The organism is Oceanibaculum nanhaiense, assembly GCF_002148795.1.
In the GTDB taxonomy this organism is placed as follows: Bacteria; Pseudomonadota; Alphaproteobacteria; order Oceanibaculales; family Oceanibaculaceae; genus Oceanibaculum; species Oceanibaculum nanhaiense.
Genome location: NZ_MPOB01000003.1, coordinates 225121 through 280455, shown reverse-complemented (window position 1 = coordinate 280455; position 55335 = coordinate 225121). Strand labels below are relative to the sequence as shown.

Sequence of the window (55335 nt, the reverse complement as noted above, 5' to 3'; positions counted from 1 at the left end):
AAGGCCGGCCAGAAGACCGGCTTCGATGCGCGCTACTTCTCGGTCGATTTCTCGCAGACCCAGCATGCCAAGGTCGCTGAGGCCTTCGGCATCAAGGCGTTCCGCGTTGAGGACCCGGCCGAGCTGAAGTCGGTGCTGAAGCAGGCAACCGAATATCAGGGCCCGACGCTGGTGGATATCGTCTGCCAGCCGCTGCACGAGGCGCGCGCGCCGGTCAGCGAGTGGGTGGCCTAAATCACGAAACCGGACGGCCTGGGTAAGATGGGATGTAAATTCCATTGACAGGCTGGACCGGGGCGAAAAGAGTTGGAACCGATCAGGGCACACGGATTTGTCCGTTCCACACCAGTCGATCGCAGGTTTGGCGATAGGGCGACAATCCGGCCGCATCGAGGCCGGAAGCGAACATAAGGAGGCACATGTATGACTAAGGATTATTCGATCTCCCGCCGCGAGACGCTTCTGGGCAGTCTCGGCCTGGCGGCAGCCGCCGGCATGCTGATTCCCAGCACCAGCGTCCTGGCGCAGCAGGCGAAGCGTTGGGGCTCGTCCTCGATCGGCTCCACCGGCTACGTCATCATCGAGGCGCTGGCCTCGACGGTGAACAAGCACACCAAGCTGAAGAACTCCTCGATGGCCACCAGCGGCGGCGCCGAGAACATGGCGCTGATCGGCGAAGGCCAGCTGGAATTCTGCCAGACCACCTCGACCGACTGGCAGCCCGCCGTGAATGGCGAGAAGCCCTACGGCAAGAAGATCGATGTCAATCAGGTGCTGGCCTACACGGTGTTCAACTGCACCCCGATGGTGCGCGCCGACAGCCCGATCAAGACGCTGGCCGATCTGGAAGGCAAGCGCTGCATGCCGTCCCCGGCCGGCAGCTCGACGGCCGCCATGTGGCGCGTGCTGTTCGAGGCGGCGGGCGTCAAGGTGAACTGGACCTACGGTTCCTGGCGCGAGAGCTATGACGCGCTGCGCGCGGGTGCGGTGGACTGCATCCCCTCGCTGTTCACCAACAGCCGCCCGGCGCCGATCCTGACCGAGCTGGAAGCCACCACGCCGGTGCGCATCCTGCCGGTCCCCGAGGACGTCATGAAGAAGGCCCAGGCCATCAATCCGGGCGTCGTCTCCGGCGAGTTGAACCCGACCGACTGGAAGACCATCGACAAGCCGATGAATGTCGCCTCCTTCTCGGGCATCCTGGCCTGCCATCCGAAGATGAGCGAGCAGGATGTCTATGACGTCTGCAAGGCGATCTTCGATAATGCTGCCGAGGTGCAGTCCATCGGCAAGCAGCTGAAGGACATCGATGCCAAGTTCGGCGCACGCTACCTGATGACCGGTTTCAAGGTCCATCCGGGTGCCGCGAAGTACTTCAAGGAAAAGGGCATCTGGCGCGACGAGCTGACGATTGCCAGCTGACGCCGTCATATGATGTAAGGTACGGGGCGGCCCAACAGGGGCTGCCCCGTATCGTATCTGCCGTACCGTTCTTGAAATCCCGATCCGCCGATTAGGCCCGCCCAATAGGAAAGCCACGCCCGTGACGAGTTGGACGCCCCGTCTCGCCAATTTCTTCCTCGCCGATGAAACGCCGCATGCCGGACTGATCGTCCTCGCCGGCCTGCTGTCCGTGGCTTTCGTGCTGGTGCATGTGTTCCAGCTCACCAACTATTTCCTGCCCGGCGGGCAGTTCAAGGTGGTGCACATCGCCGGCGGCATCCTGCTGACCTTCCTGGCGCTGGCGGTGAAGGACGGTACCAGCCGGTTCCAGCGCTGGCATTTCGTGGCGATGGCGGCGATCACGCTGATTCCGCTGCTCTACATCTTCATCGAGCATGAGGCGATCACCACGGAGCGCCAGTTCATCGTCAGCGATGTCGATATCGGCATCGGTGTGCTGTTCCTGCTGCTGGCGATGTATGCCGCCTGGCGCGAATGGGGCTGGATCATGAGCGCGCTGGCACTGGGCACGCTGCTCTATGGCTATTTCGGCTACCTCATTCCGGGCGAGCTGTTCTTCCATGCCGGCATCGGGCTGAAGCGGCTGCTGGGCTATACCTCTATCCCGTATTTCCAGGGCTTGCTCGGCGGCCTGTCGGAATTGTCGGCCGGCACCATCTTTCCCTTCATGCTGTTCGCCGCGGCGCTGGAGATCACCGGCTGCGTCGATTACATCATGGGCGTCGCCTATCGGATCGGCGGCAAGACGCGCGCCGGCCCGGCCCAGGTCGCCGTGGTCGGCAGCGGCATGATGGGCATGGTTTCCGGCTCCTCGGTCGCCAATGTCGCCTCGACCGGGGCGCTGACCATTCCGCTGATGAAGCGTTTCGGCTTTCGTGGGGAATTCGCCGGGGCGGTCGAGGCGGTGGCCTCCACAGGCGGGCAGATCACCCCGCCGATCATGGGTCTGGCGGCGTTCCTGATCGTCGGCATCACCGGCATTCCCTATGTCGAGATTGTGAAGGCGGCGGTGTTCCCGGCGCTGATCTATTACGCCTATCTGATGGTCGCGGTGCATATCCGGGCGATGAAGGCGGGTATCGACGTGCGCGACCGCGCCGAGGAACTGCGCAAGGAATTCCTGCCCGAATCCTTCCTGAAGTCGAGCCTGCGCAACATTCCGTTCTATGTCGCCATCATCTATCTGGTGCTGGTGCTGATCACCGGCCGCTCGCCGGGCGGTGTCGCCATTGAGGCGACCGGCATCCTTGTGGCGCTGACCATCCTGCGTGACTGGCTGATCGGCCAGGGCGGGATCGCCGGCCGCATTCTCCATACGCTGCAGATGCTGGGGCGGATCGGCTATAACGGCGCACTGCGCGGCGCGCAGGTCGCCATCGTCGTCGCCGTCATCGGCGTGCTGGTGGACATTCTGGTGGTCACCGGCTTTGCGCAGAAGCTGTCCTTCGCGATGCTGGACATGGCCGGCGGGGAGCTGTGGCTGCTGCTGATTATCGCCGCGGTCTCCTGCATCGCCTTCGGCCTCGGCCTGCCGACCTCGGCAGCCTACATCTTGGTAGCGCTGCTCGGCGCGCCGGCATTGATCGAGCTGGGCGTGCCCATGCTGGCGGCGCACATGTTCGTGTTCTTCTTCGCCAACATCTCCGCGATCACCCCGCCGGTGGCGGTGTCCTCGCTGATCGCGGCGAAGATCGCGGGTGCACCCTATTTCAAGACCTGCATGATCGGCGTCCGGCTGGGCCTGCCGGGCTTCCTGTTGCCTTTCCTGTTCGCCATCCATCCGGAGATTCTGGGTATCGACAGCACGCTGCCCTATGTCGCGATGGTCTCGGCGATGGCCTTTATCGGTGTCATGTCGGTGAACCTGATCCTGGAAGGGCAGTACATCCTGCCGCTGAACTGGATTCAGCGCGTGCTGCTGCTGCCGGCGGCCGGCGGGCTGCTGCTGCCGGGGCTGACCAGCTCCGCCATCGGGCTGTGCTTCTTCGCGGTGGTGACACTCTGGCAGCTTGTGGACCGCAAGCGGCAGCGGGCGGCGCTGGCCTAACCCCGCCTATCTATCCCCGCCAGGGCGCGCGCTGGCCGCGGGCGCAGACGATCTGCGTGCCGCCCAGCGGTGCCGGCAGGGTGAGTTTCAGCATGCCGCTGCCGATTTCCTCCACAGCACCACCACCCTTCAGGAAGTGGTGCGCGCTGGCGGCAAGGTCGGCGCTGATCAGGCTGTAGCCGGCCATGAAGGGCGCGGCCGGCACAACCGCACCGGGCAGCGTGTCCGGCAGGGCGTCCGGTGCCACGAAACTCAGCGCCCCGCGATCCGTCTCCAGGTGCCAGGCGCTGCCTTTCTTCTCTGCCTTGCGGTCGAGGAAGCGGGCGAAGCGTGTCGCGGCCTCCTCCGGGTCGGCGACCGCCAGCAGCACGTCGTGCAGTTCCTCGATGCGGTTCGGGTGATCCATCCAGCGCTCCTGCCAGACGGCACTTTCCGTATAGTGGGTCAGCATCTGGATGCGGCCTTCCGGCATGGTCCCCGGCGGCACGCGCACGACGGAGAAGCGAGCATCCTCGGTGCCGCCCGCCGGCAGTTCGACCGGACGGGTCAGATGCACCAGCGGTGTCGGTGCGAAGCCCTGCTCCTGAAGCCGGTTCCAGGCGGCCTCGGCATCGCCAACGGCGAACGCCAGCAGGTGCAGCCCGATATAGCGCCGTACCGCCGCCTGCAGCTGCTGCGCCAGCGGCGTGTCGGCGACGGAGGTGAGGAATTCCAGATAGCCGCGCCGCAGCATGACCAGCCGGTTGGCGGTCCCCGCCGGCACCGGCGGTTCGCCCGGCTTCAGGCTGTTCTGCTGATGGGTGAACGGGGTGAGCCGATAGCCCAGCCGCTCCAGCGCCGCCCCGGCCGCGTCCATGTCGGGCACGAAATGCGCGATATGATCGAGGAACAGTTCCGTCGATTCGGGCAGCTGGCGGTCGGCATAGGGCATCGGGTCTTCTCCTTGGATTGGGCAGGGCAAACTATAGGGACGCCGCGCCGCTATACCATTGCGAAATCCGGGGAGGGGCATGATATAACTGGTCATCTGACTGGTCAGGAGAGAAGCGATGGCAATCTGGCGCGTGCAGGAGGCGAAGGCAAGGTTCAGCGAATTCGTGCGGGCCAGCCTGACGCAGGGACCGCAGGTGGTGACGCTACGTGGCGTGGAAACCGCCGTGTTGGTGCCGATCACGGAATGGCGCCGGCTGACGGCAGCCCGCCCGAGCCTTAAAGAACTCCTGCTGGCAGAACAAGGCCGCACTGAAGCCCTTGCGTTGCCGCGCGGAAAGCTGCACCGCCGGGCGACGGCCGCATTCTGAGCCATGTATCTGCTGGACACCAACATCCTGTCGGAATTGCGCCGTCCAAAGCCGCACGGCGCGGTGCTGGCCTGGCTGGACGGTGTGGCGGAAACCGACCTCTACCTCTCCGCCGTTACGGTCGGCGAAATCCAGGCGGGCATCGAGATGACCCGGCGGCAGGATAGCGCCAAGGCCGGCGAGATCGAGACCTGGCTGGATGCTGTCATGGCGACCCGCCATATCCTGCCGATGGATGGGCCGGCCTTCCGTGAATGGGCGCGGCTGATGCAGGGCAGGCCGGATAGCCTGATGGAGGATGCGATGATCGCGGCGACGGCGCTGGTTCACGGGCTGACGGTCGTGACGCGCAATACGCGTGATTTTCAATCTTTCGGCGTGCCGCTGCTCGACCCTTTCAACATCGACTGAAACGTTACAATATAACGATCCTGTCCGTTACCCTGTGAAGGTTGCCATGTCCTCGATCCCCGTCTCCGTGCTCACCGGTTTCCTCGGCAGCGGCAAGACCACCTTGCTGTCGAAGCTGCTGCGCCATCCCGGCATGGCGGACACCGCCGTCGTCATCAACGAGTTCGGCGAGGTGGGACTCGATCACCTGCTGGTCGAGAAGAGCAGCGAGAACATGGTGGAGTTGAACAGCGGTTGCCTGTGCTGCACCGTGCGTGGCGATCTGGTCACCACCCTGCGCGACCTGCACATCAAGCGCGCCAAGCAGGAGATTTCCAGCTTCAAGCGGCTGGTCATCGAGACCACCGGACTGGCCGATCCGGCGCCGATCCTGCACACGCTGATGACCGACCCGATGCTGGCCAGCTATTACCGGCTGGACGGGGTCATCACCGTGGTCGATGCGGTGAATGGCGAGGCGACGCTGGACAACCACATGGAAGCGGTGAAGCAGGCCGCCGTCGCCGACCGGCTGGTGCTGACCAAGACCGACCTGGTGAAAGACCCGGCCTCCGAGCGTGACCTCGCCTCGCTGGAGGCAAGGCTGGAAGCGCTGAACCCGGCTGCGCCGCGCCTGCGCGCCGTGCAGGGCGAGATCGACCCGGAAATGCTTTTCAATGCCGGTCTCTACGATCCGGCGCGGAAGTCGCCCGATGTGCTGCGCTGGCTGAAGGAGGAGGCCTATGCCGATTCCCAGGCGCATCAGGATCATGACCACGGGCACGATCACGGCCACGGGCACGGGCACGATCATGGACACCATCATCATGACGTGAACCGTCATGATGATCATGTGCGTGCCTACTGCATCGTGCTGGACCGGCCCATCGATGCGATGGCGTTCAGTCTGTTCATCGAGATGCTGATCGCCACGCGCGGCGAGAATCTGCTGCGCGTGAAGGGCATTCTGAACATCGCCGACCGGCCGGACCAGCCGGCGGTCATCCATGGCGTGCAGCATATTTTCCACCCGGTCGCCTGGCTCGATGCCTGGCCCAGCGAAGACCGCCGCAGCCGCATCGTCTTCATCACGCGGGATATTCCGCAGGGTGATATCGAGCAGCTTCTGAAGGGCCTGTCGGTGGAAACCCAGCCGCAGGGCGCGCCCGCCTGAGTGCCCCGAACGGATAGTTTGGAACGGGGCTGGCATATCCCCGTTTTGGTTTCACGGCCCGGCCATGGATAATGGCCGGGAAAGGCAGGTCTTGCGGCCACTCCCGGGCCGCGCCGGACATGGGGTGCGATGGAGTTAGCCAACCAGCTTATCTTTCTCGGCAGCGCGCTGCTGGTCGTCAGTATCATTGCGGGGGTGCTGTCCTCGCGGATCGGCGCACCCTTGCTGCTGGTCTTCCTGGCGCTCGGCATGGCGGCAGGGGAAGATGGACTTGGCATCCAGTTCGATAATTTTCAGGCGGCCTACCTGCTGGGCAGCCTGTCGCTGGCGATCATCCTGTTCGATGGCGGGCTGCGCACGCCGCTGCGGTCGATACGCATCGCCTGGGCGCCGGCCAGCGTCATGGCGACAATCGGTGTTCTGGTCACCGCCGCCATCACCGGTCTGGCCGCGGTCTGGCTGCTCGATCTGCCCTGGATCGCGGGATTGCTGACCGGCGCCATCGTCGCCTCGACCGACGCCGCGGCGGTGTTCCTGCTGCTGCATCAGCGCGGCATGGAACTGCGCAAGCGCATCGGCGCCACGCTGGAGGTGGAATCCGGCGTGAACGATCCGATGGCGGTGTTCCTCACCATCACCCTGGTCGAATTGCTGGTTGCCGGCGGCGGCGACGTCACCTTCACCATCGTCCATTCCTTCCTGCTGCAGCTGGGCGTTGGCGCGGTGGCAGGCGTCGCGGTGGGGCTTGCGCTGGCCCTGGTGGTGAACCGGCTGGAACTGGCGCCCGGCCTCTATCCGGTGTTCGTTATCGCGGTGGCCTGCGCGCTGTTCGGCGGCACGCAGATGGTGGGGGGCAGTGGCTTCCTGGCCGTCTATCTGGCCGGCATCGTCGCCGGCAACCGGCGCATGCGCGCCAACCAGCTGATCCGCCGATTCCATGACGGGATGGCCTGGATCAGCCAGATCGTGATGTTCCTGATCCTGGGGCTGCTGGTGACGCCCAGCCGGCTGATCGACGATATCGTGCCCGGCACCATCATTGCGCTGGTGCTGATCTTTGTCGCCCGTCCGGTGGCGACGTTCCTGTGCCTCACGCTTTTCCGTTTCAGCCGCGAGGAACTGCTGTTCATTTCCTGGGTGGGCTTGCGCGGCGCGGTGCCGATTTTCCTGGCGATCATCCCGGTGCTGGGCGGCATCGAGCATGGCATGCAGTATTTCAACGTCACCTTCATCGTCGTGCTGCTGTCGCTGCTGCTGCAAGGCTGGACCGTGCCCTGGCTGGCCCGCCGGCTCGACCTGCAATTGCCGCCGACACCGGAAGGCGAGGGAAGGCTCGACCTCGATCTGTCGCCGCAGATCGACCGCGACCTGATCGGCTATCGTCTGCCGGAATCGGCGATGGCGGCGAACAAGCCGTTCAAGCAGATACAAATTCCGCCACGGGTGCGCCTGATCACCGTGCTGCGGGACGGCGCCGTGGTGCCGAAATACAAGATCGAGGCGCTGTATCCGGGCGATTATGTGCTGCTGCTCTGCCCGCCGGAGCAGGCGCTGGCCGCCGACCGGCTGTTCACCGCGCGGCGCGGTGCCGATCGCAAGATGGAAGTAAGGCTTGGCGATTTCGTGTTCGAGGGCGGCCGGAAGATGTCGGCACTGGCGGACGAGTACGATCTGCCGATCAGCCGCCATCAGCGCGACCTGACCGTCGGCGCGCTGATGGCCACGCTGCTGCCGGGAACGCCCAATGTCGGCGATCGGGTGACGCTGGGCGCGGTGGAGCTGGTGATCCGCGACATGCGCGATGGCGAGATCGCCGAGGTCGGCCTCATTCTGGAGCCGGGCCGGCCGCACCTGCTGCCGCCGGGCCTGCTGTCGCAGGTACAGGCGGTCGTCCGCCGGCTGCGGCGACGGCCGGTATCGGTCGATGGCACGGCTGAAACGGCCGAACGCCGTCCCTCGCGGCTGACAGCCTCCTGGCGTGGCCTGTTTGAGCGCAGCCTGTTCTGGCGCCGATAAAGCCGCTGCATATTTTGCAAGGCACACGGCGGCGGAGCTGGTCTATCATCCCGGCAACGAACAAGAACGAGACTGCCGGGAGGATCGAACATGCAGATCAAGGCCGCCGTTTTGCATCAGGCCGGGCTGCCGCGTCCCTATCGGGACAGCCGGCCGCTGCGGGTCGAGACGCTGACGCTGGACCCGCCGGGGCCGGGGGAGCTTCTGGTGCGCATCCGCGCCGCCGGCCTGTGCCATTCCGACCTGTCGGTCATCAATGGCGACCGGCCGCGTTCCACCCCGCTTGCGCTGGGCCACGAGGCGGCGGGCGAGGTCGTCGAGTGCGGTCCCGGCATGGAGGATTTCCAGCCGGGCGACCATGTCGTCATGGTGTTCGCGCCCAGCTGCGGCCAGTGCACGCCCTGCGCCGAGGGCCGGCCCGCCCTGTGCGAGCCGGGCGCGGTCGCCAATGGCAAGGGCACGCTGCTGTCCGGCGCGCACCGGCTGCATGACGACAAGGGCCACGACGTGCATCACCATGTCGGCGTGTCGGCCTTCGCTGACTATGCGGTGCTGTCGCGCGGATCGGTGGTGAAGATCGACAAGGATTTGCCGTGGGAGCAGGCGGCGCTGTTCGGCTGCGCGGTGCTGACAGGCGTCGGCGCGGTGGTGAACACGGCGCAGCTGAAGCCCGGTACCAAGGCGGCGGTCATCGGGCTGGGCGGCGTCGGGCTGAATTCGCTGCTGGGCGCGCTGGTCAGCGGTGCGGAGCGCGTGGTCGCCATCGACCTGCTGGACAGCAAGCTCGATCTCGCGCGCCAGCTCGGCGCCACCGATGCCTTCAATGCCGGCGATCCCGATATCGTCGAGAAGGTGAAGGAAGCGACTGGCGGCGGCGTCGATTACGCTTTCGAGATGGCGGGCTCCGTCCCGGCGCTGGAACTGGCCTACAAGATCACCCGGCGCGGCGGCACCACGGTAACGGCCGGTCTCGCCAACCCGGCAAAGGCGATGAGCCTGTTCCCGGTCACGCTGGTTGCCGAGGAACGCACCCTGAAGGGCAGCTATGTCGGCAGCTGCGTGCCGAAGCGCGACATTCCGCGCTATATCGACTTGTTCCGACGCGGCCGGCTGCCGGTGGACCGGCTGCTGTCCGAGACGATTGAGGGGCTGGAGGGGCTGAACGAGGCCTTCGACCGGCTGGCTGACGGGGCGACCGTCCGGCAGATTTTGATTCCGTAAATCCAAGCAAGAGGAAACGATGGACAAGGAAATGTTCGAAAAGGGCCTGAAGATGCGCCGCGCCGTGCTGGGCGCGGAGTATGTCGACAAGTCGATTGCCAGCGCCGACGATTTCAACATGCCGATGCAGGAGCTGGTGACCAGCTATTGCTGGGGTGAGATCTGGAACCGTCCCGGCCTGCCGCCGAAGACCCGCAGCCTGCTGAACCTCGCCATGCTGACGGCGTTGAACCGTCCGCATGAGCTGAAGCTGCATGTGCGTGGCGCGCTGAACAATGGCGTCAGCCGCGAGGAGATCATGGAAGTGTTCCTGCAGACCGCGATCTATTGCGGTGTGCCGGCTGCCATCGATGCCTTCCGCAACGCCCGCGAAGTGTTTGCCGAGGTGGATAAGAAATAAGCTCAACACGCGATGCGCCGGCGGGATGTCCCGCCGGCCCGTCGCGCGGAGGCCAGCCGCAGCCGCATGTTCGACAGAGCCAGCCGAGCCGACCAGTTGGAAAGGGGTCTCAGACGCTATCTGCCGCGTCTGTTCGGCTATGCGCTGAGCCTGACCGGCGACGAGGAGAAGGCGCAGGATCTGGTGCAGGAATGCGCGATGCGGGCGCTGGACGCCATGCGCGTGCCGGAGGACGAGGCCGCCCTGCGGGCCTGGCTGTTCAAGATCCTGCGGAATCTGTGGATCGACCGGCAGCGCAAAATCATGGAAACCCTGCTGGATGCGGAGGAATCCCTGCTGATCCCCGATCTGTCGGCATCGGAGGGGCGGTTGATCGACGGCATCACCGTGCACCAGGCGCTCGACCGGCTTTCCCCGATGGCGCGGGAAATCCTGTGTCTTGTTGATCTTGCCGGTTTCACTTACATGGAGGCCTCGGAATTGCTGGAAGTTCCGGTCGGCACGGTGATGAGCCGCATCAGCCGCGCGCGTGCGGCCTTGCATGCTGCGTTGCAGCAGAGCAATGTACGGGCGTTGCGCGCCAAACGCGGATCGTGAGATGGGGATCGTGAGAGCACGGCGATGATGAAGCAGGCCGATTGGGAAGCGCTGAACGCCTATGTCGATGGCGAGCTGGATGCCGCCAGCCGCGCCGACATGGCCGGGCATATTGCCGCCGATCCCGGTTTCGCCGCGACTGTCGCCGAGATCAGCCGATTGAAGGCCGGGGCGCGTGCCGCGCTGGAACCCGATCCGGCGCTGCTGACGGCCAGCCTGCGCCGGCTGGACGGGGCGCTCGGCCGGCGCCGCCGGTTGGGGCGGATGCGTGCCGTGGCCGCAGTGGCGGCAGTGCTGCTGCTGATCGTCGGCGGTGCCTTCCTGCTCGAGGAGCGTGCTGGCAATGACCAGGTCGCCGGCTGGATCGGGGAGGCGACGGAGCTGCACCTCGCCTGGGTGAATGGCGAGCGCGACGTCAGCTTCCTGCTCGACGCCAACGACACCATGGTCAACCGTTCCGGCGTGTGGACGCCGATCCCCGACCTGCATGCCGCTCGCCTGTCGCTGGCCCGCGTCGTCGTTTCGCCGTCGGGTTCGAAGGCCGGCCTGTTCGCCGGCTATATGGGCAGGCGCGGCTGTCAGGTCGGCTTGTGGATCGGCACGGTGCCGCAGACGCTGGACGAGACGGTCCAGGATTTCAGCAAGGGCGATGTCACGCGCTATGCCTGGCGTGTCGGCGATACCGGCTATGCCGTGGTCGCCATCGGCATGGATCCGCAGCGCCTGTCCGACATTATCGCCCATATCGAGCGCTGGAGCCGCCAGATTGGTGCAAGCCGCATCGCCAGCGCTGGCCAGACGATCCACGAAGCACCCTGCGTCGGCTGACAGCCGGCGCCTTTATCCGCTCTTTTGACAGAATGTCGCAGCCGGATGGAATAAACCGGCGGGCCTGTCCGTTTCCTCTTTCGATGCGTATTGCGTCGAACCAGAAAAGTCTGTGGAGGAAAGCATGTCAGAAGACCGCAAGCCGGGCGATCTCACCGCCGAGGAAATCCGCACTATCTATGCTGAAAAGCCGGAGGATGCCGACCAGATCGTCTTCGGCCGAGTGCCGGACGCCAACCGGCGCGGCTTTCTGAAGAATGCCGGCCTCGCCACCATGGCCGCGATGGTCGGGGCCACGATTCCGTTCCACCGCAACATGCCGGCGGGGCTGATTCCGGCGGCTTTCGCGCAGGATACCGGCATGGATCTGATGAGCGCCAAGAAGGGGCTCACCGTGCTGAACGACCGGCCGGTCAATGCCGAGACGCCGGCGCACCTGCTGGATGACGACATCACGCCCTATGAACGCATGTTCGTGCGCATGAACGGCATGGTGCCGCAGTCGGCGCTGGATGCGAAGGCCGACGGCTGGACGCTGACCATCGACGGCGAGGTGAATAAGCCGCTGACGCTGACGATGGACGATCTGAAGAAGAATTTCGAGACCGTGACCTACCGGCTGTGGGTGGAATGCGGCGGCAATGGCCGGGCCTTCTTCCAGCCGGGGGCCTCGGGCAACCAGTGGACCTTCGGCGCGGTCGGCTGCCCGGAATGGACCGGCGTGCGTCTGCGCGACGTTCTGAAGGCGGCCGGCGTGAAGGACAGCGCCGTCTATACCGCGCATTACGGCAATGACGTGCACCTGTCGGGCGACCCGGCGAAGGTCGTCATCTCGCGCGGCGTGCCGATCAAAAAGGCGATGGAGGAGACCAACCTGATTGCCTGGTCGATGAACGGCCAGCCGATCCCGGCCCTGCACGGCTTCCCGCTGCGCCTTGTCATTCCGGGCTATCCGGGGTCCGCCTCGCACAAATACCTGCAGAAGATCACGCTCAGGGACAAGGAGCATGATGGTCCGAAGATGACCGGCTATTCCTACCGCCTGCCGGCCTATCCGGTGGCGCCGGGCACGGAAGTGCCGAAATCCGACATGGTGGTCATGGAGCAGATGCCGGTGAAGTCGCTGGTCACCTTCCCGGAAACCGGGGTGCAGGTCGGCATCGGCAAGGCGACCGAGGTGCGCGGCCAGACCTGGTCCGGCAAGGGCGACGTGAAATCGGTGCATGTCTCCATCGATTTCGGCCAGACCTGGCAGGAAGCCAAGCTGGACAAGCCGGCCAACGGCTTCGCCTGGCAGCGCTGGCGCGCCAATGTCACCTTGCCGCAGAAGGGCTATTACGAGGTCTGGGCGCGCGCGACCGACAAGGACGGCAACATGCAGCCGGCCACCGTGCCGGGCTGGAACCCGCGCGGTTACGGCAACAACATGATGCACCGCATCGCGATGTTCGCGGCCTGATTCGAGACACTCTTCCCATGCCACCCGCAGCGATGCGGGTGGCTCTCTTTTCGACTTTCTCAGGATGAACCGCCCGATGCGATTTTCATCAATGCTTGTTCTTGCCCTTCTGCTGGCGCTTCCCCTGACCGGCGCCCCCCTGATTGGCACTCTGGCGCAGGGCTACAACCCGCTGGCCCGTCCCGGTTTCAATCCGCTGGCGCCCGGCACTCAATCGGGCAAGCCGGCGGAAAAGCAGGCCGAAGGCAATCCCGAACTGGGTGGCCTGCCCGACGGCAAGGGGGCGGAGGAGACGTTCTATGCCTGCACTGCCTGCCATTCGTCGGCGATCATCAAGCAGCAGCACATCACCGACGCCCGCTGGGACGATCTGTGGGGCTGGATGATCGAGACGCAGGGTATGCCGGACTATCCCGAGGAGGAAAAGCAGCTCATCCTTGGCTATCTGAAGCAGCATTTCAGCTCAGAACGCTGATCGCTGCCGCTTAACGAGAAAAGGCCGGCGCTGGGGGAGGCGCCGGCCTTTTCGTTCAGGAAGAGGGAACGTGAAGCGGGAGGGCTCAGTTCTTCACGTCGATCTCTTCCAGCGCAACCGGGGCGTTGCGCGGTGCGTCGGTGATTCTGGTGCTGGCGTAGCTGCGGCCCTCGCCATAGCGGATGACGGCAACCGGGCCGGCATCGCTCAGGCCATTGCCACGGTCCACCAGGGTGATTTGCGGCTGAGCCGCGGCCTGCGGGTTGCCAGAGACGCTGACGGCCGGGCCGCCATCGCTGGCGCCGGAAAAGTTGGCGGCATTGGCGGAGGTGAAGCCGAGGCCGACGAAACCGGCGATCAGCAGGGCAGGGAAGGCATTCTTGGTAAATGCGATCATGGCGATATTCCTTCTCGTAAGTGTGTGCGAAGGGCCTGTTGCCCGTCGTGTTGAGAGGGATATCGGCTGTGTTAAACTATTCCTCCAATGGATAGTTATTATGTTAGATAATTGATATGGTGAATTTGCGGAATTTTGACCTCAACCTGCTTGTGACGCTGGATGCGCTGCTGCAGGAGCAGCATGTGACCCGTGCGGCCAAGCGGCTGGGACTGACCCAGCCGGCCGTCTCCAACGCGCTGGAGCGGTTGCGCTATCTGTTCAAGGATCCCCTGCTGGAACGCGCCGGCCCGGCCATGAAGCCGACGCCGCGAGCCGAGGCCTTGCGTGAGCCGCTGCGGCAGGCTCTGGCCGACCTGGCGGTGATCGTTGCAGGGCCGGTCGCGCCCGATATCTCGCAGATCGAGCAGACGGTGCGCATCGTGATGACCGACCTGGCGGCAGAGCTGCTGACGCCAAAACTCTATGCGCGGGCAGCGCGCGAGGCGCCCGGGCTGGGCATCGCCGTGCTGCCTTGGCTGGGGCCGGAGCAGACGGACCGGTCGATCCTGCGCGGCGAGGCGGATATCGCCATCACCATCGTGCTGCCCTCCTCGCGGCCGGAGATGCGCCGGGAACTGCTATCCTGCGAGAGCTATGCGGTGGCAATGCGGCCGGACCATCCGGCGGCGGAAGAATTCGACCTCGCCCGCTGGCTGGCCTATCCGCACCTGATTCTGTCGGCGCTCGGCGATCCGTACGGTGTGGTGGACGATATCCTGGCCGGCATGGGGCTGCGGCGGCAGGTGCGGGTAACGGTGAACAGTTTCATGACGATTCCGCGCCTGCTGGCGACCAGCGATCTTCTGGCCATGCTACCGGCCCGGTTCCTGTCCACTGTACCGCGCGAATACCGGCTGATCGGCCGGCCGCCACCCATCGACATGCCGAGGCTGGACCTGTTCCTGCAATGGCACCCGCGCCGGGATTCCGACATTGCCACCCAGACCGTGCGCGGCTGGCTGAAGGAAGCGATGGTGGAGAAATAGAGCGAGAGAGAAAGGCTCTAGCGCCAGTCGCGGCGTGCGACCTCCCGCATCACATGGTCGGCGTAGTCGTGCGCCTGCACGATGGCGCCCCGGATCAGATCGTCGAAATGGCGGATCATCAGCCGGATATGTACGGCTGAACTGAAGACCAGGAAGCGCTGACCGAGATAAAGCGCCGCGCGGCTTGGCCCGAACACGGTGAAGGGGGCCGAATACAGCGCGCTGCCATCGTAGAGGAAGACGCGCAGCGACGGGTACAGATCGCGCGCCATCTGTGCCATCTGCTCCAGTTCCGCGCGCCGCCTGGCCGGCGGCATGCGGCCCCAGATACCGGCGCCATCGGCGAAATCCCGCAGCCGGTGCGCCGCGAAAGCGACCTCGATATCAGTATCGGGCTGGCGGATATAGTCGAGCTGCACGGCGGCATCGGCAATCGCCTGGTCGGAAGACCGGGCGAGGGAGCTGCCATACTCCACCTCCAGCAGGGCCGGGGTCTTCAGCAGGTCCGGCAGGGTCTGCGGCACATGGCGCACCTTGTAGCCGGCGGCTTCACGATACCAGCGGCGCAATTGCTCGTCGAACGGATGGCGCGCCGCTTCGGCGACCTGCACCGACTGCTCGACGATATCGGTGACCGCGCCGCGCTGGCTGGACAGGCCGAGCAGCCAGTCGGCGCTCTCCCCCAGCGCGCTGGCCAGATTGGCGAGCACCAGGCCGTTCGGCAACCTCGGGTCGGGGGCGGAGAGAAGCTGCGCCACGGTCGATCGGTCCACGCCGGCCCGCGCCGCCAGGACGCTTACCGTCATGTCGCGCTCGGCCAGGGCAATGGCCAATCTTTCGCGGAACAGCCGGGACAGCAGGCGCTTGTCATGTTTCATGGTGAGGGAGTTTATCAGAAATCGGGATAAAAATCACAAAATAGGTAGAAGCAGTATTTTTATGGATAAAGCGCATAACACTCTCCTTGCCGGGAAGGGGTGGCGCGCGCAGATATCGGGCACCCGATTTTATCAACCCGTTTTCCCGAAGGCGCCAATCATGGAGACCAGACTGCGCACCCTTTTGAAGGCCTGTTCCTGGCAGCTATTGGGGCTGCTGACGACCGGGCTTCTCGCCTATGCCCTGACCGGTTCCTTCGCCGAGGCCGGCGGCTTCGCCCTGGTGACGGCGGGGACGGGCCTGTTCTGCTATATCCTGCACGAACGGCTCTGGCTGGCGGTCCGCTGGGGGCGGCTGTAATCGCCTTTTCGCGCGCCGGCGCCGCCAGTGCTTGGCGGCCACCGGCAGCAGCGCCAGCACGGCCATGGCGGTCAGCGGCAGCAGGATTTCCGGCTTCAGCAGAACCGCGACGGTGAGCTCTTCGGCCTCCGCCGTCAGGGTCTGGATGCCGTCACCGATACTGGCCAGGATGAAGGACACCGGCAGCACGCCGATGAAGGTGGCCAGCATCGCCTTGGGCACCGGTATGTCGAAGGGGGCCGGCAGGATATTGGACAGCCAGGCCGGCATGATCGGGATCAGCCGTATCGACAGGATATAGTTGAAGGCATCCTCGGCGATGATCCATTTAACCGCCTCCACACGCGCCCCGAAACGCCGCTCGACAAAGCCGGCCAGCAGCTGCCGGCTGACAATCAGCGCGATGCCGGAGCTCAGCGCGCCGCCCATGGCCGCCAGCAAGCCGCCCGGCAGGGTGCCGAACAGGTAGCCGCCGGTCAGGATCAGCAGCCCGCCGGCCGGCAACGGCACCAGCTTGCCGAAGGCGGTGGCCAGCACATAGGCGATGGCGCCGATAATCGGGTGATCGTCCACCCAGCCCTTCAATGTCTGGCTGGCATCCTGCAGGAAGCCGCCGACCACGGCGCTGTCCATCGGGACCAGGGCGGCGAGCGCCAGAAGCGCCAGTGCTGCCAGCAGCAGCGTGGCCCGACGCCATTTCCGGCGCCGCGGGGAGGGGGCGAGATCGTCAGCCATCGGGCAGCTATAGCAGAAGCGGGCCGTCGATCCTATGGCAGCTGGTCAATGGTGCCCGATTGCTTTTATTGCCGCTTCACGGCATGAAAGCCTCGCAATTGCATCTGGCGGAACAGGGCGTACATGGTGGACAGGCTGAAGGGCTTCATCGAATCGGGCGCGTTCCAGAATTTCATCATCGGCGTCATTATCGTGAACGCCGTCACCCTGGGCCTGGAAACCTCGGCGACGGCGATGAATCTAGCGGGGCCGGTGCTGATCGTGCTCGACCGGATCGCGCTGTCGATCTTCATCATCGAGATCGTCCTGAAGCTGGTCGTCTATCGCCTGCGCTTCTTCCGCGATGCCTGGAACATCTTCGATTTCCTGGTGGTCGGCGTCACCCTGATGCCGGCGGGCGAGGGTGTGTCGGTGCTGCGCTCGCTGCGCATCCTGCGCGTGCTGCGGCTGATCTCCGTCGTGCCCTCGCTGCGCAAGGTGGTGCATGCGCTGCTGCGCGCGATACCCGGCATGGGCTCCGTGGTGGCGCTGCTGTCGCTGGTATTCTATGTCGCCGCCGTGATGGCGACCAAGCTGTTCGGCGCCAGCTTCCCGGACTGGTTCGGCAGCATCGGTGCGTCCTTCTACACGCTGTTCCAGGTGATGACGCTGGAAAGCTGGTCGATGGGCATCGTGCGGCCGGTCATGGAGGTCTATCCCTATGCCTGGCTGTTCTTCATCATCTTCATCCTGCTGACCACCTTCGCCGTGCTGAACCTGTTCATCGCCATCATCGTCGATGCGATGGCGCAGGAGCACCATGCCGAAGAAGGGGAAACCCGCGCGGCGCTGGGCGGCGATCATCACGAGATCATCGCCGAGATTCGCGCGCTGAAAGAGGAAGTGGCGGCGCTGCGCCGCGAGGGGCGCTAGGGATGTCCGCCGGTAGCTCTCCGCAAGCCGATACCGGCTGGTCCGGCACGCAGCCGATCGCCGGCCTCGGCGCGGTCGCGGACCGCTATGACGGCTTCATCCTGGATCAATGGGGCGTGCTGCATGACGGCAAGACGCCTTATCCGGGGGCGCTGGACTGCCTGAAGGCCCTGCGGGAATCCGGCAAGCGGGTGGTGGTGCTGTCCAATTCCGGCAAGCGCAACGATTACAATGTCGCGCTGATGGCGCGCATCGGCTTCACGCCCGATCTCTATGACGAGATGATCTCGGCGGGCGAGGATGCCTGGCGCGGCCTCGCCAGCCGGGGCAAGCACGGGGCAGATGATTTCTATGCCGGGCTTGGCCGCCGCTGCTACGCGACCAGACGGCCCGGCGATTCGAGCTTCCTGGATGGGGTCGATATCGATCTGGTTGAGGATGTCGGTCAGGCGGATTTCCTGCTGCTGATCGGCGATGCGCGCGATTCCGGCCTGCTGGAGGCCTATAAGGGCTTGATCGCGCAGGGGCTGGCGCGCGGCCTGCCGATGGTCTGCGCCAACCCGGACACGCACCGCGTCGATGGCGGAAAGCTGGCCGAGGCCATCGGCCTGGTGGCGGAAGAATATGAACGCCGCGGCGGCCGCGTGCAGTGGCACGGCAAACCGCACCCGCCGATCTACCGCAGCTGCCTCGCCAGCCTGGGCCTGTCCGACAAGGGGCGCATCCTCGCCGTTGGCGATTCGCTGGGCCATGATATCGAGGGGGCCAGCCGCTTCGGCTGCGACAGCGCGCTGGTGGCCGACGGCATCCATGGGCCGGCGCTGGGCGTGAGCGGCAATATGCTGCCCAGCGATGCCGCCTGGCGCGGCTTCATCGCCGACAAGCCTGTGCGCCCGACATATCTGATGGGCCGGTTCGTCTGGTAGCGGTTTCTTGTCTGCCGGCTTGCCCGCGTGACATGATTGCCGCGAACGGCAGCAAGACCGGGGGAGGAGATTGATATGACCGCGTTACCGAGGATTGACGGCGATTGCGTCTGGCATGGCAGCGACATGGCGATGTCGCGCCGCTGGATTTTCGAGCTGACAGCGGGGGAGATTGCGGCGCTGGACGCGGCCCTTGCCCATGTCGAGGCGCAGGGCATCGCCTGGCACGACATCACCCGCGAGAATTTTCCGCTGGGCGCGCTGTCCGCAAGGCTGGATGCGGTTCGGGAAGAGCTTGAGAATGGCAGCGGCATGGTGAAGCTGCGCCGTATCCCGGTGGATCGCTATTCCGAAGCCCAGCTGAAGAAGCTGTATTTCGGTCTCGGCAAGCAGCTGGGCCATACGCTGTTCCAGAACAACCGCGGCGAGCTGATGCGCGAGATCCGCGACGAGGGCGCTGCCGTCGTCGGCGAACGCTACGGCCAGGTGCAGACGCAGGATAACGGCACCTTCCTGTCCTCCTATGCCCGCACCCTGTCGAACGGGGCCTTGCGCTTCCACACCGACCGCTGCGATGTGGTCGGGCTGCTGTGCGTGCGCCAGGCCGCCAATGGCGGGGTGAGCAAGCTGTGCTCCTCTCCCATGGTGTACAACACCATCCGGGAGCGCCGGCCGGATCTGCTGGAAGTGCTGTGCCAGCCCTATTACCGCAGCCGTTTCGGCGAGGAGAAGGGGGCGGAGCAGGTGGCCTACCCGCTGCCGATCTTCGGGCTTCACGACGGCAAGCTGACCAGCCATTACTCGCTGACCTATATTGAGGCGGCTTCCTTCATTCCCGGCGTACCACCGATGAGTGACGTGCAGAAGGAGGCGCTGGCGCTGTTCCAGGCCACGATGGAGGAACTGTCTTTCGAGATGGTGCTGGAGCCGGGCGACATTCAGCTTCTGAACAACCATGTCGTCTATCACGGCCGCACGCCCTTCACCGACGATGACACGCAGGGTCGCAGCCGCATGCTGTTCCGGCTCTGGCTGTCGATGCCGAACAGCCGCCCGCTGCCGGCGGACCACACGGTCCTGTGGCGCAATGTGGAGGCTGGCGCGGTGCGTGGCGGCATCGGTCAGGAAGCGCTGGCGCCTGCGTAATCAGGGGCTTGTCAAGGACACAATCGCCTTGACAGGATCGGGATAACCGCTACCGTATCTAGTGGTTATGGTTCCCCGGGTCGGTAGATTTGGGGCTAAGATGGGAATTCGGTGCGGCGGTTTTCTTGCTTAATCCGAAGCTGTCCCCGCAACTGTGAGCGGCGAGCTTTTGCCCTTTTCGTGCCACTGAATGCCCGGAGCGAGGCCGGGATTCGGGAAGGCCGGGCCGGAGCCGAGACCCGCGAGCCAGGAGACCTGCCGTAACCAGACGTATGACCTTGGGCGGGGTGTCCTTTGGGTCGCTTGCGGGTAGGGGGAATTTGCCCGCAGGCTGACCTGTTATCCCGTCACCACCTGATCGACGGGGTAGCGATGTCCTCTCTGGCTTTCGATTTCGATTATGACGGCAATCTCGTTCCGCAGACACCGGGCGGGCCTTCGCAGCAGCGTCATGTGCAGCGCCCTGCCGAGCAGCCGCGCGCGCCGCGTCCGCGCGTTCAGCCGCCGGAGCCGGACTTCCCGCATCAGCAGGCCCTGAATCTGGAGCGCCGCGCGCCGCTGCCCTATCCGCTGGCGCCGCGCCCCCAGCCTTCCGACCTGAAGCTGGATCGCAGCCGCGACGCGTTGCTGACGAATTTCGGCAAGGCGACGCTGAATGACCGCTATCTGCTGGCCGGCGAAAGCTATCAGGACATGTTCGCGCGGGTTTCCTGCGCCTTTGCCGACGATATCGGCCATGCCCAGCGCCTGTATGACGCCATGTCGCGGCTGTGGTTCATGCCGGCGACGCCGGTGCTGTCCAACGGTGGCACCACGCGTGGCCTGCCGATTTCCTGCTTCCTGAACGCGGTGCCGGATTCGCTGGACGGCATCGTGCGCACCTGGAACGAGAATGTCGCCCTGGCCTCGAATGGCGGCGGCATCGGCACCTATTGGGGCCAGGTCCGCTCCATCGGCGAGGCGGTGAAGGGCGCGGGCGAGACCTCGGGCATCATTCCCTTCATCCATGTCATGGACGGGTTGACGCTGGCGATCAGCCAGGGCTCTCTGCGGCGCGGCTCGGCGGCGGTCTATCTCGATATCCATCATCCGGAGATCGAGGAATTCCTGGAAATCCGCAAGGCTTCGGGCGATTTCAACCGCAAGGGGCTGAACCTGCATCACGGCATCAATGTCACCGACGAGTTCATGGCGGCGGTGCGCGATGGCGGCATGTTCGGACTGAAGAGCCCGAAGGATGGCGCGGTGCTCCGCCAGGTCGATGCGCGCCAGCTGTGGCAGCGCATCCTGGAAACCCGCCTGCAGACCGGCGAGCCCTATCTGCTGTATATCGACACGGTGAATCGCGCACTGCCGAAGCACCAGCAGAAGCTGGGGCTGAAGGTCTCCACCTCCAACCTGTGCAGCGAGATCACGCTGGTCACCGGCCAGGACCAGGACGAGAAGGAGCGCACCGCCGTGTGCTGCCTGTCCTCGCTGAATGTCGAGACCTGGGAGGAATGGGAGGAGGCACCCGGCTTCATCGAGGACGTGCTGCGCTTCCTCGACAATGTGCTGACGCAGTTCATCGAGAACGCGCCGGATGGCATGGAGCGGGCGAAATATTCGGCGATGCGCGAGCGCTCCGTCGGGCTCGGTATCATGGGCTTCCATTCCTTCCTGCAGGCGCGCGGCATTCCGTTCGAGAGCGCGCTCGCCAAATCCTGGAATTTCAAGATGTTCCGCAAGATCCGCCGCGAGGCCGATGCCGCCTCGGTGGCGCTGGCCGAGGAGCGCGGGCCGTGCCCGGACGCGCATGACGCCGGCATGAAGGCGCGCTTCAGCCACAAGATCGCCATCGCGCCGACCGCCTCGATCAGCATCATCTGCGGCGGCACCAGTGCCGGCATCGAGCCGATCCCGGCCAATATCTACACCCACAAGACGCTGTCCGGCGCGTTCTCGGTGCGCAACCGCCATCTGGAGACGATGCTGGAGGAGAAGGGCCAGAATACCGCCGAAGTCTGGCAGTCCATCGTCGAGAAGGAAGGCTCCGTCCAGCATCTCGACTTCCTCAACGAGGACGAGAAGGCGACCTTCCGTACCGCCTTCGAGATCGACCAGCGCTGGATCATCGACCTGGCGGCCGATCGCGCGCCCTTCATCTGCCAGAGCCAGTCGCTGAACCTGTTCCTGCCGGCCGACATCGACAAGTGGGACCTGCACATGCTGCACTGGACGGCCTGGAAGCGCGGCATCAAGAGCCTGTATTACTGCCGCTCCAAGTCGATCAGCCGCGCCGCCTTCGCCGGCAAGCTGGAAGCAAAGGCGGAGGAGGGCGAGAAGCCGGCCTTCGACAATCAGGCGCCGACCGATTACGAGGAGTGCCTGGCGTGTCAGTAAATCTCGGCCATCTGAATCCGCGCGATCTGGTCGGCACCGGCAAGGTCGGCCTGCTGACCGCCACCGGCACCTATGATGTGAATCGTTATTCCTGGGCCTATGACTACTGGAAGCGCCAGCAGCAGACCCACTGGATGGGCGAGGAAGTGCCGCTGGGCGGCGACATCAAGGACTGGGCCTCGGACCGTGTCAGCGAGTCGGAACGCCTGCTGCTGACGCAGATTTTCCGCTTCTTCACCCAGTCGGATGTCGAGGTTGGCGACAATTACCTGAAGCGTTACATCCCGCTGTTCCAGCCCCTGGAACTGCAGATGATGATGGCCGCCTTCTCCAACATGGAGACGGTGCATATCGACGCCTATGCGCTGCTGCTGAAGACGCTGGGCATGCCGCAATCGGAGTTCGAGGCGTTCCGCGACTATTCGGAGATGCGCGCCAAGGCCGACTACATGCACACCTTTGGCGTCGGCACGGTCTCCGACGTGGCGCGTACGCTGGCCATGTTCGGCGCCTTCACCGAGGGCATGAGCCTGTTCGCCAGCTTCGCCATGCTGCTGAACTTCCCGCGCCACAACAAGATGAACGGCATGGGGCAGATCGTCTCCTGGTCGGTGCGCGACGAGAGCCTGCATTGCGAAGGCATCATCCGGCTGTTCCACGAATGGCACCGTGAGACCGGGGCGGTCACCCCCGCCGTGCGCGACGACATCATCGATGTCGCCAAGACGATGGTCGGGCTGGAGGAGAATTTCGTCGATCTGGCTTTCGGCCTCGGCGAGATCGAAGGGATGACAGCCCAGGATATCAAATCCTATGTCCGCTACATCGCCGACTGGCGGCTGACCCAGCTGCGCCTGCCCACGGTCTTCGGCTGTTTCGAGAAGACCGACACCGGCTACAGGCAGCTCACGCCGCACCCGCTGCCCTGGCTTGTGGAGATCCTGAACGGGGTCGAGCACGCCAATTTCTTCGAGCAGCGCGCGACCGAATATTCCAAGGGTGCCAGCCGCGGCAGCTGGGACGGCGACGCCGGCGTCTGGTCGCGTTTCGAGCATATGGAAAAGGAACGGGCCGCGCTCGTCTCCTGATCTCCGGGCAAAGCAGAATAAATGCCGGGTATAGTTAGCCATTTATTAAGAGGGGTCGCATAAAAGCGTAGGGGAATTAACCTTTCCATCTCAGTGAAAGGCGGAGGAAAGCGATGAAGTCCCTACGTATCGGTTTTCAGGTTCAGCTCATCACGCTGATCGCCGTTATCGGTTTCGCGATATTCACGGCGGTTTATCTGATCGGTGACCAGGTGCGCGGCGGCTATCAGCGCGAAGCCGACCGGGCCATCGAGGCCAAGCTGCTGTCCGACCAGGTGCGCTACGCCTTCCTCGATGCCCGCCGTCACGAGAAGGATTTCCTGCTCTACAAGCAGGAGGAAAGCATCGCCAGCCATAGCGGGACGATGGCGGCCATTGGCGCCTCTCTCGATGCCCTGCAGCCGAAGGTTGGCGAGGCGATCCGCGGCGAGCTGCCGGCGATCCGCGAGGGGCTGGCCTCCTACGACCAGCAGTTCCGCGCGCTGGCCGAGGCCTGGAAGACCATCGGTCTGACCGACCGTTTCGGCCTGATGGGCGAACTGCGCAACTCCATCGATTCCGCGGAAGAGAAGCTGGACGAGTTCCGCAACCACCATCTCTCCGCGATCATGCTGATGATGCGCCGGCACGAGAAGGACTTCCTGGTGCAGATCGATCCTCGCCAGATCAGGTCGATCGCGGCGCGCTTCGAGGAATTCCAGAAAGTGCTGGAACGTTCCGACCTCTATGCGGCCGACAAGGAAGAGCTGCTGGCCCGCTTCAAGGTCTATGTCGAGAACATGCAGCGCGTCGGCGATCTGAGGGTTCAGATCCTTGCCGCGGAAGAGGCGCTGCAGGAAGAATTTGCGCGCGTCGATCCGATGGTGTCGTCCCTGGGCGATGCCGTGCAGGCTTCCTATGAGGCCGCCGAGACCCAGGCGCGCAGTATTGCCGATCTGGCCCGCCTGATCGTCATTGGCGCAGTGATTGGCGTTATCGTGTTGTCCATTGTCATTGCGGCCCTGGTCGGGCGCGCCATCGCCGCACCGGTCAGCCGGATGACGGCTGCCATGCGGCACCTGGCCGAGGGCGACAAGGAACTGGAGATACCGGCCACCGACTACCGCAACGAGCTGGGCGAGATGGCGCAGGCGCTGGATGTGTTCCGCACCTCCATGATTCAGGCCGACAGGCTGGCGGCGGAACAGGCCGAAAACCAGCGCGTGCAGATCGAACGGGCCGAGCGGCTGCAACATCTCGCACAGGATTTCGACAGCGAGGTCAAGGATGTGCTGGGCAGTGTGAATTTCGCCCTGCAGACCATGATCGAGACATCCTCCTCGATGAGCGACGCCGCGAAGATGTTGAATACGCAGTCCAGCTCGGTTTCGGCGGCGGCGCAGCAGGCCGCCGGCAATGTGCAGACCGTGGCATCGGCGACGGAGGAGCTGAACAGCACCTTCGGCGAGATTTCCGACCAGGTCTCGATGTCGGCCACGATCGCGCAGGACGCGGTTGCCGAAGCGCAGCGCACCAATGAGGGTATCAACCGGCTGGTGACGACCGCTGACCGCATCAGCGAAGTGGTCCGGCTGATCCAGGACATTGCCGAACAGACCAACCTGCTGGCGCTGAACGCCACCATCGAGGCGGCGCGTGCCGGCGAGGCCGGCAAGGGCTTCGCCGTGGTGGCGTCGGAGGTGAAGAATCTGGCTACCCAGACCGCCAAGGCGACCGAGGAGATCGGCCAGCAGATCGGCGATGTGCAGGATTCGACCCAGACCGTGGTAAGTGCGATCCAGAGCATCACGAAGATCATCGAGCGGATGCATGAGGCCTCGACCGCCATCGCCGCGGCCATCGAGGAGCAGACAGCGGCGACCCGTGAGATCGCCCGCAATGTCGAGCAGGCGGCGGCAGGCACCGACGAGGTGACGCGCAGCATCGCCAAGGTCAGCGAATCCTCCAACGAGACCGAGCAGGCGAGCGCCTCGGTGCGGGCGGCATCGGAGGATCTGGCCGAGCAGTCGGAGCGGCTCAGCACCCGTGTCGAGGGCTTCCTGTCGAACGTCAGGGCCGCCTAGGGGCGTAACAGGGGAACACAGGGGAACGATTTTTCGTTAACCCTAAATTCCCACTGCTCAAGCGCCGGGATTTCGGTCATGATCGCGGCGTTTTAGCTCGTACTGCGGGTTACCTCCAAAATGACAACCGATACGGACTGGTGCCGTGACCTTCCCGTCGTCGTTACCGGCGGCATGGGGTTCATCGGCTCCAACCTTGCGCTGCGGCTCGAATCGCTGGGCGCGAGGGTTACCCTTATTGACAAGATGCTGACCGATTATGGGGCCAACCCCCAGAACATCGCCGACCCGATCCGGGTAAACCGGACGACCCCGCCGCTGCAGGTGATCGAAGCCGATATCGGTGCCACCGCGCTGATCGAGAAGGTGGTGAGCGAGGCCAAGGTGATCTTCAACATCGCCGGCCAGACCTCGCACATGGATTCGATGAAGGATCCGCTGGAGGATATGCGGCTCAATCAGGAATCCAACCTGCGCTTCCTCGACCTCATCCGCCGGGTCAACCCGACAGCCCGCGTGGTGTTCAGCAGCACAAGGCAGTTCTACGGCCCGCCGCGCTACCTGCCGGTGGACGAGGATCATCCGATCAATCCGCCGGACATCAACGGCGTGCATAAATACGCGGCGGAGAGCTATCACATGCTCTATGCCAAGATTTACGGCATGCGCACCACGGCGCTGAGGCTGACCAACGTGTTCGGCCCGCGCATGCGTATCCGCGACGCCAAGCAGACCTTCCTCGGCATCTGGGTGCGCCATGCCGTCGAGGGAACCCGTTTCGAGGTATGGGGCGGCGACCAGCTGCGCGATTTCTCCTATGTCGAGGATCTGGTGGACGCGCTGCTGGCGACCGCCCACTCGGATGCCTCGGTCGGGCATGTCTATAATCTCGGCGGCTGTCCGGCCGTCAGCCTGCTCGACCTTGCCGAGCTGCTGGTGCGCATCGCCGGCAGCGGCAGTTTCGAGCGGAAAATCTTCCCGGAAGAGCGCAAGAAGATCGATATCGGCGATTATTACTGCGACGACACACCGTTCCGTACTGCGACCGGCTGGCAGCCGCATATCGATCTGGAAGAAGGGCTGCGCCGCACAATCGCCTACTACCGGGCCAACGCCGAACATTATCTCTGAAAGCCGATCCGATGATCCCGCAGACCGATCCGAAGGCCGCCTATCACGAACGCAAGGCGGAGATCGATGCCGCGATTTCCCGCGTGCTGGAGAGCGGGCGCTATATCCTGGGGCCGGAGGTCGAGGGTTTCGAGCAGGAATTCGCCGCCTATGCCGGTGTGCGCCATGCCGTGGCCGTGGCCAGCGGCACCGATGCGCTGATCCTGGCGCTGCGGGCGCTGGGCATCGGGCCGGGCGATGCGGTCATCACCGTCTCGCACACCGCGGTCGCCACCGTGGCGGCGGTGGAGCTGGTGGGGGCCATGCCGGTGCTGGTCGATGTCGATGTCTGCCATGGCCTCGATCCCGAGAAGCTGGCGGCGACGCTGGCTGCCTGGCCATCCGGCGCGCCGAAGCCGAAGGCCATCATCCCGGTGCATCTCTATGGCCAGCCGGCGGCGATGAATGAGATCATGGCGATTGCGGAGCAGCACGGGCTGGCCGTGCTGGAGGATAATTCCCAGGCGCATGGTGCGACGCTGGATGGCACGATGGTCGGGCGGTTCGGGCGGATCGCCGCCTACAGCCTCTATCCGACGAAGAATCTGGGCGCCATCGGCGATGGCGGCATCGTCGCCACCGACGATCCGGAACTCACCACGGCGCTGAAAGAACTGCGTGAATATGGCTGGCGCGAGCGCTATGTCAGCGCGATTGCCGGCATGAACAGCCGGCTCGACCCGCTGCAGGCGGCGATCCTGCGCGTGAAGCTGTCGCACCTGCCGGCCGATACGGAACGCCGCCGCGCCATTGCTGCCGTGTACGATAAGGGGCTTGCGGGCATCGAGGGGCTGCGCCTGCCGCTGACCCGTCCGGGGGCCGAGCCGGTCTATCACCAGTATGTGGTGGAGGCGCCGGGCAGGCGCGACGCGCTGCAGGCGGCCTTGCGTGAGAGGGGTGTCGGCACGCTGGTGCATTATCCGGTGCCGGTGCATCTGCAGCCGGCCTATAAGGGCCGTGTGCCGCTGGGCGCGGGCGGGCTGCCGCGCACCGAGGCGGCGGCGCTGGCGGTCCTCAGCCTGCCGATGTTCCCGCAGCTTGCCGATGCACAGATGGAGCAGGTGATCGCGGCGATCCGCGACGCCTGGCGGCAGGCGGCCTGAAGCGCCTCAGGCCTGCCGGGTGACCAGGAAGACGCCGCCGACGATCAGCGCGATGCCGGCCAGCTTCTGCGGCCCCATGCTCTCGCCGAGCATCCAGTGGGCCAGCAGCGCCACCAGCACATAGGACAGCGACACGCTGGGGAAGGCGACGGACACCGGAATCTTGCGCAGCGCGTACATGTAGCAGAGCGCTGCCGCGAAATAGAGGCCAAGGCCGAGGATCGATTGCGGCGACAGGAACTGCTTCAGCAGCGTCTCGCCCGAGGCGCCGGCCTTCAGCAGCATCTGACCGGCGACACCGATCAGGATGCCGATGGCGAGCGCGGCGATGGACAGGGTCATACGGTTTCTCCCGGCTGGGGGGGCATTTCGGCGGTGGCGCTGCGGGTGACATCGCGCACCACGAATTGTGGCTTGCGGTTCACCGTCAGGAACAGCCGGCCCAGATATTCGCCCAGCACGCCCAGCATGATGAGCTGCACGCCGGCCAGCAGCAGCGTGACCGCCATCAGCGAGGCCCAGCCCTGCGGCGTCTCGCCGGCCAGCGCCTCGTAGATCACGATCAGGAAACCCAGCAGGCCGAGCGACGCCATGCCGGCGCCAGCCATGGTGCTGAGGCGGAGCGGCATGACCGAGAAATTCAGGAACATCGACAGGAACAGCCGCACCAGCCGCCGCAGCGTGTAGTTCGACCGACCGGCGGCGCGCGGCAGGTGGGTGACCGGCAGCCGGCCGATATTCTGTGTGACCTGCATCAGCAGCCCGTCCACATAGGGGAAGGGGCCGGCATGGTCCAGTATGGCGCGGGCGGCAAAGCCGCTCATGCAGCGGAAGCTGGACAGGTACAGTCCCTTCGGCTTGTCGATCAGAATGTCGGCACACCAGTTGGTGAAGCGGCTGCCGAGATTGCGCCAGGCGGCATGCTGCTTCTGCGCGTAATAGGTATAGACCACGTCATAGCTGTTATCGCTGGCATAGCGCCACAGCCGCACCACCTCCTCCGGCGGGTTCTGCAGGTCGTCATCCATGGTGATGATGTAGGCACCGCGGGCATGGCCAAGGCCGGCCATGACGGCATTATGCTCGCCGAAATTGCGTGCCAGATTCACCACCGTCAGCGGGATGCTGGCTTCCTTTGCCAGGCGGCGGCACACTTCCAGCGAATTGTCCGGGCTGCAATCATTCACCAGCACGATCTCCAGCCCGCCGGGAACGTCGCCGGCAATCTCTGGGGCGCTGAGCGCCGCGACCAGGGCCGGCACGCTGTCCGCGCCATTATAGACCGGAACGACGATGGACAGGGCGAACGGGTATTCGGGAGCCTGGGGGGTGCTTGCTGCGGGGGTGCTTGCTGTGGGGGCGCTCATGGCCGTGTTGCCGATATCCAGACGGAACCGCCGAAGGGCAGGGTGAGCCCGTGTCTGGCCATCCTGCGTTCGAGCGCCGTGACGGTGAAGAACAGCCGATCCTGCCAGGGCGGAAAAAACGACACGTCGCTATCCTGCTTCTGTCGCGCCGCCAGCAGTCGGTGCAGCAGCATTAGCGGAAACAGCAGGCTGTTCCAATAGCCTGATTGCACCGGGCCGAACCCGGCCGCCGCGACGCGTTGCCGCGCCTGCCCTGCGGTGTAGCGGCGCACATTGTGGACATGGCGGTCATGCGCGGAGGCCATCCATTGATAGGCCGGCAGGTTCAGCAGCAGCAGGCCGCCCGGCTTCAGGCAGCGCCGGAACTCCGCCAGCGCGGAGGATTCGTCCACCCCCGCATGGCACATCACATCGGTGCTGACGATGATGTCGAAGCTCGCATCCGGGAACGGCATCGCATTAACAGATCCGCTGGTGATCCTGGCGCCCGACTTGGTGGCGGCGATCTGCGCGGCCTCCGGGTCATACTCCAGCCCGTGCAGATCGATATCGGGCCGTTCGCGCGCCAGATGGCGCAGCAGCCCGCCGGTGCCGCATCCCGCATCCAGCAGCCGAAGTGCGGGTAAATGTGCCGGCAAACGGCCAGACAGCTCTGCGCGCAGCGCGCGGAACCACCACATGCCGTCCTCGACCGCCGCCATGCGGCGATACTCCGTCCGCTCCATGACCGAACGCCATATATACGATGTTGGGGGGTAAAACCTGCTGGTCCTGCGCTTATTTACCGCAGCGTGACATGAACACCCCATGGTCGGCAAATGGATTTGCACGGGTTTATTAAGGTGGTAAAGAAAAAAATCGTCACGCTATTTGATAAAAACCGCTCGTTTTTTATAGGATGAAGGCGCATTATCCGCGCTTCGCGGCAGATAAAACGATCCTGGTGCAACTCTGGCCGCGCCGGTGCGTTCCCCAAGACAGAGCAGTGTTCGCGCGTATCCCCGACCCGACCATGAGCAATTCCAACAATTCCGCACCGGACGATCTGGCGCAGCGGGACACCGCGCAGCCCAGAGACGCGCGTTCCCTCGACCGGCTTGCCGGCTTCGACTGGTCGCGGCTGTTCCACACACTGGTCCTGAGCGTCTGCATCGTCTGGCTGGCCGGCTATTTCCTGCCGCCGATCAACCATGACACGGCGGTCCTGCTCTATATCTCGAAACTCTGGCTGGAGGGCGGGCGGCTCTATGTCGATGCCATCGACATCAACACGCCGCTGGTCTTCGTGCTGCACCTGCTGCCGGAGGCGCTGGCCAAGCTGACCGGCCTCGGCGGCCCGACCGTGCTGGTCGCCCTGCTGGGGCTTGGGATCCTGGCCTCCTTCCAGACCTGCCGGACGGTGCTGGCGGCGAGCCTGGAACCTTACCGTGCGTTTTCGGCGGCGCTGCTGCCGGTGCTGCTGCTGTTCCTGCTGATCGTCTTTCCGAACTACATGTTCACCCAGCGCGAGCACATCATGATGGTGCTGGGCATGCCCTATCTGCTGGTCGCCAGCGCGCGTGCCGGCGGCACCGACATGCCGCGACGCCTGCGCATCGCGACCGGTCTGATGGCGGGGCTGGGCTTCGCCATGAAGCCCTATTTTCTCGCCTTCCCTTTGCTGGTTGAACTCTATGTGCTGTCGCGGCGCGGTTTCCGCAGCACGGCGACCGATGCCGCGCCCTGGTCGGTGCTGGCGGTCTGCATCGCGCATGCGCTGTTCGCGGTGCTGGTGACGCCGGAATATTTCACGCAAGTGCTGCCGATGGCGCAGGATTTCTACAGCCGGGTGGCGGATACCGACCTGTTCGACCTGGCAACCGGCACCAATCTGGCGGCGCCGACGATCATCCTGCCGCTGCTCGGCATCGTTGCCTTCTGGGGGGTGCGCTCGCATTTGTCCCGGGTGATCTTCCTGGCCGGGGTGGCGGGGCTGATCTCCGCCTATGCGCAGGGCAAGGGCTGGCCTTATCACGCCCTGCCGGCACGCGCCTTCACCCTGTTCCTGGCCGGCACGGCGATCGCCTCGGTGCTCGACAACACGGCCTGGATGCGACGTGGCGACCGGCGCCCGGCGCGCTGGTTTGCCAGTGCCCTGATGCTGCTGGTGTTCTACCAGCACGGGCTGGCGCGCGTGCCGTTCGCGCAGCAGCTGGCCTATGCCGATTCGGAAGTGAAGAAGCTGGCCGACATCATCACGCCGCAGCGCCTGGACAACCGCATCCTGATCCTGTCGCCGGGCATCTATCCGCATTTCCCCCTGCTGAACTATACTGGTATGAAGATGACCATGCGGTTCGAGAGCATGTGGCTGCTGCAGGGTGTCTATGCCGAATGCAACGATAATGGCGCACTCTATAATGACCCCGCGCGCATGTCGGAGAATGAGGCGATGGTGTTCCGCAGTGTCGCCGAGGATTTCAACAAGGGCCGGCCGTCGATACTGGTCGTCGACAAGATCGCCGGTATTCCCGAATGTATCGCGGACATGCCGTTCAGCTACCTCGACTATTTCAACCGCAATCCGCTGTTCGCCGAGCGTTTCCTCGACTATGAGCCGCTCCTCGAATATGATCGGTACGAAATATATCTGCGGCGGCGTTAAACCCGGATAGTCCCGTTCTCCCTTCGCCCTGCCGCCCCATTGATGCAGGTCAAAGACACTGCACCGGCCGGCCCCTATCATGTCAGAATTATTACGGATGATCGGGGGGCAGTGGCCGAACGGCGGCGAGAGGAGGATGCGGTGTCGAAATCTGCGATTTCCGAGCTGATCCTGCACCGCAGTCCTGTTGTGATGCGGGATAGTGCGACGGTGCAGGAGGCGTGCAAAATCATGCATCAGCATCGTGTCGGTGCCATCATCGTTGTCGATGAGCAGAAGCGGCCGGTTGGCATCTTCACCGGGCGTGACGCGGTGAACCGTGTGCTGGCGAACGGGCTGGACGGCAAACGGACGCTGTTGCGCGAGGTGATGACGGAAAAGCCGGATTGCGTGTCGCCCGACTGGGTTACGCTGGACGCGCTGCGGCAGATGAGCGATTGCGGCTATCGGCACCTGCCGGTGGTGCAGGATGGGAAGATCGTCGGCCTGGTTTCGCGTGGCGATTTCCGGCTGATGGATCAGGTAAGACTGGACGAGGAAACCGGCTATTGGGAACGCATCTGAGGCCGGAAACGGAGTAAACGGAATGGCTTTGAAGAAAATTCGCATGGAACTGGGGCGCAGCGCCGAATTTCCGGAGGGCAGCGGCGATCATCGCTACGAGATCACCGCGCCGCTGACGGCGGACGGGCACCTTGATGCCGAGGCCTACAAGCAGCACAAGGCCGAGTGCCGGATCGCACGGTTCTGGCCGGGCGAGCCGATCCGCCAGGGGCTGCTGATCCATACCCGCAAGGGCTGGGCCTTCTCCTACGAAAAGGGGGAGGAGGATGACGAGACGCTCTACAAGCTCGACCGCCATCTCTTCAAGCCGGGTGAATATGTCACCGTGGCGGAGCCGGACGGCGATTCCCACACCTTCAAGGTGGTCGAGGTTTCCTGACGGTTCAGCCCTGCACCACGGCGGCGCAGGCGCGGATCGCCTCCTCAATATCGGCGCGGCTGACATCCAGATGGGTGACGGCGCGCATGAGGTCCTTGCCCTGCGGGCCGATGCGGACACCGTGATCGGTCCGCAGGCGGCGGGCGAATTCCTGCTCGCTCAGGCCGGTGCCGCCGACCGTGAAATACACCATGTTGGTGTCGATCTCGTTCGGGTTGATGCCGATGCCCTTGATGCCGGCCAGCCCTTCGGCCAGCAGGCGGGCATTGGCATGGTCCTCCGCCATGCGCTCGACATGGTTCTCCAGCGCATAGACACCGGCGGCGGCGATGATGCCGGCCTGCCGCATGGCGCCGCCGAACTGGTGCTTGAAGCGCCAGGCCTGCTCGATGAACTCCTTCGATCCCGCCAGCACGCCGCCGACCGGGCAGCCCAGCCCCTTGGACAGGTCGATCCAGGCGGAATCGGCAGGGGCGGCATAGGCTGACGCTGGAATGCCGCTGGCGACCACGGCGTTCAGCAGCCGCGCACCATCCAGATGCAGCTTCAGCCCATGCTTGCGCGCGACGCCTGCCACATCCTCGATCTGCTCCAGCGGCCAGATCGCGCCACCGCCCAGATTGGCGGTGTTCTCGATGCTGACCAGCCGCTGGCGCTGGCCGTGCCAGCCCTGCGGCACGCGGATCACCGCCTCCAGTTCGGCGCCGGTGAACATGCCGCGCTTGCCGCGGATGGTGCGGCACATAGCGCCGGACAGGGCGGCTGGCCCGCCGGTCTCGTAATGCAGCGCGTGCGAGTTCTCCTCCAGCACGATCTCCTCGCCATGATCGACCCAGACCCGGTAGGCGATCTCATTGCACATGGTGCCCGACGGCAGGAAGATCGCCGCCTCCTTGCCCAGCAATTTGGCGACCATCTCGCACAGCTTGTTCACGGTCGGGTCTTCGCGCGCCTGTTCATTACCGACCTCGGCCTCGGAAATCGCCTTGCGCATGCCCGGCGTGGGGCGGGTGACCGTATCGCTGTAGAGATCGATGCGGGGGGATGCGGTGACGGAGTTGGCGGCCATGGCGGGGGTCCGTTCTTTGTTGCGGGCGGGGTGGGCAGTAGAGCATTGCGCGCGCGGCCGGAACAAGGCTTCAGGCGCATGGCAGCCCGTTTCACCGGCGTATCGCTAAAGCCGGCTCGGCAGGCTAGGCTTCCGGCAGGAAACCATAATTTGCGGAAAGCCTGACCGATGAAGCTGCCTGCCGATCTTGCGCACGCCGACCTATCCACCCTCTCGCAGGCGCTGTCCGATGGCGCTGTCACGGCCCGCGACCTGACAGAGCTCTATCTGGACCGCATCGCACGCCACAATGCGGCGCTGAACGCGCTGATCCATGTCGATGCCGAGGCCGCCCGCGCCGAGGCGGATGCCGCCGATGCGCTGCGCCGGGCCGGGGCGGTCGCCGGGCCGCTGCATGGCATTCCCATCGCGGTGAAGGATCTGTGCGACGTGGCCGGCCAGCCCGGCACCGGCGGCTCGCTGGCGTTGAAGGACCGGCGTCCGGCGCAGACCGCGACCGTGGTGAAGCGGCTGCGCGCCGCCGGCATGGTGCTGATCGGCCGCGCGCATATGGTGGAGTTCGCCTGCGGCGGCTGGGGCACCAACCAGTATCTCGGTACGCCGCGCAACCCGTGGGACCGGGAGGTGCACCGCGTGCCGGGCGGCTCCTCCAGCGGCTCCGGCGTTACCGTGGCGGCAGCCCTGGCGCCGGCGGCCATCGGCAGCGACACCAGCGGCTCGATCCGTATTCCCGCCGCCCTGTGCGGGCTGACCGGGCTGAAGCCGACCCATGGCCGGGTCAGCAACGCCAACACCATGCCGCTGGCGCATAATCAGGATTCGCTGGGGCCGATGGTTCGCACTGCACAGGATGCGGCGCTGATCCATGCGGCGATCGCTGGCCCCGATCCGCTGGACCCGGCGACGCTTGGCCTGCCGACGGCGGAAGATCCGCTGGCGGGGATCGGCCTCGGCATCGCTGGCATGCGCTTTGGCGTGCTGCCGGAATCGCATCTGGACGGCGTGGCCGAGGGCGTGCTGGCGGCCTATCGCGCTGCCCTGACGGCGCTGGAGAAGCAGGGAGCCAGTATCCACGAGATCACCCCGCCGGAGCGCTGCGAGGATGTGCAGCCGCGCAGCTTCCTCACCATCATGTCGGAGGGCTACAGCAATCTGCGTCATCTTCTGGAGGATGAGAGACTGCCCATCGGCCAGCACACCAAGCAGCGCATCCTGACCGGCAAGCCACTGCTGGCCGCCGATTACATCGCCCTGCTGCAGGACCGCATCGACAGCTCGCGGCGCTGGCAGGTCAGTATCGACGGGATGGACGCGCTGCTGACCCCGACATTGCCGATCAGCGCCATTCCGGTCGATGAGGTGGATGAAGCCAGCCTGATCCTCGGTCGCTTCACCCGTATGGTCAGCTATTTCGGCTGGTGCGCGCTATCCGTACCGGCCGGGCTGGATGGGGCCGGGCTGCCGGTCTCGTTGCAGATCGTCTGCCGGCCGCACGGCGACGCGCTGGCGTTGCGCATCGGCCATGCCTTTCAGTCGGCCACGGACTGGCACCGGCAGACAGCACCCGGCTGGGGGTGAGCGGGATCGGGCTGGCTTTGCTTTTGTCTAAAAAGAAAACTATCTAATATACGCTGGTAAGGGTGATGCCGGGCAGGGATAGGGCACGATGGTAAATGGTGACAGATCGTCGAAGGGACGCGACACCGCAAAGCCCAATCCTTCCATCGCCAGCTTTTCCGCGCAGCTGACGCATCCGCATCATCGCCAGATGTTCGAATACTGGCTGGGCAAGTTTGTGGGCTCCGTTCCGCCGCCGCGCGCCGCAATCGACCCGATCGATATCCCGCCGGCCATCCTGCCCTGGTTGGTTCTCTATACAGTCCACTGGGTTTCGGACCAGAAGGGTTCTGACCGGCCGCGTTTCCAGTTCCGGCTTGTCGGCACCAGCGTCGTCCAGCGTTATGCTCGCGACTCGACCGGAAAATACTTCGAAGATGTCTATGACAGCGCCACCTATCCGAGGATGATGGCGGCCTTTTCCGATGTCGCCCTGAACTGCCGGCCAGCCTATGCCCAGCTTCAGATGCCGGTTCCGGGCCGCGATTTCATTCCGTATGAGCGTCTGCTGCTCCCGCTTGCCGGTGAGGATGGGCGGGTCGAGGCCATAATCGCCGTCATGGCCTTCAAGCCGAATTAAAGCCTGCATGGGGCCATGCCATCACGCCGCATGGACCCTATTCACAAATTGCGGCATACAGCCCTTGCTAAGAAGGGGTTGTTTTATCTAAGAATAGGTCTTAACAACTTGTTCGTGTACGTATGATTATAAGCAAGGAAGGCGGACTGGCGGGATGAGCAATCTGATGAAGGCAACCGTGACCAGCGTGCATCACTGGACCGACACGCTGTTCAGCTTCACCACCACCCGCGACCAATCTTTCCGTTTCCTGAACGGCCAGTTCGCCATGATCGGGCTGGAACTGAACGGCAAGCCGCTGCTGCGCGCCTACAGCATGGTCAGCGCCAATTACGAGGAGCAGCTGGAATTCCTCAGCATCAAGGTGCCGGACGGTGCCTTGACCTCCCGCCTGAAGGATATCCAGCCCGGCGACACGGTGCTGGTCGGGCGCAAGGCGACCGGTACCCTGCTGCAGGACAATCTGCTGCCGGGCAAGCGGCTCTATCTGCTGGGCACCGGTACCGGTCTGGCGCCCTTCATGAGCATCATCAAGGATCCGGAAGCCTATGAGCGCTATGAGAAGGTGATCCTGGCCCATGGCTGCCGCGAAGTGGCGGAACTGGCCTATATGGATGTCATCGCCGACCTGCCGAACAACGAATTCTTCGGCGAGATGGTGGCGGGCAGGCTGCTCTATTACCCGACCGTCACCCGCGAGGCGTTCCGCAATACCGGCCGCATCAGCACGCTGGTCGAGAATGGCAAGCTGTTCAGCGACCTTGGCCTGCCGCCACTGGACAAGGAGAATGACCGCGTCATGCTGTGCGGCAGTCCCGCCATGCTGGCCGATCTGCGGGTGATCCTCGAAGGCAAGGGCTTCGTCGAGGGCAGCCAGTCGGAACCGGGCCATTATGTCGTCGAGAAGGCCTTCGTCGAACAATAGGCTGGCGCCGGACAATAAGCTGGCTGCCTAGTGGCCGCCACAATGCCGCGATAGCGTTGTCGGGTTCCGGCGTGTTAGGGATGCGCCGGGGTTCGGTATAGTCCATGGAGAAATGATCTTGTCCTCCGTTCTTTTTACCCGCCAGCTTGCGGTCCTGACGGCCGTTCTGGCGGCGTCGCTTTGTGTTCCTGCTCTCACCCAGACGGTGCACGCGCAGACCGCGCAAGGCCAAACGGCGCCGGCGCCGGCGCAAAACCGCCAGGGCCAGGGTGGTCAGCCGGCCCCGAACCAGACCCGCGAACAGGTGCAGGACTGGGTAGTGCGCTGCCTCGAAGCTCAGGCGAACCAGCCGAAGCGCTGCGAGATGGTGCAGGTGCTGTCCGACCGCAACAGCAAGCGCGAGGTGCTGGTGATGGTCGTCGGCTACACGGGCGAGAAAACGCCGCCGCAGGCGGTGCTCGTGCTGCCGCTGGGCGTACTGCTGCCTGCTGGCGTATCGCTGAAGATCGACCAGGGCGCGCCCAAGACGATCCCGTACCGGCATTGCGAGCCGCAGGGCTGCATCGCGCCCTGGCAGATGACTGAGGTGGATCTTGGCGCCCTGCGTGCCGGCACGACCCTGACCGTCTCCGTGAACGACCATGGCGGCAAGTCGGTCGATCTGCCGGTCTCGCTGAAAGGATTTACCGCGGCGTTGGGAAAGATTCGCTAGACTTAGGGGCCTTTTATCGACGGTGTTTTTCGTTTTAAGGTTTCCCGCGAATACATGCTTATGTATTTGTTAATATGTAGGCGTTAGGCTCTCAGGGAATTTTTTGCGGACAGCCCTTATGCGAACAAAGAATTTCCTGGACCGTCTCTCACTGTCGACGCAGCTCGGCATCGCCATCGGTGCGTTGATGGCGCTGCTTATCTTCCTGTCGGCGCTGGCCGTGAATTTCTATGCATCGCACCGGCTGCAGCAGCGGATCGGTAACGATCTTGCTGTGCGCGCCACGATCATGCAGAAGGCGCTGGATCATGGCATGTACGAGCGCTTCCGCGACATTGCCAATCTCGCGAACATGCATTTCATCTTGAATCTGGAGCAGGCATCGGACCGGCAGCTTGCCTCGCTGCTGGACCGCATGAAACTCTCTTATCCGCTTTACAACTGGATTGGCATTGTAAAAACCGATGGCACGGTGAAGGCGGCGACCGGCGACATGCTGGTTGGCCAGGATGTCAGCAGCAGGGGCTGGTTTCAGGAGGCGCTGAAGGGCCCCTATGTCGGCGACGTCCATGACGCCATGCTTCTGGCCCGGCTGATGGGGGCAACGGAGCTGGAGCCGCTGCGCTTTATCGATGTTTCCGCCCCGATTCTGGCGCGCGACGGTTCGGTGCTTGGGGTGCTGGGCGCGCACCTGTCGGCGAACTGGCTGCGTGACGTTCGCGATGCGACGCAATCGGCCGAGGATCTGGAGTCGCAGCGCTCCTTCAAGGTTCTGGATATGGAGGGGCGGGTTCTGGTCGGCGGCCCGTTTGGCGAGGATTACTCCGGGCTGGAGGCCCTGAAACGGGCACGCCAGGGCAAGAACGGGTTTCTGCGTGAGGTGGTGAACGGGCATGACAGCATCGTCGGCTTTCATGCGACAGAGGGGTTCCGCGATTATCCGGGCCTCGGCTGGGTGGTCCTGTCGGTGCAGCCAACGGATAATGTGCTGGAACCGGTCGTCCGGCTGCAGATGCTCATTGCTGTCATCGGCCTGGCGCTGACCATTCTCGCGATGATCCTGGGCTGGTTCACGGCCCGCCGCCTGGCGGCGCCGCTGAATAAGCTGCGCGAAACAGCCGAGATGCTGGGTCATGATCCGCGCGAGGTTAATCTGCCGAGGCTGTTCGGCAACCGCGAGCTGGTGGCACTCTCGCAATCGCTGCGCGCCCTGGTGCGGCGCCTGCAGCGGGCCGAGGGTGCGGTCGAACAGATGCACAGCCAAGTGGAAAGCCAGATCGCCGAAAAAACCTCTGAACTGCAGGCGGTCAATCAGAGCCTGATCGAGCTGGCGGAGCGCGACGCGTTGACCGGGCTGCTGAACCGGCGCGGGCTGGAAGCGCGTGGTCAGGGCCTGATGAAGCAGATACAGGAGACCGGCGGCGACCTGTCGGTCCTGCTGCTGGACATCGATCATTTCAAAGTAGTGAACGACCTGCATGGCCATCTGGTCGGCGACAAGGTGATCCAGGCCATCGCCTGGCAATGCCTGGCCGTGGCGCGCGGCGATGATGTGATCTGCCGGTTGGGCGGAGAGGAAATCGCCATCCTGTCCTGCAGCTCGCTGAGCGGCGGCATGAAGCTGGCCGAGCGGCTGCGCAAGCGGGTCGAAAGCAACCCGATATCGGTCGAGTCGGTGCTGGTGAGCGTTACCGTCAGCATCGGGGTCGCGGGTGTCGATGAGTCTGACGACGACCTGATGACGGCGATCGCGCGGGCAGATGAGGCGCTCTACATGGCCAAGCGTGGCGGCCGCAACCGCAGCGTCCTCTATGTGGATAACGACCCAGGTCTGCGTTCCGCCAGCTGAGTCTTCTCAAAGTTCCTTTTTTGTTCCAAACTCCCGCAGGCGATATGCAGGGGGAGAGGATATGGCTGTCTGGAAGGATGCCGGCCGGCTGACGCCGGCGGAGGCGCGGCGCATCGCACTGGCGGCGCAGGGTTTTGGGGGCCGTCAGCCCGCCGCCGTGGCGCTGCGCCATCTGCGCGGCACCTTCGAGCGCATCGGTCTGCTGCAGATGGATTCGGTGAATGTGCTGGTGCGTTCGCACTATCTGCCGATGTTTTCCCGCCTGGGCCATTACGAGCACGATTTGCTGGACCGCCACGCCTATCGCGGCAAGCGGCGCGGCCTGTTCGAATATTGGGGGCATGAAGCCTCGCTCCTGCCGCTGGAACTGCAGCCGCTGATGCGCTGGCGCATGGCGCGGGCGGAACGCGGCGAGGGGCTGTACAAGAGCCTCGCGCGGTTTGGCCGGGAGCGGCAACCCTATATTGGCGAGGTGCTGGCGGAACTGCGCGACCGCGGGCCGCTTGGCGCCTCGGAACTCAGTATGGCCGGCGAATCGCGCGGCGCCTGGTGGGGCTGGAGCGACGGCAAGATCGCCATGGAATGGCTGTTCTGGGCCGGCATCGTCACCACCGCCACGCGGCGTAATTTCGAGCGCGTCTATGATCTGACGGAACGCGTGCTGCCGCACGCCATCGTCGATATCCCGACCCCGTCGGAGGCCGATGCGCAGCGCGAGCTGATGCGGATTTCGGCACAGGCGATGGGCGTGGCGACCGAACGCGACCTGCGCGACTATTTCCGCCTCGACGTCGCCGATGCCCGGGGCCGGCTGGCCGAGCTGGTGGAGGCGGGCGATCTGCTGCCGGTCACGGTTTCCGGCTGGAAGCACCAGGCCTATCTGCACCGGGATGCACGCCTGCCGGGCCGGGTGAAGGCGCAGGCGCTGCTCTCGCCCTTCGATTCGCTGGTGTGGGAGCGCGACCGCACGGAACGCCTCTTCGGCTTCCGCTACCGGCTGGAATTCTACACGCCGCAGGAAAAGCGCCAATATGGCTATTACGTACTGCCCTTCCTGCTGGGCGACCGGCTGGTGGCGCGGGTGGATGCCAAGGCGGACCGCGCCGCGCATACCTTGCGCGTCCATGCCGCCCATGCCGAGGCCGGGCAGGACCACCGCAAGATCGCCGGCCCGCTGGCGGAGGAACTGCACCGGATGGCGCGCTGGCTGGGTCTGGAGCGGGTGGAGGCCGGCGCCGACGGCGATCTGGCCGGGCCGTTACGGCACGCCCTCTAACGCCCGGCGCGATGCTCCAGCCGGCTCAGCAGCCTGACGCAGGGCCACAGCAGTGCCAGATAGATCGCCGCCGCCAGCACCAGGCTGGATGGGTTGTAGGTGACGGAGCGTGCCATGTCGGCGGCGTAGAGCAGCTCCGGCAGGGCCACCACGCTGGCGATGGAGGTCAGCTTCACCACCTCCACCGTGTTGGAGACGAGGTCCGGCAGCACGTTGCGCACGGCCTGCGGGATGATGATGTAGGCCAGCGTCTGCGGCGCGCTGAGGCCGGTCGAGCGTGCCGCCTCCCACTGGCCCTTGCCGATGCTGTCGATGCCGGCGCGGTAGATCTCGCCGTAATAGGCGCCGGTGTTCAGGAAGAAGGCGAGGCACACCGCCAGGAAAGGCGACAGGCGAATGCCGATGAAGGGCAGGCCGGCATAGAGGAAGATCAGCAGCACCAGCGGCGGCACGGCACGGAAGAAATCGACCAGCACGAAGGCGGCCCAGCGCAGCGGCTTATTGCGGCTGGTGCAGATCAGCGCGATGGCGAGGCCGCCGACAAGGCCCAGCGGGATCACGGCGAGGCACAGCAGCAGCGTCATGCCGAGGCCGCGCAGCAGCAGCGGCAGCACCTGGCGCATGATGTCGAGATTGAAGAACTGGTCGAGCAGCAAATCCATGCGCGGCTCCTATGCCCGGTCCCAGGCGAAGCGGGTTTCCAGCCAGCGCCCGAGGATCACCACCGGCACGAACAGCGCGACATAGGCGAGCGAGCCCAGCAGCAGCGGTGTGGCATTGCCGGAAAAGCTCTGTGCGGTCTGCGCCTGCATCAGGATTTCCGGGACGCCGATGACCGCACCCAGCGCCGTGTTCTTGGTGATGGCGATGGTGCGGTTGGTCAGCGGCGGCACGGTAATGCGCACCGCCTGCGGCAGGATGATGTAGCCCAGCGTCTGGGCGAGCGTCAGCCCGGTGGAGCGCGCCGCTTCCCACTGGCCCTTGCGGATGGAGGCGATGCCGGCCCAGAAGATTTCCTCGGAAAACGCCGCCAGCACCAGGGAGAGCACCAGCCACAGCACGGCGAAGCTGGACAGGCTGATGCCAACATTGGGCAGGCCGAAATAGACGATCAGGATGACCACCAGCGGCGGCAGCGCGCGGAAGATATCGACGAAGCCGACGATCAGCCAGTTCACAGGCCTGATGTGGAAGCTGCGGATCGCCGCCAGCCCCAGGCCGAGCACGATGCCGGTGGCGACGACCGCCAGTGCCACCTGCACGGTCACCACCATGCCCCAGAGAATGTCCGGCAAATATTTGTCGATGACCTTCTGGTTGAAGAAGGCGTCGAGGAAGATATCCAGCCCGTTCATGGGGTTATGCCTGGAAGTTGGCGAGGAAGGCGCGGGTGCGCTCCTGCTCGGGCGATCCGAATATCGCGGCCGGCGTGCCCTGTTCCACGATCACCCCGGCATCCATGAACACCACGCGGTCGGCGGCGTCGCGGGCGAAGCGCATCTCGTGGCTGACCACCATCATCGTCATGCCGGCGTCGCGCAGCTCATGCATCACCTGCAGCACGCTGCCGACCAGCTCCGGGTCCAGCGCCGAGGTCGGCTCGTCAAACAGCATGATCTTCGGCTCCAGCGCCATGGCGCGGGCAATCGCCGCGCGCTGCTGCTGGCCGCCGGAAAGCTGCGCGGGATAAGCCTCCAGTTTGTCGCCAAGCCCGACCCGGGCCAGCGCCGCCTCGGCGATCTCACGCGCCTCCGCCCGGTTCTTCTTCAGTACCTTGCGCAGTGCCAGCATGACGTTGGCCAGCACACTCATATGCGGGTAGAGGTTGAAGGACTGGAACACCATGCCGATGCGCTGGCGCATGCGGTTGATGTCGGTGCGCGGGTCCAGCAGCTCCACGCCATCGACGCGGATCGAACCCTCGTCCGGTACTTCCAGCAGGTTGCAGCAGCGCAGCAGCGTGCTCTTGCCGGAACCGGAGGGGCCGATGACGAAGACCAGCTCCTGCGGCGCCACCTCAAGGTCGATGCCCTTCAGCACCTCCAGCGCGTTGTAGTTTTTCCGCAGGCCGGCGATGTCCAGCATGGCGGCGGGGTGGGACAAGATTGTTACTCCAGAAACGGAAGGGCGGGGTCATGGTCAACCCCGCCCGTTCTATGCGCGCAAACCTATCAGCTGCAGGCCGGCGTGTGCTCGGTCGCGTCGTAGCCCGGCATCCCCGGTACGCCATAGCCCGGATAGACGGTGACCGCCGCGGAACCGGCTGCCGGCTTGGTGCCGAACCATTTCTCGTGCATCGCCGCCATGGTGCCATCCAGCTTCATGCACTCGATGGCGGTTTCCACCAGCTTGCGCATCTCCTCATTGCCCTTGCGGATCGGCGCGGCCCAGACCAGGCCGGTCGAGTGCAGGTAGGACAGCTTGATCTGCGGATTCTTCTTCACTGCCCAGGCGGACACCGTGTTGCCGGCGACATTGGCATAGGCGCGGCCGGAGATGACGGCCTGGAGCGCATCGGTGTTGGTGCCGAAGGTCTCGACCTTCCAGCCGATCTTGTCGGCCTGCGCGCGCACCCAGCTGTCATAGGCGGAGCCGCGATTGACCGCGATCACCTTGTCCTTCAGCTCGGCCAGATCCTTGATATCCGGCGTGCCGGCCTTCACCACGAACTGGAAGTCGGTGTTCAGGTAGCCTTCGGTGAACAGCAAATTCTCCGCGCGCTCCTGCGTTACCGTGGTCGGCGCGGCGATGAAATCGTAGGTGCCGGCCTGCAGGCCCGGCAGCAGGCCGGAAAACTGCGTCGCCTCGATGGTGACGCCGCGCTTGGTGCGCTTGCCGATCTCGTTGGCGAGGTCGATGTTGAAACCCTCCACGCCGCCGCTCAGCTTCGGCATGGCGTGCGGGGCGAAGGTGCCGTCCACGCCGGTCTTCAGCGGCTCGGCCTGCGCGACGGCAGTGGCAAGCAGCAGGGCGCAGGTCGCGCCAGCCAGAATCTTCATGTCCTAATCTCCCAGATTTACCTGAATGCCAGATTTGAAGGAATAACGGTGCCCACGCGAACGGAGGCGGCGTTCATCTGTCAGCAATCGCCGTGCCATGCACGGCAGGTCAGCCCAACGCTGGCGTTATGTACATTCACCTAACCTAATCCGCCTACCGTAGGAGCATTTCCGCCGCCTGTCCTGACCAATTCTTGCGCAGAAGGCCAAAAAGTTGACAGCACCGGTTACCAGTCCTCTCGACGCGATGGATGCAGCCGGCAATCGGTTTTTGCGATCGACACAATGAAAACTATCAATTTCCTGTATGCCCGGCAGGTGGCTAGTCTTCTTCTGTGTCCACCCGTCGCGTACCTCGCATCGTGAGGGCGGCACTCGAAATTCCGAATCGTCATCGGGCTTCGCGGGCCGTTTGGTTTTGTCGCCAATGGGCGGTCCGCGGGATCGACCGGGAATCTTCGGGTTCCCGGTCTTTTCTTGTGTGCTCCAGCCCTTATCCTGTCATGAAAAATTCATCGTCCGCTTCATTGCGCGGCGCCGGACGCTGCGACACTATCCGCCGCTGATCCGCACGGGGCATGTGGGAAGGGCGGGCTGTCCATGGCGTTCACTCTTGCCAGCATTCTGGCTGGCCTGGGGCTGTTCTTTGTCGGCAAGGAGTTGCTGACCTCCAACCTTCGCAACATGGTCGGACGCAGCGTGCAGCTCATCCTGTCGCGCGTTGCCGCCTTCCCCCTGCTTGGCCTGTTCTGGGGCGCGGTGCTGGGGGCGATGATCCAGAGCACCGCCATCGTCACCTTCATCCTGGTCGGTCTGCTGACGGCACGGATGATCGAGCCGCGCCGTGCCCTGCCGATCCTGATGGGCGGCAATATCGGCAGCGCGCTCATCCTGCTTCTGGTTACGCTGGATATCCGCATCGTCGTCATGCTGGCGCTGGGATTGACCGGCATCCTGATGACGCAGGGGCGGCTGCAGCACTGGAAGGCGGCGCTGAGCGCCATCTTCGGCCTGTGCCTGCTCTATTACGGGCTGGTGCTGCTGAAGTCCGGCACGGTGCCGTTCGCCCAGTCCGACGGTGTGATGGCGCTGATGGCCGGCCTCGACGGCTCGCTGGCGGCGGCCTTCCTGATTGGCGCCGCACTGTCGGCGGCCTGCCAGTCCTCCATCACCGTGGCGCTGCTCGGCATCGGCTTCCTGGGCAGCGGGCTGTTCAGTTTCGAGCAGGCGATGCTGGTCATCTATGGCACCAATCTCGGCAGCGGTATCGTGACCTACCTGATGGCCGGCGGTGTGCAGGGGACGGCGCGGCGGGTGGCGCTGTTCCAGCTTTGCTTCAACCTGACGGGCTGCGCCCTGCTGCTGGCGCTGTTCGTCGCCGAACATGCGTTCGGCGTGCCGCTGGTGATGGCGCTGCTGCGCGCCGCGTCCTCCGATGTGCCGCAGCAGCTGGCGCTCAGCTACCTCGTCTTCAACAGTGTAACGGCGCTGTTCCTGTTCCCGCTGATCGGCGGGGTGGAACGGTTGCTTGCCAGGCGCTACCCGGCTTCGCCGCAGGAGAGTGACAGCCAGCTTGCCTATCTCAGCCCGGAGACGGCGCGCGATTCCGCGACCGCCATCCTGCTGACCGAGAAGGAGCAACTGCGCCTGCTGGAGCGCTTGCCGCGCTATGCCGATCTGTTGCGGCAGGCCGATACGCCGGCCCGCAAGGCGCGGCTGGAGGCGCTGCACAAGGCGTTCGTCTCGGTGCATGGCCAGACGAAGCCCTATATCGTCGGCCTGGCGGAGGGTGATCTGACGGCGGACAGCCATGAACGCGTCTATCGCATCGTGGACCGGCATGACCGGCTGGGATCAATAGAAGCGGTGCTGCACGACTTCGCGGCGGCCGCGCCACTGCTGGAAGGCAGCACGGCGCTGGCGGCGATCCGCGAGGCGCTGACCGAGGGGCTGGACGCGCTGCTGCTGTCCTATGTCGAGGCGATGGCCGGCGACGACCCCGACGATATGGCGCTGATCGAGCGGATCACCGGCGACCGGGGCGAGCTGATGGAAGGGGTGCGGCGCAACTTCTTCAACGATGCCGCATTGGAACTCGACCGCGACGAGAAGATGGGGCTGCTGCAGCTGACCGGCCTGTTCGAGCGGCTGGTCTGGCTGCTGCGCGAGATGGCGCTGAAGGCGCCGTTCGAGGCCGGGACGCGCCCGGCGCTCGACGCAGCGTAATAGGAGAGGCTTATTCGCCGCCGGTATCGGCGACCAGACCGGCCTTCTCGATGGCATGGACGGCACACAGCTCGTCATTCTCCGACACGTCGCCGGTGACGCCGACCGCGCCCAGGATACGGCCCTCCTTGTTCTTCACGATGACGCCGCCGGGCAGCGGCACGAAATTGCCCTCCGACATGGCGGTCAGCGAGTTGAACAGAGCCGGCATCTTGGCCGCGCGGCGCGCCAGCTCCCGGCCGCCGAAGCCGAAGCCCAGCGTGGCCGCCGCCTTGCCCATGGCGACTTGCGGGCGAAGCAGGCTGCAGCCATCCTCGCGCTTCAGCACCTTCATGTGCCCGCCGGCGTCCAGCACGACAACGGTCAACGGGGCGAACTTCATCTCGCGGCCCTTGCGCAGGGTCTCGTCGGCGATCAGCGAGGCGGTTTCCAGGGTCATGTCCAGCATGCGTTTCTCCACTGTCCTTTTTTACGGCCGCGCGGCGGCGGCAGGATTGATCGATCAGGCGTTATAGGATGCCGGTGCCGATCAGGACAAATGATTAGCGCGACTGGTGCTACCAGCTGTTGACCGCCAGCACGTCGCAGGGCGGTTCGTTCAGCAGCTTCTCGGCGGTGGTGCCCAGCCTTGTGTGCGGCAGGCCCATCCGGCCGCGTGTGCCGATGACGAGCAGGCCCGCACCGGTCTCTCCGGCCTCGGTGCAGATCTGGGCATAGGGGTCTCCGCTGCGGACGGTGAGTGTCATCCGGCCGCCGACATCCGCCTGCACCTCCGGCGGCAGGCTTCTGCCCAGCGTGTCGGCCATGAAGTCGGCGAGCGCGGCGCGGGCCGCCGCGATCTGCTTTTCGCTCGACAGGGCTGTCGGCTCTGTCTCCGCGTTGCTGTCCTCCGGGGCGCTGTTGTCCGGGGCACTGTCTGGCCCCGGTGTGGTCGGCAGGACATGGACGCCGGTGAAATCGGCCTGCGGCGCCAGGCTCATCGCCATCCGCACGGCAAACCGCGCATAGAGCGACAGGTCGATGCCGAGCAGCAGCTTGTCGTAAGCGCCCGGTCGTTTGCCGGTCACCACCAGCAGCGCGCAGTTGCCGCTGCGCGCCAGCCCTTCCATCGTGCTGCCGATCAGCAGATCGTGCCCGCCTTTGTACTGGTGCGCGCCAAGCACGATCAGATCGCAATTATGGATATGGGCCAGCCGGCCAAGCTCCCATTGCGGCGTGCCGGTGGTCACCTTGATCGTGATGTCCGCGCGGTCGGCGGGGGGCAGCGACAGCAACCAGCTATTGATGGCCTTGTGCGCCGCCTTCGAGCGGCGCTCGACATCGAGCGAGGATTTCGGCTGATCGATGATATGGGCAATGACAAGGCCGCTGGCATGTTGCCGTTTCAGCATCAGGGCGCGCTCAAGGGCGGCTTCCGAGCGTTCGCTCAAGTCTGTGGCGATAAGGATGTTGCCGATCATGGGCCTGCGGGCGTGGCTGTTGATACCCCATCAATAGCGTTTCTGGCCGCACATGGTCCTTGATATGCGTCAATATTCGGTCAATTGCCGGATATTTCGCCCGCTGACTGCCATTCTTCTCACGGAGAAGTGAAGCCAAGTCTTATGGCGATCGCCCAGGGATGGTGACTATCTAGGCTTATCCATTTTCATCATCGGGAGTATTTGACAATGTCTGCCATCACGCCTCTCATGCCGCGCCAGAAGGTGCCGGCGCTTGAGTTGCCGCTCGCCGGCGGCGGCCACTTCAAGCTGGGCGAGGAGAAGCCCACCAACTTCACCCTGGTGGTGTTCTATCGCGGGCTGCATTGCCCGATCTGCGGGCGCTATCTCGCCGATCTGCAGAGCAAGCTGGATGCCTTCGCCGAACGCGGCGTGGATGTCGTGGCGATTTCCTCCGACAGCGGGGAGCGTGCGGACGAGGCAAAGGCGGTCTGGAAGCTGGACCGGCTGCGTGTCGCCTACAGTCTCTCGCTCGACGCGGCGCGCGCCTGGGGCCTCTATGTCTCCACCAGCAAGGGTAAGACCTCGACCGGGGTGGTGGAGCCGGCGCTGTTCAGTGAGCCCGGCCTGTTCCTGGTACGCCCGGACGGGACGCTCTATTTCGGCACGGTGCAGACCATGCCCTTCGCGCGGCCGAACTTTCAGGAAATCCTGGGTGCGCTCGATTTCGTCATCAAGAACGACTATCCGGCACGCGGCGAGGTGATCGACCATACCGCGGCGGCCTGACGGACCGTCACGACGGTTATCAGGGGGCCGTTATCAGGGGGCTGGGGGCTTGTCCTCCGGCCCCTTGCGTCTCGCGGGCTTTTCATCCTCGTCGAACAGGATGCGGCTGCCGGCCCCGTCCAGATCCTCGAACTGGCCGTTGCGCAGCGCCCACAGGAAGGCGACCAGCCCTGCAAGGCCCAGCGCCAGCGCGATCGGGATGAGGTAGAGCAGGACGCTCATGCGCGGTTTCCGTCCTTTGGTCCCCAGTTCAAGCGGAGCGCATTGCCGATGACCAGGATGGAGGAGGTGGACATGGCAATCGCGGCGATCAGCGGCGTCACATAGCCCGCCATCGCCAGCGGTACCGCCAGCATATTATAGCCGAGCGCGATGGCAAAATTCTGCCGCACCAGACGGTCGGCCCTGGTCGCGACCGACAATATCTCCAGGATCGGCCCCAGCCGGTCGCCCTGGAACACCGCATCGGCGGCGTTCTGGCTGATCTCGGCGGCGCTGGTCGGCGACAGCGAGACGGTGGCCGCCGCCAGCGCCGGCGCGTCGTTCAGCCCGTCGCCCACCATCAGCACCTTCTCGCCGGCATCGACCCAGGCCTGGATCGCCGCCACCTTATCCGCCGGCAGGCATTCGGCCTGCCAGTCCGCTATGCCGGCGGCCTGCGCCGTCGCTTCGACGCTGCCCGGCCGGTCGCCCGACAGCAGCGAGAGTTTCGCGCCGCGCGCCTTCAAGGCCGCGACAACCTCGGCGGCATCCGTGCGCAGCGTATCGCGAAAGCGGAAGCGCACCGGCGGCTCGCCGGGCCGAGTCAGCCAGAGTTCCGGGCCATCCGAATCGGCTGCCGCGTCGCCGGGTACGCCGGTCCAGCGCCGGCTGCCCAGCCTTATATCGCCCCAGGCAAGGCCGGCGCCCGGCTCTTCCCGCACGCCATCCGGCGCGGTTGCGCCCGGTACCGCCTTCACAAGCGCCTGGGCCAGCGGATGCCGGCTGGCGGCGGCGATCCGGGCGGCCAGTTCCAGCGCTGCCGGCGGAATGTCCTCTGCAAGCAGTTCCGGCCGTCCAAGCGTCAGCGTGCCGGTCTTGTCGAACACCACCCGGTCAATCTGCACCAGTCGCTCCAGCGCGGTCGCGGATTTCAGCAGGATGCCGCGCCGCATCAGCCGCCCGGTCGCCAGCACCTGCACCGAGGGTACGGCCAGCGCCAGCGCGCAGGGGCAGGTGATGATGAGGACGGCAACCGCGATCATCAGCGCCGGCTGCCAGGCGAGGCCGCCCAGCGCGATCCAGCCGATGAAGGCGATGAGGGCCAGCAGATGCACCACCGGCGCGTAAAGCCGCGACACCCGGTCGGCCAGCGCCACATGACGCGCGCGACCCTGCTCGGCGGTCTCCGTCAGGCGCACGATCTCCGCCAGCAGCGTGCCTTCGCCAACCGCCGTGACGGTCAGCTTCAAAGGCGCGGTCAGGTTCAGCGTGCCGGCATGGACGGCATCGCCGGGACCGGCCGCACCCGGCAGGCTCTCGCCGGTGATCAGGCTGGTATCGATGTCGGAGCGGCCATCGGTGATCCGCCCGTCCACCGGCACGCGCGCGCCCGCCGCCACCAGCACCATCATGCCGGGGGCGATGCGTTCAACCGGCAGCAGCTTCGTGCCGCCATCCTCCTGCAGCACGGTGACGGCGGTGGCGTTCAGCGCCAGCAGATGTTCCGCCGTGCCGCGCACCTTGCCGCGCGCGCGGGCGTCGAGATAGCGGCCGATCAGCAGGAAGAACAGCAGCGTGATGGCGCTGTCGAAATAGGCGTGCGGCCCGCCGCGCATGGTCTCCAGCAGGCTGACGCCCGCCGTCAGCACGACGCCGATGGAGATCGGTACATCCATGTTGGTGCGCCGGGCGGCAAGTGCGGCGATGGCGGAGCGGAAGAAGGGCTGGCCGGCATAGGCGATGGCGGGCAGGGCGATCAGCGCCGAGACCCAGTGCATGAGGTCGCGCGTCGCCGGCCCCATATCCTGGAAATGGCCGGCCCAGATGGCGACCGACAGCAGCATCACATTGCCGGCGGCGAAGCCGGCGACGGCGAGCGCGCGCAACAGGTCGCGCTCGGTGCGGGACTGCGTGTCGGCCAGCCGGGCCGGATCGAAGGGCGCGACCTTGTAGCCGAGCGACGTGATGGCGGCGACCAGATCATTGGCGTCCGCTTCAGCCGCCCGCCATTCCAGGCGCAGGCGCCGCGTCGTCATGTTGAGGCGCGCCGCGACCACGCCGGGATGGCGCGCCAGCACGCTTTCGATCAGCCAGACGCAGGCGGCGCAATGCAGCCCGTCGACCATGAGGTAGAGCCGACCGATGCCGTCATCGCCCTGCTGGACGAGGGCGGAATAATCGCGCGCCGGGGCATCTTGCTCCGGTTGCGGCGGGGCCAGGGCGGGGTCGATGCTGCGCCGGGCGTAATAGGTGTCCAGCCCGAGACCCTGAATGGTGTGGTAGGCCGCCTCGCAGCCGGCGCAGCAGAATCTGGCTGCCGCCGGCAGGTGTGCGGGTACAGGCTGTTCGCAATGCAGGCAGGCGGCGGTCATGGTGGACTTGGTATGCCTATTCGGCGACCCAGAGCCGTTCCATCTGGATATGGCTGTCATCGCCGTTGCGGATCACCAGCCTTGCATCCCAGTTGCCGGCGGCGGGCAGCGTCTCGCGCGCCACATAACGGCCGTCGCCACGCGCGACCAGCGGCACCAGCCTGTCCAGGCTGGCCTGGGTCGGGCGGCGCAGCTCCACCACCACGCCGGCGCCGGTGATCGGGTCGCCATTGCGGTCGTGCAGGGTCACCGCGATCTCGCCGCGCGTTCCTTCCAGCGCGGTCCAGCCGAGCGCCGCCTGCCAGCCACGCGTCTGCTGCGCTGCCTGCTTGTCGATGACCTCGTTATAGGCAACGCCCTTGCGGTAATGATCGCGGGTTTCCAGCCCGGTCCAGGTCGAGAGCGCAATGCCGATCATGACGGCGTTGACGGCGAACACCAATCCGAAGAAGCCGACGAACAGCCAGGGATACCAGTGTCCGCGCCGGTGCTCGCCGGTCATGCCGGCGCCGGTGCTAACGGCAGTGTCGCTACGGCGGTCGATCATGCTCATTTCGGCCCCAGGAATACGGTGTCTATAGAATAGGACGCTTCGTGCGTCTCGTCACGCAGCAGCAGGGTGACGGGTGTGCTGGCACCCTGCAGCGCCTCGCGCGGCACCCGGACATGCAGCCGGTAGCTGCTGACCGCATCCGATTTGATCGGCAGGCTTGTGCTTTCGCCAGCCTCATCCTCATGGCCGACGATGGAAAGCTCCGCCTGTGGCAGGCCCGGCATGCTCAGTATGTAGGTGCGCGCCTCGCGCTCCTTATTCAGGATCTTCAGGGTATAACTGTTCTGGATGCGGCCGTTGCCAAGCTGCACGAACAGCGGCACGCGGTCGCGCTGTACCGACAGGTCGGTGTCGCTGCGGCTCATCAGGCTGAACAGCATGATGCCGCCGACGATGGCCAGCACGGCGAGGTAGATCAGCGTGCGCGGGCGGAAGATGTGCAGCCCGCCGGTCGGCTGGCCGGCGGCGCGGGCCTCCTGGTTGGTCTGGGTGTCGAAGGTGATCAGCTCGCCGGGACGGCCGATCTTCACCATGACCTCGTTGCAGGCGTCGATGCACAGGCCGCAGCCGATACAGTCTATCTGCTGGCCGTCGCGGATGTCGATGCCGGTCGGGCAGACCTGGACACACTGGTTGCAGTCGATGCAGTCGCCGCGCCCCTCCCAGCTCTCTGTCTTGCGCTTCGGGCCACGCTGTTCGCCGCGCCAGGCCTGATAGGTGACGGTGGTCGAATGCTCGTCCAGCATTGCCGCCTGGAAGCGCGGCCAGGGGCACATATAGACGCAGACCTGTTCGCGCACGATTCCAGCCAGCAGATAGGTGGTGGCGGTGAACAGACCGACGAAGAACAGGATGGTGGGCGAGACCTGGAGCCGAAAAATCTCGCCCATCAGGGTCGGCGCATCGTTGAAATAGAAAATCCAGGCACCGCCGGTTGCGACCGCAATCGCCAGCCATATCAAATGCTTGGTGACTTTTTTTGTGATCTTCTTGAAGGTCAGCGGACCATTGTCCAGGCGGATGCGCTGGGCGCGGTCGCCCTCGACGAAGCGCTCCACCATCATGAACAGGTCGGTCCACACGGTCTGCGGGCAGGTGAAGCCGCACCAGACCCGGCCGAGCAGGGAGGTCGCCAGGAACAGCCCGACGGCGGCCAGGATCAGCACGCCAGTCAGGTAATAGACTTCCTGCGGCCAGATCTCGAGGAAGAAGAAATACAACCGGCGGCCCGGCATATCGACCAGGATCGCCTGGTCCGGCGCGTTGGGGCCACGGTCCCAGCGCAACCAGGGCGCGAAATAATACAGGCCCAGAAGCAGGGCCATGACCGCCCATTTCATTCGGCGGAAGCGGCCGACGATCCATTTCGGATAGGCCTTCGGCCGGTTGGCGAACAGCGCCTTGCGCGGCTTTTCCTGTTCCGGCGGATGCGGCAGTTCATGCGTGTCGGCGCTGACATTATGGGTGTTCATCAGGCCATGCTCCAGGCGAGGTAGCCGAGCATGCCGGCATTGGCCAGCATCAGCAGCGGCAAAACCGGGGTGAGGTGTGTCTGCCAGCGCCGCCAGGCAAGGCCGCCAGCTAAGGCCACGCCGATCAGCGCCGGCATGGTGCCAAGGCCGAAGGCGGCGAGGGCCAGCGCGCCGGCCACGGGGTCAGCACTGCCGGCGGCAGCGGCGAAGGCGCCGTACAGCAGGCCGCAGGGAATGAATCCGAGGACGAGCCCCAGCAGATAACCGCGCAGCGCACCGCCACCGTGCAGCAAGGGCGCGGCGGTACGGCTGACCCAGCCAGACCAGGGAATCCGGATCGCCGGGACTGGCAGTTGCACGAGCGTGCCGAGCCGCTCCAGCGCCACCGCCAGAAACAGCAGCGCGGCCAGCCCCAGCAGCAGGGAAGGCAGCCAGCCGAACCAGGAGAGCTGCGCCAGACTGCCGGTCAGCGCCGCGACACCGGCGCCGATCGCCGCATAGGTGGTCAGCCGGCCAAGATGATAAGGCAGCAGCATGGCGCCGGATATCCGGGTGAATTCGCTCATCCGCGCGGCCGGAACCGATTGCGCGCGGGCCGCCGCCTGCTGCAGCACGAAGGGGCCGCACATGCCGGCGCAATGCGCGGCGCTGCCCACGATGCCGGCCAGGAACAAACCGCCGAACAGACCGCCCTGGGTCGAGACGATGCCGGCGCAATGCGCGTAGCCCGCTGCAAGCAGTTCCAGGATGAGCGGATTATTATCTATATCCATGCTACCCTAATGTAACGTACCCAGATGGTCAGGGGACAGCACGATCATGCGTTGTTGCAGTGCGAAAACTCATTGATCCAGATCAAGGCAACGGCCTGCTCCCTGACCGATAGTACGGAAAATCGTGGAGGGGGAATTTCATGAGCGAGGCAGTTTCATCGGGAAGTGGTGCGTTGCGGGTTACCATCCGGCAGATCGCACCGGACCGCCCATGGGCATGGCTATCGGCCGGCTGGCGTGACTTCCAGGCAGTGCCGGGTGTCGCCCTGGCCTATGGCGCGCTGTTCGTGGTCGGCAGCTTTCTGCTGACGCTCGGCCTCTGGCTGATGGGCCTGTTCTATCTGGTGCTGCCGCTGGGGGCCGGCTTCATGCTGGTGGGGCCGGTGCTGGCGGTGGGGCTGTACGAGGTCAGCCGCAAGCTGTCCTACGGCATCAAGCCAACGCTGGGCGATGCGATGACTGCCTGGCGCGCCAATCCGGGGCAGATCATGGGCGTCGGCGTGGTGCTGATGCTGTTGCTGCTGGCCTGGATCCGGCTGGCTTTCCTGATCTTTGCGCTGTTCTTCGGCACCCAGCCGCCAAGCTGGGAGCTGCTGATCTCCAGCACGCTGCTGTCGGCCGAGGGGCTGCCTTTCCTGATCGTCGGCACGCTGGTCGGCGGTGTGCTGGCCGCCCTGACCCTGGCGATCAGCGTGATCTCCATTCCGCTGCTGCTGGACCGCGACGTGAACGCCGTCACGGCGGTGCTGGCCAGCCTGAAGGCTGTCGCGCGCAACCCGCTGATGATGATCGGCTGGGGCGCGCTGGTGACGCTGTTCATCGGCGCCGGCATCGCGGTCGCCTATGTCGGGCTTCTCATCACCTTTCCGCTGATCGGCTTCGCGAGCTGGCATGCCTATCGCGACCTGGTCGAGATCGAGGAAGCGTGACCAAACCTTTCAATCGCCTATTCAAACGCACGAATTGCGGGAGTGCATTCCGATGAAGGATCCGCTGATGTGGCCGCTGGGCGCCGTGGTTGCGGTGCTGGGCGTGCTGGGATTGTTCCTGGCCGCCGGCGCGCGCGATAGCGCCCTCTATATTTTCGGCCTGGGGCTGCTGGGCTTTGCCTGTCTGTACATTTTCGACCTGATGCGGCGCAGCTTCGACGCGGCGAAGAAGACGCCTGCGGAGCAGCCTGCCGACAAGATAGGGGAATCCATGCAATGAGCACTGTCGCCATGAAACCGGACGACATGAGCCCGGCCTATGACGAGGATGTCGTAAGGCTGTTCGTGATCGCCACCGTCTTCTGGGGGGTGGTCGCCTTCCTGGCAGGCACCTATATCGCTTTCCAGCTGGCCTTCCCGGCCCTCAATCTGGGCATCGAGTTCACCACCTTCGGCCGGCTGCGCCCGCTGCACACCTCGGCGGCGGTCTTCGCCTTCGGCGGCAGCGCGCTGCTGGGCACCTCCTTCTATGTCGTGCAGCGTACCTGCCGCGTCGCCCTGTTCGGCGGGCCGTCGCTGGCGCGCTTCGTGTTCTGGGGCTACCAGTTCTTCATCGTCATGGCGGCGCTGGGCTACGTCATGGGCGTGACGCAGGGCCGCGAATATGCCGAGCCGGAATGGTATGTCGATCTATGGCTGACGCTGGTCTGGGTCGTCTATCTGGTGATCTTCATGGGCACCGTGCTGACCCGCAGGGAGACGCACATCTATGTGGCCAACTGGTTCTACATGGCCTTCATCATCACCATCGCGGTGCTGCACATCTTCAACAACCTGGCGATGCCGGTCTCGTTCCTCGGGCTGAAGAGCTATTCGGCGGCATCGGGCGTGCAGGATGCGCTGCTGCAATGGTGGTACGGCCATAATGCGGTGGGCTTCTTCCTGACCGCCGGCTTCCTGGGCATGATGTATTATTTCGTGCCGAAACGCGCCAATCGGCCGGTCTATTCCTACCGGCTGTCGATCATCCATTTCT

At 64.9% G+C, this 55335-nt stretch carries 55 protein-coding genes, 1 pseudogene and 1 riboswitch (2 of these 57 cut by a window edge); of the genes and pseudogenes, 37 read left to right on the top strand and 19 right to left on the bottom strand.

Annotated features, from left to right (window positions below):
• The 3 genes from BKM74_RS06660 to BKM74_RS06650 form a co-directional block, all read left to right on the top strand.
• Positions 1 to 234: the 3' portion of a thiamine pyrophosphate-binding protein gene (locus BKM74_RS06660; protein WP_086464912.1), read on the top strand. The gene continues 1467 nt to the left of window position 1, outside the view; 234 of the gene's 1701 nt are visible here — the last part of the coding sequence; its start codon lies beyond the left edge, outside the window; the stop codon is at positions 232 to 234.
• 189 nt (positions 235 to 423) lie between these two features.
• A complete protein-coding gene (locus BKM74_RS06655) occupies positions 424 to 1422 on the top strand; it encodes a TAXI family TRAP transporter solute-binding subunit (protein WP_086464911.1) in 999 nt (332 codons plus the stop codon).
• A 121-nt stretch (positions 1423 to 1543) separates the two neighbouring features.
• Positions 1544 to 3511, top strand: coding sequence for a TRAP transporter permease (locus BKM74_RS06650; protein ID WP_176342426.1), 1968 nt, complete (start codon positions 1544 to 1546; stop codon positions 3509 to 3511).
• A 10-nt stretch (positions 3512 to 3521) separates the two neighbouring features.
• Here the strand turns inward: BKM74_RS06650 and BKM74_RS06645 are convergent, their stop codons facing one another.
• Positions 3522 to 4442 carry a VOC family protein gene (locus BKM74_RS06645; protein ID WP_176342425.1) on the bottom strand — a complete coding sequence of 307 codons (921 nt, stop codon included), beginning with the start codon at positions 4440 to 4442 and terminating at the stop codon, positions 3522 to 3524.
• Positions 4443 to 4560: 118 nt separating this feature from the next.
• On the opposite strand from BKM74_RS06645, the gene BKM74_RS06640 reads away from it, so the two are divergent.
• From BKM74_RS06640 to BKM74_RS06595, 10 genes are all read left to right on the top strand, one after another.
• Positions 4561 to 4812, top strand: coding sequence for a type II toxin-antitoxin system Phd/YefM family antitoxin (locus tag BKM74_RS06640; RefSeq protein ID WP_086464908.1), 252 nt, complete (start codon positions 4561 to 4563; stop codon positions 4810 to 4812).
• Positions 4813 to 4815: 3 nt separating this feature from the next.
• Positions 4816 to 5223, top strand: a complete 408-nt coding sequence (locus tag BKM74_RS06635; RefSeq protein ID WP_086464907.1) for a type II toxin-antitoxin system VapC family toxin — start codon at positions 4816 to 4818, stop codon at positions 5221 to 5223.
• Positions 5224 to 5269: 46 nt separating this feature from the next.
• Positions 5270 to 6376: a CobW family GTP-binding protein gene (locus BKM74_RS06630; RefSeq protein ID WP_086464906.1), complete on the top strand. Its 1107-nt coding sequence runs from the start codon at positions 5270 to 5272 to the stop codon at positions 6374 to 6376.
• 129 nt (positions 6377 to 6505) lie between these two features.
• Complete coding sequence (locus BKM74_RS06625; RefSeq protein WP_086464905.1) at positions 6506 to 8392, top strand: potassium/proton antiporter; 1887 nt, start codon at positions 6506 to 6508, stop codon at positions 8390 to 8392.
• A 90-nt stretch (positions 8393 to 8482) separates the two neighbouring features.
• The gene (locus BKM74_RS06620; RefSeq protein WP_086464904.1) at positions 8483 to 9613 is read left to right on the top strand and encodes a zinc-dependent alcohol dehydrogenase family protein; all 1131 of its coding nucleotides are present in this window, start codon (positions 8483 to 8485) and stop codon (positions 9611 to 9613) included.
• A 19-nt stretch (positions 9614 to 9632) separates the two neighbouring features.
• Positions 9633 to 10013, top strand: a complete 381-nt coding sequence (gene pcaC, locus BKM74_RS06615; RefSeq protein ID WP_086464903.1) for a 4-carboxymuconolactone decarboxylase — start codon at positions 9633 to 9635, stop codon at positions 10011 to 10013.
• A gap of 66 nt (positions 10014 to 10079) precedes the next feature.
• Positions 10080 to 10610 (top strand): RNA polymerase sigma factor, encoded by a 531-nt coding sequence (locus BKM74_RS06610; RefSeq protein ID WP_086465071.1) that lies wholly within the window; start codon positions 10080 to 10082, stop codon positions 10608 to 10610.
• Positions 10611 to 10634: 24 nt separating this feature from the next.
• Positions 10635 to 11438 (top strand): anti-sigma factor family protein, encoded by an 804-nt coding sequence (locus tag BKM74_RS06605; RefSeq protein ID WP_086464902.1) that lies wholly within the window; start codon positions 10635 to 10637, stop codon positions 11436 to 11438.
• A gap of 124 nt (positions 11439 to 11562) precedes the next feature.
• Positions 11563 to 12897 carry a sulfite oxidase gene (locus BKM74_RS06600; RefSeq protein WP_086464901.1) on the top strand — a complete coding sequence of 445 codons (1335 nt, stop codon included), beginning with the start codon at positions 11563 to 11565 and terminating at the stop codon, positions 12895 to 12897.
• 91 nt (positions 12898 to 12988) lie between these two features.
• Positions 12989 to 13372 (top strand): cytochrome C-552, encoded by a 384-nt coding sequence (locus tag BKM74_RS06595; protein WP_245825841.1) that lies wholly within the window; start codon positions 12989 to 12991, stop codon positions 13370 to 13372.
• An 85-nt stretch (positions 13373 to 13457) separates the two neighbouring features.
• Here BKM74_RS06595 and BKM74_RS06590 read toward each other — a convergent pair whose 3' ends face one another.
• Entirely contained in the window at positions 13458 to 13769 is a 312-nt protein-coding gene (locus tag BKM74_RS06590) for a hypothetical protein (RefSeq protein WP_086464899.1), read from the bottom strand.
• A 116-nt stretch (positions 13770 to 13885) separates the two neighbouring features.
• Here BKM74_RS06590 and BKM74_RS06585 point away from each other — a divergent pair, with 116 nt between their 5' ends.
• Complete coding sequence (locus BKM74_RS06585; RefSeq protein WP_086464898.1) at positions 13886 to 14797, top strand: LysR family transcriptional regulator; 912 nt, start codon at positions 13886 to 13888, stop codon at positions 14795 to 14797.
• A gap of 17 nt (positions 14798 to 14814) precedes the next feature.
• Here the strand turns inward: BKM74_RS06585 and BKM74_RS06580 are convergent, their stop codons facing one another.
• Positions 14815 to 15675 (bottom strand): helix-turn-helix domain-containing protein, encoded by an 861-nt coding sequence (locus tag BKM74_RS06580; protein WP_086464897.1) that lies wholly within the window; start codon positions 15673 to 15675, stop codon positions 14815 to 14817.
• Here BKM74_RS06580 and BKM74_RS19160 point away from each other — a divergent pair.
• Positions 15602 to 15949 (top strand): annotated as a pseudogene (locus tag BKM74_RS19160) (DUF2061 domain-containing protein); the annotation flags it as partial. The gene BKM74_RS06580 and the pseudogene BKM74_RS19160 sit on opposite strands and share 74 nt — an antisense overlap.
• On the opposite strand, the gene BKM74_RS18845 reads toward BKM74_RS19160, so the two are convergent.
• Entirely contained in the window at positions 15881 to 16669 is a 789-nt protein-coding gene (locus BKM74_RS18845) for a TVP38/TMEM64 family protein (protein ID WP_407668672.1), read from the bottom strand. The pseudogene BKM74_RS19160 and the gene BKM74_RS18845 sit on opposite strands and share 69 nt — an antisense overlap.
• A 225-nt stretch (positions 16670 to 16894) precedes the next feature.
• Here BKM74_RS18845 and BKM74_RS06570 point away from each other — a divergent pair, with 225 nt between their 5' ends.
• The 8 genes from BKM74_RS06570 (at position 16895) to BKM74_RS06535 (ending at position 27561) form a co-directional block, all read left to right on the top strand.
• Complete coding sequence (locus tag BKM74_RS06570; protein ID WP_176342424.1) at positions 16895 to 17683, top strand: ion transporter; 789 nt, start codon at positions 16895 to 16897, stop codon at positions 17681 to 17683.
• A 2-nt stretch (positions 17684 to 17685) separates the two neighbouring features.
• On the top strand, positions 17686 to 18609 hold the full coding sequence (locus BKM74_RS06565; protein ID WP_086464895.1) for a TIGR01459 family HAD-type hydrolase: 924 nt from the start codon (positions 17686 to 17688) through the stop codon (positions 18607 to 18609).
• A 75-nt stretch (positions 18610 to 18684) separates the two neighbouring features.
• A complete protein-coding gene (locus BKM74_RS06560; RefSeq protein ID WP_245825840.1) occupies positions 18685 to 19755 on the top strand; it encodes a TauD/TfdA family dioxygenase in 1071 nt (356 codons plus the stop codon).
• 51 nt (positions 19756 to 19806) lie between these two features.
• Positions 19807 to 20032, top strand: a riboswitch (cobalamin riboswitch).
• Positions 20033 to 20127: 95 nt separating this feature from the next.
• Positions 20128 to 22137: a ribonucleoside-diphosphate reductase subunit alpha gene (locus tag BKM74_RS06555; RefSeq protein WP_245825839.1), complete on the top strand. Its 2010-nt coding sequence runs from the start codon at positions 20128 to 20130 to the stop codon at positions 22135 to 22137.
• A complete protein-coding gene (locus BKM74_RS06550; protein ID WP_176342423.1) occupies positions 22128 to 23225 on the top strand; it encodes a ribonucleotide-diphosphate reductase subunit beta in 1098 nt (365 codons plus the stop codon). Before BKM74_RS06555 ends, BKM74_RS06550 begins: the two co-directional genes overlap by 10 nt.
• A 113-nt stretch (positions 23226 to 23338) precedes the next feature.
• Positions 23339 to 25288 carry a methyl-accepting chemotaxis protein gene (locus BKM74_RS06545; protein WP_086464893.1) on the top strand — a complete coding sequence of 650 codons (1950 nt, stop codon included), beginning with the start codon at positions 23339 to 23341 and terminating at the stop codon, positions 25286 to 25288.
• Between the two features lie 120 nt (positions 25289 to 25408).
• On the top strand, positions 25409 to 26419 hold the full coding sequence (locus BKM74_RS06540; RefSeq protein WP_086464892.1) for an NAD-dependent epimerase/dehydratase family protein: 1011 nt from the start codon (positions 25409 to 25411) through the stop codon (positions 26417 to 26419).
• A gap of 11 nt (positions 26420 to 26430) precedes the next feature.
• Complete coding sequence (locus tag BKM74_RS06535; RefSeq protein ID WP_086464891.1) at positions 26431 to 27561, top strand: DegT/DnrJ/EryC1/StrS family aminotransferase; 1131 nt, start codon at positions 26431 to 26433, stop codon at positions 27559 to 27561.
• Positions 27562 to 27567: 6 nt separating this feature from the next.
• Here the strand turns inward: BKM74_RS06535 and BKM74_RS06530 are convergent, their stop codons facing one another.
• The 3 genes from BKM74_RS06530 to BKM74_RS06520 are packed head-to-tail and all read right to left on the bottom strand — an operon-like array spanning position 27568 to position 29653.
• Positions 27568 to 27903, bottom strand: a complete 336-nt coding sequence (locus BKM74_RS06530; RefSeq protein ID WP_086464890.1) for a DMT family transporter — start codon at positions 27901 to 27903, stop codon at positions 27568 to 27570.
• Positions 27900 to 28928, bottom strand: coding sequence for a glycosyltransferase family 2 protein (locus BKM74_RS06525; RefSeq protein ID WP_086464889.1), 1029 nt, complete (start codon positions 28926 to 28928; stop codon positions 27900 to 27902). The genes BKM74_RS06530 and BKM74_RS06525 overlap by 4 nt, the downstream gene beginning before the upstream one ends.
• Complete coding sequence (locus tag BKM74_RS06520) at positions 28925 to 29653, bottom strand: class I SAM-dependent methyltransferase (protein WP_245825838.1); 729 nt, start codon at positions 29651 to 29653, stop codon at positions 28925 to 28927. Before BKM74_RS06520 ends, BKM74_RS06525 begins: the two co-directional genes overlap by 4 nt.
• 260 nt (positions 29654 to 29913) lie before the next feature.
• On the opposite strand from BKM74_RS06520, the gene BKM74_RS06515 reads away from it, so the two are divergent.
• From BKM74_RS06515 to BKM74_RS06505, 3 genes are all read left to right on the top strand, one after another.
• Positions 29914 to 31572 carry a hypothetical protein gene (locus BKM74_RS06515; RefSeq protein WP_140056031.1) on the top strand — a complete coding sequence of 553 codons (1659 nt, stop codon included), beginning with the start codon at positions 29914 to 29916 and terminating at the stop codon, positions 31570 to 31572.
• A gap of 141 nt (positions 31573 to 31713) precedes the next feature.
• On the top strand, positions 31714 to 32136 hold the full coding sequence (locus BKM74_RS06510; RefSeq protein WP_086465067.1) for a CBS domain-containing protein: 423 nt from the start codon (positions 31714 to 31716) through the stop codon (positions 32134 to 32136).
• A 22-nt stretch (positions 32137 to 32158) separates the two neighbouring features.
• On the top strand, positions 32159 to 32515 hold the full coding sequence (locus BKM74_RS06505; protein ID WP_086464886.1) for a hypothetical protein: 357 nt from the start codon (positions 32159 to 32161) through the stop codon (positions 32513 to 32515).
• Between the two features lie 4 nt (positions 32516 to 32519).
• Here BKM74_RS06505 and BKM74_RS06500 read toward each other — a convergent pair whose 3' ends face one another.
• A complete protein-coding gene (locus BKM74_RS06500) occupies positions 32520 to 33584 on the bottom strand; it encodes a threonine aldolase family protein (protein ID WP_086464885.1) in 1065 nt (354 codons plus the stop codon).
• A 168-nt stretch (positions 33585 to 33752) separates the two neighbouring features.
• On the opposite strand from BKM74_RS06500, the gene BKM74_RS06495 reads away from it, so the two are divergent.
• The 6 genes from BKM74_RS06495 to BKM74_RS06470 all read left to right on the top strand — a co-directional run bounded on the left by BKM74_RS06495 (position 33753) and on the right by BKM74_RS06470 (position 40543).
• Positions 33753 to 35162 (top strand): amidase, encoded by a 1410-nt coding sequence (locus BKM74_RS06495; protein ID WP_086464884.1) that lies wholly within the window; start codon positions 33753 to 33755, stop codon positions 35160 to 35162.
• 88 nt (positions 35163 to 35250) lie between these two features.
• Positions 35251 to 35781, top strand: coding sequence for a PAS domain-containing protein (locus BKM74_RS06490; protein ID WP_086464883.1), 531 nt, complete (start codon positions 35251 to 35253; stop codon positions 35779 to 35781).
• Positions 35782 to 35935: 154 nt separating this feature from the next.
• On the top strand, positions 35936 to 36706 hold the full coding sequence (locus tag BKM74_RS06485; RefSeq protein WP_086464882.1) for a ferredoxin--NADP reductase: 771 nt from the start codon (positions 35936 to 35938) through the stop codon (positions 36704 to 36706).
• Positions 36707 to 36824: 118 nt separating this feature from the next.
• Entirely contained in the window at positions 36825 to 37418 is a 594-nt protein-coding gene (locus BKM74_RS06480; protein WP_176342422.1) for an invasion associated locus B family protein, read from the top strand.
• A gap of 118 nt (positions 37419 to 37536) precedes the next feature.
• Positions 37537 to 39267, top strand: a complete 1731-nt coding sequence (locus BKM74_RS06475) for a sensor domain-containing diguanylate cyclase (RefSeq protein ID WP_086464880.1) — start codon at positions 37537 to 37539, stop codon at positions 39265 to 39267.
• Positions 39268 to 39328: 61 nt separating this feature from the next.
• The gene (locus tag BKM74_RS06470) at positions 39329 to 40543 is read left to right on the top strand and encodes a winged helix-turn-helix domain-containing protein (protein ID WP_086464879.1); all 1215 of its coding nucleotides are present in this window, start codon (positions 39329 to 39331) and stop codon (positions 40541 to 40543) included.
• Here the strand turns inward: BKM74_RS06470 and BKM74_RS06465 are convergent.
• The 4 genes from BKM74_RS06465 to BKM74_RS06450 form a co-directional block, all read right to left on the bottom strand.
• Complete coding sequence (locus BKM74_RS06465; RefSeq protein ID WP_086464878.1) at positions 40540 to 41205, bottom strand: amino acid ABC transporter permease; 666 nt, start codon at positions 41203 to 41205, stop codon at positions 40540 to 40542. The genes BKM74_RS06470 and BKM74_RS06465 overlap by 4 nt on opposite strands.
• A 9-nt stretch (positions 41206 to 41214) precedes the next feature.
• Positions 41215 to 41898 (bottom strand): amino acid ABC transporter permease, encoded by a 684-nt coding sequence (locus BKM74_RS06460; protein WP_086464877.1) that lies wholly within the window; start codon positions 41896 to 41898, stop codon positions 41215 to 41217.
• Positions 41899 to 41902: 4 nt separating this feature from the next.
• Positions 41903 to 42628 (bottom strand): amino acid ABC transporter ATP-binding protein, encoded by a 726-nt coding sequence (locus BKM74_RS06455; RefSeq protein WP_086464876.1) that lies wholly within the window; start codon positions 42626 to 42628, stop codon positions 41903 to 41905.
• A gap of 86 nt (positions 42629 to 42714) precedes the next feature.
• Positions 42715 to 43542, bottom strand: coding sequence for a transporter substrate-binding domain-containing protein (locus tag BKM74_RS06450; protein ID WP_086464875.1), 828 nt, complete (start codon positions 43540 to 43542; stop codon positions 42715 to 42717).
• A 600-nt stretch (positions 43543 to 44142) separates the two neighbouring features.
• Here BKM74_RS06450 and BKM74_RS06445 point away from each other — a divergent pair.
• Positions 44143 to 45768 (top strand): Na/Pi cotransporter family protein, encoded by a 1626-nt coding sequence (locus BKM74_RS06445; RefSeq protein WP_086464874.1) that lies wholly within the window; start codon positions 44143 to 44145, stop codon positions 45766 to 45768.
• Between the two features lie 10 nt (positions 45769 to 45778).
• Here BKM74_RS06445 and BKM74_RS06440 read toward each other — a convergent pair whose 3' ends face one another.
• Positions 45779 to 46216: a GlcG/HbpS family heme-binding protein gene (locus BKM74_RS06440; RefSeq protein WP_086464873.1), complete on the bottom strand. Its 438-nt coding sequence runs from the start codon at positions 46214 to 46216 to the stop codon at positions 45779 to 45781.
• Positions 46217 to 46325: 109 nt separating this feature from the next.
• Positions 46326 to 47228 (bottom strand): universal stress protein, encoded by a 903-nt coding sequence (locus tag BKM74_RS06435; protein WP_086464872.1) that lies wholly within the window; start codon positions 47226 to 47228, stop codon positions 46326 to 46328.
• A gap of 210 nt (positions 47229 to 47438) precedes the next feature.
• Between BKM74_RS06435 and BKM74_RS06430 the strand changes: the two genes are divergently transcribed.
• Positions 47439 to 47999: a peroxiredoxin-like family protein gene (locus BKM74_RS06430; protein ID WP_086464871.1), complete on the top strand. Its 561-nt coding sequence runs from the start codon at positions 47439 to 47441 to the stop codon at positions 47997 to 47999.
• A 33-nt stretch (positions 48000 to 48032) separates the two neighbouring features.
• Here the strand turns inward: BKM74_RS06430 and ccoS are convergent, their stop codons facing one another.
• The 5 genes from ccoS to BKM74_RS06405 are packed head-to-tail and all read right to left on the bottom strand — an operon-like array spanning position 48033 to position 53370.
• A complete protein-coding gene (ccoS, locus tag BKM74_RS06425) occupies positions 48033 to 48221 on the bottom strand; it encodes a cbb3-type cytochrome oxidase assembly protein CcoS (RefSeq protein WP_086464870.1) in 189 nt (62 codons plus the stop codon).
• Positions 48218 to 50572, bottom strand: a complete 2355-nt coding sequence (locus tag BKM74_RS06420) for a heavy metal translocating P-type ATPase (RefSeq protein WP_086464869.1) — start codon at positions 50570 to 50572, stop codon at positions 48218 to 48220. Before BKM74_RS06420 ends, ccoS begins: the two co-directional genes overlap by 4 nt.
• Before the next feature lie 16 nt (positions 50573 to 50588).
• Positions 50589 to 51119: a FixH family protein gene (locus BKM74_RS06415; protein ID WP_176342421.1), complete on the bottom strand. Its 531-nt coding sequence runs from the start codon at positions 51117 to 51119 to the stop codon at positions 50589 to 50591.
• 2 nt (positions 51120 to 51121) lie between these two features.
• Complete coding sequence (gene ccoG / locus BKM74_RS06410; protein WP_086464867.1) at positions 51122 to 52597, bottom strand: cytochrome c oxidase accessory protein CcoG; 1476 nt, start codon at positions 52595 to 52597, stop codon at positions 51122 to 51124.
• Positions 52597 to 53370: a sulfite exporter TauE/SafE family protein gene (locus tag BKM74_RS06405; RefSeq protein WP_245825837.1), complete on the bottom strand. Its 774-nt coding sequence runs from the start codon at positions 53368 to 53370 to the stop codon at positions 52597 to 52599. The genes ccoG and BKM74_RS06405 overlap by 1 nt, the downstream gene beginning before the upstream one ends.
• A 140-nt stretch (positions 53371 to 53510) precedes the next feature.
• On the opposite strand from BKM74_RS06405, the gene BKM74_RS06400 reads away from it, so the two are divergent.
• The 3 genes in view from BKM74_RS06400 to ccoN are tightly spaced (at most 52 nt apart) and all read left to right on the top strand, a layout consistent with a single transcriptional unit that may run on beyond the window.
• Positions 53511 to 54299, top strand: coding sequence for a DUF2189 domain-containing protein (locus BKM74_RS06400; RefSeq protein ID WP_245825836.1), 789 nt, complete (start codon positions 53511 to 53513; stop codon positions 54297 to 54299).
• Positions 54300 to 54351: 52 nt separating this feature from the next.
• Complete coding sequence (locus tag BKM74_RS06395; protein WP_086464865.1) at positions 54352 to 54579, top strand: hypothetical protein; 228 nt, start codon at positions 54352 to 54354, stop codon at positions 54577 to 54579.
• On the top strand, positions 54576 to 55335 hold the 5' portion of the coding sequence (gene ccoN, locus BKM74_RS06390) for a cytochrome-c oxidase, cbb3-type subunit I (protein WP_086464864.1). Its footprint extends 716 nt past the window's final position; the window shows 760 of its 1476 coding nt (coding positions 1–760); it begins with the start codon at positions 54576 to 54578; its stop codon lies beyond the right edge, outside the window. Before BKM74_RS06395 ends, ccoN begins: the two co-directional genes overlap by 4 nt.

What these genes read in the sequence shown, in the direction of transcription:
- BKM74_RS06655 (WP_086464911.1), top strand. Translation starts at nt 424, where the DNA reads ATGACTAAGGATTATTCGATCTCCCGCCGCGAGACGCTTCTGGGCAGT.
- BKM74_RS06645 (WP_176342425.1), bottom strand. Translation starts at nt 4,442, where the DNA reads ATGCCCTATGCCGACCGCCAGCTGCCCGAATCGACGGAACTGTTCCTC.
- BKM74_RS06640 (WP_086464908.1), top strand. Translation starts at nt 4,561, where the DNA reads ATGGCAATCTGGCGCGTGCAGGAGGCGAAGGCAAGGTTCAGCGAATTC.
- BKM74_RS06635 (WP_086464907.1), top strand. Translation starts at nt 4,816, where the DNA reads ATGTATCTGCTGGACACCAACATCCTGTCGGAATTGCGCCGTCCAAAG.
- BKM74_RS06630 (WP_086464906.1), top strand. Translation starts at nt 5,270, where the DNA reads ATGTCCTCGATCCCCGTCTCCGTGCTCACCGGTTTCCTCGGCAGCGGC.
- BKM74_RS06625 (WP_086464905.1), top strand. Translation starts at nt 6,506, where the DNA reads ATGGAGTTAGCCAACCAGCTTATCTTTCTCGGCAGCGCGCTGCTGGTC.
- BKM74_RS06620 (WP_086464904.1), top strand. Translation starts at nt 8,483, where the DNA reads ATGCAGATCAAGGCCGCCGTTTTGCATCAGGCCGGGCTGCCGCGTCCC.
- pcaC (WP_086464903.1), top strand. Translation starts at nt 9,633, where the DNA reads ATGGACAAGGAAATGTTCGAAAAGGGCCTGAAGATGCGCCGCGCCGTG.
- BKM74_RS06610 (WP_086465071.1), top strand. Translation starts at nt 10,080, where the DNA reads ATGTTCGACAGAGCCAGCCGAGCCGACCAGTTGGAAAGGGGTCTCAGA.
- BKM74_RS06605 (WP_086464902.1), top strand. Translation starts at nt 10,635, where the DNA reads ATGATGAAGCAGGCCGATTGGGAAGCGCTGAACGCCTATGTCGATGGC.
- BKM74_RS06600 (WP_086464901.1), top strand. Translation starts at nt 11,563, where the DNA reads ATGTCAGAAGACCGCAAGCCGGGCGATCTCACCGCCGAGGAAATCCGC.
- BKM74_RS06595 (WP_245825841.1), top strand. Translation starts at nt 12,989, where the DNA reads ATGCTTGTTCTTGCCCTTCTGCTGGCGCTTCCCCTGACCGGCGCCCCC.
- BKM74_RS06590 (WP_086464899.1), bottom strand. Translation starts at nt 13,769, where the DNA reads ATGATCGCATTTACCAAGAATGCCTTCCCTGCCCTGCTGATCGCCGGT.
- BKM74_RS06585 (WP_086464898.1), top strand. Translation starts at nt 13,886, where the DNA reads ATGGTGAATTTGCGGAATTTTGACCTCAACCTGCTTGTGACGCTGGAT.
- BKM74_RS06580 (WP_086464897.1), bottom strand. Translation starts at nt 15,675, where the DNA reads ATGAAACATGACAAGCGCCTGCTGTCCCGGCTGTTCCGCGAAAGATTG.
- BKM74_RS18845 (WP_407668672.1), bottom strand. Translation starts at nt 16,669, where the DNA reads ATGGACAGCGCCGTGGTCGGCGGCTTCCTGCAGGATGCCAGCCAGACA.
- BKM74_RS06570 (WP_176342424.1), top strand. Translation starts at nt 16,895, where the DNA reads ATGGTGGACAGGCTGAAGGGCTTCATCGAATCGGGCGCGTTCCAGAAT.
- BKM74_RS06565 (WP_086464895.1), top strand. Translation starts at nt 17,686, where the DNA reads ATGTCCGCCGGTAGCTCTCCGCAAGCCGATACCGGCTGGTCCGGCACG.
- BKM74_RS06560 (WP_245825840.1), top strand. Translation starts at nt 18,685, where the DNA reads ATGACCGCGTTACCGAGGATTGACGGCGATTGCGTCTGGCATGGCAGC.
- BKM74_RS06555 (WP_245825839.1), top strand. Translation starts at nt 20,128, where the DNA reads ATGTCCTCTCTGGCTTTCGATTTCGATTATGACGGCAATCTCGTTCCG.
- BKM74_RS06545 (WP_086464893.1), top strand. Translation starts at nt 23,339, where the DNA reads ATGAAGTCCCTACGTATCGGTTTTCAGGTTCAGCTCATCACGCTGATC.
- BKM74_RS06540 (WP_086464892.1), top strand. Translation starts at nt 25,409, where the DNA reads ATGACAACCGATACGGACTGGTGCCGTGACCTTCCCGTCGTCGTTACC.
- BKM74_RS06535 (WP_086464891.1), top strand. Translation starts at nt 26,431, where the DNA reads ATGATCCCGCAGACCGATCCGAAGGCCGCCTATCACGAACGCAAGGCG.
- BKM74_RS06530 (WP_086464890.1), bottom strand. Translation starts at nt 27,903, where the DNA reads ATGACCCTGTCCATCGCCGCGCTCGCCATCGGCATCCTGATCGGTGTC.
- BKM74_RS06525 (WP_086464889.1), bottom strand. Translation starts at nt 28,928, where the DNA reads ATGAGCGCCCCCACAGCAAGCACCCCCGCAGCAAGCACCCCCCAGGCT.
- BKM74_RS06520 (WP_245825838.1), bottom strand. Translation starts at nt 29,653, where the DNA reads ATGGAGCGGACGGAGTATCGCCGCATGGCGGCGGTCGAGGACGGCATG.
- BKM74_RS06505 (WP_086464886.1), top strand. Translation starts at nt 32,159, where the DNA reads ATGGCTTTGAAGAAAATTCGCATGGAACTGGGGCGCAGCGCCGAATTT.
- BKM74_RS06500 (WP_086464885.1), bottom strand. Translation starts at nt 33,584, where the DNA reads ATGGCCGCCAACTCCGTCACCGCATCCCCCCGCATCGATCTCTACAGC.
- BKM74_RS06495 (WP_086464884.1), top strand. Translation starts at nt 33,753, where the DNA reads ATGAAGCTGCCTGCCGATCTTGCGCACGCCGACCTATCCACCCTCTCG.
- BKM74_RS06490 (WP_086464883.1), top strand. Translation starts at nt 35,251, where the DNA reads ATGGTAAATGGTGACAGATCGTCGAAGGGACGCGACACCGCAAAGCCC.
- BKM74_RS06485 (WP_086464882.1), top strand. Translation starts at nt 35,936, where the DNA reads ATGAGCAATCTGATGAAGGCAACCGTGACCAGCGTGCATCACTGGACC.
- BKM74_RS06475 (WP_086464880.1), top strand. Translation starts at nt 37,537, where the DNA reads ATGCGAACAAAGAATTTCCTGGACCGTCTCTCACTGTCGACGCAGCTC.
- BKM74_RS06470 (WP_086464879.1), top strand. Translation starts at nt 39,329, where the DNA reads ATGGCTGTCTGGAAGGATGCCGGCCGGCTGACGCCGGCGGAGGCGCGG.
- BKM74_RS06465 (WP_086464878.1), bottom strand. Translation starts at nt 41,205, where the DNA reads ATGGATTTGCTGCTCGACCAGTTCTTCAATCTCGACATCATGCGCCAG.
- BKM74_RS06460 (WP_086464877.1), bottom strand. Translation starts at nt 41,898, where the DNA reads ATGAACGGGCTGGATATCTTCCTCGACGCCTTCTTCAACCAGAAGGTC.
- BKM74_RS06455 (WP_086464876.1), bottom strand. Translation starts at nt 42,628, where the DNA reads ATGCTGGACATCGCCGGCCTGCGGAAAAACTACAACGCGCTGGAGGTG.
- BKM74_RS06450 (WP_086464875.1), bottom strand. Translation starts at nt 43,542, where the DNA reads ATGAAGATTCTGGCTGGCGCGACCTGCGCCCTGCTGCTTGCCACTGCC.
- BKM74_RS06445 (WP_086464874.1), top strand. Translation starts at nt 44,143, where the DNA reads ATGGCGTTCACTCTTGCCAGCATTCTGGCTGGCCTGGGGCTGTTCTTT.
- BKM74_RS06440 (WP_086464873.1), bottom strand. Translation starts at nt 46,216, where the DNA reads ATGCTGGACATGACCCTGGAAACCGCCTCGCTGATCGCCGACGAGACC.
- BKM74_RS06435 (WP_086464872.1), bottom strand. Translation starts at nt 47,228, where the DNA reads ATGATCGGCAACATCCTTATCGCCACAGACTTGAGCGAACGCTCGGAA.
- BKM74_RS06430 (WP_086464871.1), top strand. Translation starts at nt 47,439, where the DNA reads ATGTCTGCCATCACGCCTCTCATGCCGCGCCAGAAGGTGCCGGCGCTT.
- ccoS (WP_086464870.1), bottom strand. Translation starts at nt 48,221, where the DNA reads ATGAGCGTCCTGCTCTACCTCATCCCGATCGCGCTGGCGCTGGGCCTT.
- BKM74_RS06420 (WP_086464869.1), bottom strand. Translation starts at nt 50,572, where the DNA reads ATGACCGCCGCCTGCCTGCATTGCGAACAGCCTGTACCCGCACACCTG.
- BKM74_RS06415 (WP_176342421.1), bottom strand. Translation starts at nt 51,119, where the DNA reads ATGATCGACCGCCGTAGCGACACTGCCGTTAGCACCGGCGCCGGCATG.
- ccoG (WP_086464867.1), bottom strand. Translation starts at nt 52,597, where the DNA reads ATGAACACCCATAATGTCAGCGCCGACACGCATGAACTGCCGCATCCG.
- BKM74_RS06405 (WP_245825837.1), bottom strand. Translation starts at nt 53,370, where the DNA reads ATGGATATAGATAATAATCCGCTCATCCTGGAACTGCTTGCAGCGGGC.
- BKM74_RS06400 (WP_245825836.1), top strand. Translation starts at nt 53,511, where the DNA reads ATGAGCGAGGCAGTTTCATCGGGAAGTGGTGCGTTGCGGGTTACCATC.
- BKM74_RS06395 (WP_086464865.1), top strand. Translation starts at nt 54,352, where the DNA reads ATGAAGGATCCGCTGATGTGGCCGCTGGGCGCCGTGGTTGCGGTGCTG.